The 57,671-nt window shown below is 58.7% G+C and carries 51 protein-coding genes and 1 other RNA gene; 8 read left to right on the top strand and 44 right to left on the bottom strand.

Going from position 1 to position 57,671, the window contains the following annotated elements; genetic code table 11:
* Positions 1-132 precede the first annotated feature (132 nt).
* Entirely contained in the window at positions 133-588 is a 456-nt protein-coding gene (locus NRB16_RS12475; RefSeq protein WP_253113112.1) for a DUF721 domain-containing protein, read from the top strand.
* Between the two features lie 9 nt (positions 589-597).
* On the opposite strand, the gene NRB16_RS12470 is transcribed toward NRB16_RS12475, so the two are convergent.
* From NRB16_RS12470 to rsmI, 31 genes are all read right to left on the bottom strand, one after another.
* Positions 598-1,848, bottom strand: a complete 1,251-nt coding sequence (locus NRB16_RS12470; RefSeq protein ID WP_257106239.1) for a glycosyltransferase family 4 protein — start codon at positions 1,846-1,848, stop codon at positions 598-600.
* Entirely contained in the window at positions 1,845-3,092 is a 1,248-nt protein-coding gene (locus NRB16_RS12465) for a glycosyltransferase (RefSeq protein WP_257106238.1), read from the bottom strand. The genes NRB16_RS12470 and NRB16_RS12465 overlap by 4 nt, the downstream gene beginning before the upstream one ends.
* The gene (gene asnB / locus NRB16_RS12460) at positions 3,079-4,992 is read right to left on the bottom strand and encodes an asparagine synthase (glutamine-hydrolyzing) (protein ID WP_257106237.1); all 1,914 of its coding nucleotides are present in this window, start codon (positions 4,990-4,992) and stop codon (positions 3,079-3,081) included. Before asnB ends, NRB16_RS12465 begins: the two co-directional genes overlap by 14 nt.
* Before the next feature lie 69 nt (positions 4,993-5,061).
* A complete protein-coding gene (locus NRB16_RS12455; RefSeq protein ID WP_253139281.1) occupies positions 5,062-6,261 on the bottom strand; it encodes a glycosyltransferase in 1,200 nt (399 codons plus the stop codon).
* Positions 6,262-6,297: 36 nt separating this feature from the next.
* Positions 6,298-7,263 (bottom strand): hypothetical protein, encoded by a 966-nt coding sequence (locus NRB16_RS12450; protein WP_257106236.1) that lies wholly within the window; start codon positions 7,261-7,263, stop codon positions 6,298-6,300.
* A gap of 66 nt (positions 7,264-7,329) precedes the next feature.
* On the bottom strand, positions 7,330-10,287 hold the full coding sequence (locus NRB16_RS12445; protein ID WP_257106235.1) for a glycosyltransferase: 2,958 nt from the start codon (positions 10,285-10,287) through the stop codon (positions 7,330-7,332).
* Positions 10,284-12,068: an ABC transporter ATP-binding protein gene (locus tag NRB16_RS12440; protein ID WP_257106234.1), complete on the bottom strand. Its 1,785-nt coding sequence runs from the start codon at positions 12,066-12,068 to the stop codon at positions 10,284-10,286. Before NRB16_RS12440 ends, NRB16_RS12445 begins: the two co-directional genes overlap by 4 nt.
* Complete coding sequence (locus NRB16_RS12435) at positions 12,061-12,843, bottom strand: ABC transporter permease (protein ID WP_045488033.1); 783 nt, start codon at positions 12,841-12,843, stop codon at positions 12,061-12,063. Before NRB16_RS12435 ends, NRB16_RS12440 begins: the two co-directional genes overlap by 8 nt.
* Positions 12,840-13,925: a non-hydrolyzing UDP-N-acetylglucosamine 2-epimerase gene (gene wecB / locus NRB16_RS12430; protein ID WP_257106246.1), complete on the bottom strand. Its 1,086-nt coding sequence runs from the start codon at positions 13,923-13,925 to the stop codon at positions 12,840-12,842. Before wecB ends, NRB16_RS12435 begins: the two co-directional genes overlap by 4 nt.
* Entirely contained in the window at positions 13,922-15,016 is a 1,095-nt protein-coding gene (locus tag NRB16_RS12425) for a DegT/DnrJ/EryC1/StrS aminotransferase family protein (RefSeq protein ID WP_045488026.1), read from the bottom strand. The genes wecB and NRB16_RS12425 overlap by 4 nt, the downstream gene beginning before the upstream one ends.
* The gene (locus NRB16_RS12420; RefSeq protein WP_253139293.1) at positions 15,013-15,597 is read right to left on the bottom strand and encodes an acyltransferase; all 585 of its coding nucleotides are present in this window, start codon (positions 15,595-15,597) and stop codon (positions 15,013-15,015) included. Before NRB16_RS12420 ends, NRB16_RS12425 begins: the two co-directional genes overlap by 4 nt.
* Before the next feature lie 7 nt (positions 15,598-15,604).
* Positions 15,605-16,552, bottom strand: a complete 948-nt coding sequence (locus NRB16_RS12415; protein WP_045488021.1) for a Gfo/Idh/MocA family protein — start codon at positions 16,550-16,552, stop codon at positions 15,605-15,607.
* Between the two features lie 17 nt (positions 16,553-16,569).
* Positions 16,570-17,880 (bottom strand): UDP-N-acetyl-D-glucosamine 6-dehydrogenase, encoded by a 1,311-nt coding sequence (gene wbpA, locus NRB16_RS12410; protein WP_253139520.1) that lies wholly within the window; start codon positions 17,878-17,880, stop codon positions 16,570-16,572.
* 542 nt (positions 17,881-18,422) lie between these two features.
* Positions 18,423-19,334, bottom strand: coding sequence for a UDP-3-O-acyl-N-acetylglucosamine deacetylase (gene lpxC, locus NRB16_RS12405; RefSeq protein ID WP_253113079.1), 912 nt, complete (start codon positions 19,332-19,334; stop codon positions 18,423-18,425).
* A gap of 116 nt (positions 19,335-19,450) precedes the next feature.
* Entirely contained in the window at positions 19,451-20,647 is a 1,197-nt protein-coding gene (ftsZ, locus tag NRB16_RS12400; protein ID WP_045488012.1) for a cell division protein FtsZ, read from the bottom strand.
* A gap of 69 nt (positions 20,648-20,716) precedes the next feature.
* Positions 20,717-21,976, bottom strand: coding sequence for a cell division protein FtsA (gene ftsA / locus NRB16_RS12395; protein WP_045488010.1), 1,260 nt, complete (start codon positions 21,974-21,976; stop codon positions 20,717-20,719).
* A 14-nt stretch (positions 21,977-21,990) separates the two neighbouring features.
* Positions 21,991-22,857 carry a cell division protein FtsQ/DivIB gene (locus tag NRB16_RS12390; RefSeq protein ID WP_257106233.1) on the bottom strand — a complete coding sequence of 289 codons (867 nt, stop codon included), beginning with the start codon at positions 22,855-22,857 and terminating at the stop codon, positions 21,991-21,993.
* A gap of 4 nt (positions 22,858-22,861) precedes the next feature.
* Complete coding sequence (locus NRB16_RS12385; protein ID WP_045488005.1) at positions 22,862-23,821, bottom strand: D-alanine--D-alanine ligase; 960 nt, start codon at positions 23,819-23,821, stop codon at positions 22,862-22,864.
* A complete protein-coding gene (murC, locus tag NRB16_RS12380) occupies positions 23,818-25,257 on the bottom strand; it encodes a UDP-N-acetylmuramate--L-alanine ligase (RefSeq protein ID WP_173426716.1) in 1,440 nt (479 codons plus the stop codon). Before murC ends, NRB16_RS12385 begins: the two co-directional genes overlap by 4 nt.
* Before the next feature lie 13 nt (positions 25,258-25,270).
* The gene (gene murG, locus NRB16_RS12375; protein WP_045488000.1) at positions 25,271-26,341 is read right to left on the bottom strand and encodes an undecaprenyldiphospho-muramoylpentapeptide beta-N-acetylglucosaminyltransferase; all 1,071 of its coding nucleotides are present in this window, start codon (positions 26,339-26,341) and stop codon (positions 25,271-25,273) included.
* Entirely contained in the window at positions 26,331-27,545 is a 1,215-nt protein-coding gene (ftsW, locus tag NRB16_RS12370; RefSeq protein ID WP_045487997.1) for a putative lipid II flippase FtsW, read from the bottom strand. The genes murG and ftsW overlap by 11 nt, the downstream gene beginning before the upstream one ends.
* On the bottom strand, positions 27,542-28,888 hold the full coding sequence (gene murD / locus NRB16_RS12365) for a UDP-N-acetylmuramoyl-L-alanine--D-glutamate ligase (RefSeq protein ID WP_045487994.1): 1,347 nt from the start codon (positions 28,886-28,888) through the stop codon (positions 27,542-27,544). Before murD ends, ftsW begins: the two co-directional genes overlap by 4 nt.
* A gap of 6 nt (positions 28,889-28,894) precedes the next feature.
* Positions 28,895-29,977, bottom strand: coding sequence for a phospho-N-acetylmuramoyl-pentapeptide-transferase (gene mraY, locus NRB16_RS12360; protein WP_045487992.1), 1,083 nt, complete (start codon positions 29,975-29,977; stop codon positions 28,895-28,897).
* Complete coding sequence (murF, locus tag NRB16_RS12355) at positions 29,977-31,347, bottom strand: UDP-N-acetylmuramoyl-tripeptide--D-alanyl-D-alanine ligase (protein WP_257106232.1); 1,371 nt, start codon at positions 31,345-31,347, stop codon at positions 29,977-29,979. The genes mraY and murF overlap by 1 nt, the downstream gene beginning before the upstream one ends.
* Positions 31,340-32,803 (bottom strand): UDP-N-acetylmuramoyl-L-alanyl-D-glutamate--2,6-diaminopimelate ligase, encoded by a 1,464-nt coding sequence (locus NRB16_RS12350; RefSeq protein ID WP_253139301.1) that lies wholly within the window; start codon positions 32,801-32,803, stop codon positions 31,340-31,342. Before NRB16_RS12350 ends, murF begins: the two co-directional genes overlap by 8 nt.
* Positions 32,803-34,530, bottom strand: a complete 1,728-nt coding sequence (locus NRB16_RS12345) for a penicillin-binding protein 2 (protein ID WP_045487985.1) — start codon at positions 34,528-34,530, stop codon at positions 32,803-32,805. Before NRB16_RS12345 ends, NRB16_RS12350 begins: the two co-directional genes overlap by 1 nt.
* On the bottom strand, positions 34,527-34,820 hold the full coding sequence (gene ftsL / locus NRB16_RS12340) for a cell division protein FtsL (protein WP_045487983.1): 294 nt from the start codon (positions 34,818-34,820) through the stop codon (positions 34,527-34,529). Before ftsL ends, NRB16_RS12345 begins: the two co-directional genes overlap by 4 nt.
* Entirely contained in the window at positions 34,817-35,758 is a 942-nt protein-coding gene (rsmH, locus tag NRB16_RS12335) for a 16S rRNA (cytosine(1402)-N(4))-methyltransferase RsmH (RefSeq protein WP_257106245.1), read from the bottom strand. The genes ftsL and rsmH overlap by 4 nt, the downstream gene beginning before the upstream one ends.
* A 2-nt stretch (positions 35,759-35,760) precedes the next feature.
* Positions 35,761-36,216, bottom strand: coding sequence for a division/cell wall cluster transcriptional repressor MraZ (gene mraZ, locus NRB16_RS12330; protein ID WP_045487977.1), 456 nt, complete (start codon positions 36,214-36,216; stop codon positions 35,761-35,763).
* Between the two features lie 317 nt (positions 36,217-36,533).
* Positions 36,534-36,891, bottom strand: an RNA gene (gene rnpB, locus NRB16_RS12325) — RNase P RNA component class A.
* Positions 36,892-36,972: 81 nt separating this feature from the next.
* Complete coding sequence (gene rsmI / locus NRB16_RS12320; RefSeq protein ID WP_257106231.1) at positions 36,973-37,842, bottom strand: 16S rRNA (cytidine(1402)-2'-O)-methyltransferase; 870 nt, start codon at positions 37,840-37,842, stop codon at positions 36,973-36,975.
* 284 nt (positions 37,843-38,126) lie between these two features.
* Here rsmI and NRB16_RS12315 point away from each other — a divergent pair, with 284 nt between their 5' ends.
* The 4 genes from NRB16_RS12315 to NRB16_RS12300 all read left to right on the top strand — a co-directional run bounded on the left by NRB16_RS12315 (position 38,127) and on the right by NRB16_RS12300 (position 41,628).
* Positions 38,127-39,941: a penicillin-binding protein activator gene (locus NRB16_RS12315; protein WP_045487971.1), complete on the top strand. Its 1,815-nt coding sequence runs from the start codon at positions 38,127-38,129 to the stop codon at positions 39,939-39,941.
* Positions 39,938-40,306: a YraN family protein gene (locus NRB16_RS12310; RefSeq protein WP_253139304.1), complete on the top strand. Its 369-nt coding sequence runs from the start codon at positions 39,938-39,940 to the stop codon at positions 40,304-40,306. Before NRB16_RS12315 ends, NRB16_RS12310 begins: the two co-directional genes overlap by 4 nt.
* Before the next feature lie 153 nt (positions 40,307-40,459).
* The gene (locus NRB16_RS12305) at positions 40,460-41,053 is read left to right on the top strand and encodes a phosphoheptose isomerase (protein WP_253139307.1); all 594 of its coding nucleotides are present in this window, start codon (positions 40,460-40,462) and stop codon (positions 41,051-41,053) included.
* A complete protein-coding gene (locus NRB16_RS12300; RefSeq protein WP_045487963.1) occupies positions 41,050-41,628 on the top strand; it encodes a BON domain-containing protein in 579 nt (192 codons plus the stop codon). Before NRB16_RS12305 ends, NRB16_RS12300 begins: the two co-directional genes overlap by 4 nt.
* Positions 41,629-41,727: 99 nt before the next feature.
* Here NRB16_RS12300 and NRB16_RS12295 read toward each other — a convergent pair whose 3' ends face one another.
* The 7 genes from NRB16_RS12295 to rplM all read right to left on the bottom strand — a co-directional run bounded on the left by NRB16_RS12295 (position 41,728) and on the right by rplM (position 46,912).
* Complete coding sequence (locus NRB16_RS12295) at positions 41,728-42,147, bottom strand: ClpXP protease specificity-enhancing factor (RefSeq protein WP_045487960.1); 420 nt, start codon at positions 42,145-42,147, stop codon at positions 41,728-41,730.
* A 17-nt stretch (positions 42,148-42,164) separates the two neighbouring features.
* Entirely contained in the window at positions 42,165-42,782 is a 618-nt protein-coding gene (locus tag NRB16_RS12290; RefSeq protein ID WP_045487957.1) for a glutathione S-transferase N-terminal domain-containing protein, read from the bottom strand.
* 456 nt (positions 42,783-43,238) lie between these two features.
* Complete coding sequence (locus NRB16_RS12285; protein WP_253139310.1) at positions 43,239-44,018, bottom strand: cytochrome c1; 780 nt, start codon at positions 44,016-44,018, stop codon at positions 43,239-43,241.
* Positions 44,018-45,229 (bottom strand): cytochrome bc complex cytochrome b subunit, encoded by a 1,212-nt coding sequence (locus NRB16_RS12280; protein WP_045487951.1) that lies wholly within the window; start codon positions 45,227-45,229, stop codon positions 44,018-44,020. The genes NRB16_RS12285 and NRB16_RS12280 overlap by 1 nt, the downstream gene beginning before the upstream one ends.
* The gene (gene petA, locus NRB16_RS12275) at positions 45,229-45,822 is read right to left on the bottom strand and encodes a ubiquinol-cytochrome c reductase iron-sulfur subunit (protein WP_045487949.1); all 594 of its coding nucleotides are present in this window, start codon (positions 45,820-45,822) and stop codon (positions 45,229-45,231) included. The genes NRB16_RS12280 and petA overlap by 1 nt, the downstream gene beginning before the upstream one ends.
* Before the next feature lie 254 nt (positions 45,823-46,076).
* Complete coding sequence (gene rpsI, locus NRB16_RS12270; protein WP_045487946.1) at positions 46,077-46,469, bottom strand: 30S ribosomal protein S9; 393 nt, start codon at positions 46,467-46,469, stop codon at positions 46,077-46,079.
* Positions 46,470-46,483: 14 nt separating this feature from the next.
* Positions 46,484-46,912, bottom strand: coding sequence for a 50S ribosomal protein L13 (gene rplM / locus NRB16_RS12265; RefSeq protein ID WP_045487943.1), 429 nt, complete (start codon positions 46,910-46,912; stop codon positions 46,484-46,486).
* Between the two features lie 474 nt (positions 46,913-47,386).
* Here rplM and NRB16_RS12260 point away from each other — a divergent pair, with 474 nt between their 5' ends.
* A complete protein-coding gene (locus NRB16_RS12260; protein WP_162484354.1) occupies positions 47,387-48,283 on the top strand; it encodes a GlxA family transcriptional regulator in 897 nt (298 codons plus the stop codon).
* A gap of 105 nt (positions 48,284-48,388) precedes the next feature.
* Here NRB16_RS12260 and zapE read toward each other — a convergent pair whose 3' ends face one another.
* The 3 genes from zapE to NRB16_RS12245 all read right to left on the bottom strand — a co-directional run bounded on the left by zapE (position 48,389) and on the right by NRB16_RS12245 (position 51,552).
* Positions 48,389-49,483, bottom strand: coding sequence for a cell division protein ZapE (zapE, locus tag NRB16_RS12255; RefSeq protein ID WP_045487938.1), 1,095 nt, complete (start codon positions 49,481-49,483; stop codon positions 48,389-48,391).
* Between the two features lie 62 nt (positions 49,484-49,545).
* Positions 49,546-50,895: a tryptophan--tRNA ligase gene (locus NRB16_RS12250; protein ID WP_257106230.1), complete on the bottom strand. Its 1,350-nt coding sequence runs from the start codon at positions 50,893-50,895 to the stop codon at positions 49,546-49,548.
* Positions 50,896-50,922: 27 nt separating this feature from the next.
* Positions 50,923-51,552 carry an alpha/beta hydrolase gene (locus NRB16_RS12245; protein ID WP_253139316.1) on the bottom strand — a complete coding sequence of 210 codons (630 nt, stop codon included), beginning with the start codon at positions 51,550-51,552 and terminating at the stop codon, positions 50,923-50,925.
* Positions 51,553-51,696: 144 nt separating this feature from the next.
* Between NRB16_RS12245 and NRB16_RS12240 the strand changes: the two genes are divergently transcribed.
* Positions 51,697-52,131, top strand: coding sequence for a YhcB family protein (locus NRB16_RS12240; protein WP_045487934.1), 435 nt, complete (start codon positions 51,697-51,699; stop codon positions 52,129-52,131).
* A 158-nt stretch (positions 52,132-52,289) separates the two neighbouring features.
* Here the strand turns inward: NRB16_RS12240 and cysN are convergent, their stop codons facing one another.
* The 3 genes from cysN to NRB16_RS12225 all read right to left on the bottom strand — a co-directional run bounded on the left by cysN (position 52,290) and on the right by NRB16_RS12225 (position 56,288).
* Positions 52,290-54,191, bottom strand: coding sequence for a sulfate adenylyltransferase subunit CysN (gene cysN, locus NRB16_RS12235; RefSeq protein ID WP_045487932.1), 1,902 nt, complete (start codon positions 54,189-54,191; stop codon positions 52,290-52,292).
* Between the two features lie 185 nt (positions 54,192-54,376).
* Entirely contained in the window at positions 54,377-55,294 is a 918-nt protein-coding gene (cysD, locus tag NRB16_RS12230) for a sulfate adenylyltransferase subunit CysD (protein ID WP_045487930.1), read from the bottom strand.
* Positions 55,295-55,529: 235 nt separating this feature from the next.
* Positions 55,530-56,288 (bottom strand): Nif3-like dinuclear metal center hexameric protein, encoded by a 759-nt coding sequence (locus tag NRB16_RS12225; protein ID WP_253116305.1) that lies wholly within the window; start codon positions 56,286-56,288, stop codon positions 55,530-55,532.
* A gap of 166 nt (positions 56,289-56,454) precedes the next feature.
* Between NRB16_RS12225 and algW the strand changes: the two genes are divergently transcribed.
* A complete protein-coding gene (algW, locus tag NRB16_RS12220) occupies positions 56,455-57,627 on the top strand; it encodes a Do family serine endopeptidase AlgW (RefSeq protein WP_257106229.1) in 1,173 nt (390 codons plus the stop codon).
* The last annotated feature ends 44 nt before the right edge of the window (positions 57,628-57,671 follow it).

The raw sequence follows: 57,671 nt of genomic DNA, 5'->3' as shown, positions 1-57,671 counted from the left end.
CCGACTTCAAGGCTCGACGTTGATGAAACTTGTCACCCGCCTCGTTCGCAGCCCGGCACAGCAGCAGCCCGCCGGGCAAGCACGCCACTTTCTGTTAATATTGCAGCCTCGCTTTCCCAAGGCAACGCATCAATGGCCTTCCGCCCCCTCGACGCCCGCTCCCCTGCCGTACTGCTACGTGACGCCAAGCCGCTACGGGCGATTTTCCGCCAGGCCGAGCGCCTGACCCATCTGCAGCGCCTGCTTGAAAGCCAGTTGCAACCGGCAGCCCGCGAACACTGCCGGGTGGCCTCCTGGCGCGAGGGTTGTCTGCTGCTGGTAGTGACCGACGGCCACTGGGCCACGCGCTTGCGTTACCAGCAACGGCGGCTGCAGCGCCAGCTGGTGATGTTCGACGAGTTCGCCAGCCTGATGCGCATCCAGTTCAAGGTCCAGCCCCCCTCGCCGCCCCAGGGCGCAGCGACCCATACCATCGATTTGTCGATCAGCGCTGCCGAAAACATCCAGGCCACTGCCGAGGGTATCAGCGACCCCAAACTGCGCGCCGCCCTCGAACGGCTGGCCAGCCACGCCACCCCCAAGCCATAGCGCTGGTCATTAGCCACTGGCAGGGGCCTTGAGTGCCACACGGCAAGAATCCAGCAATAGCTGTTCCATAGCCCGACGGTTGACTGCTGCATCAAAGTGCTCGCGTACATAGGCCTGGCCACGTCGGCCCATCAACAAACATTTTTCCGGATCATGGCGCAGTTGCTCGATCAGCTCGGCAAGGTGCTGGCCGTCGTTGGCGGAAAAGTTCAGGCCGGCGCCAGCTGCCTTGACGATTTGTCCGGCCTCCCCGGCCACGCCGCACAGCACTGGCCGCGCACAGGCCATGTAATCGAGCAGTTTGGTGGGGATTGCCCCCCGAAACAGCGGAATATCCAGCAACGTGACAACACACAGGTCGGCAGCGTTAATGTAGGCCCGCGCCTGATCCTTGGGTATGGGCGGCAAAATCAGCACGTTATCGAGCCCCAGCGCCTGTGCGCGCGCCTGTATGCAGGGCTTGCGCATGCCATCACCAATCAGCAGGTAACGCACCGGCTTGCCGTGGCTTTGGCGTGCGGCATCGAGGACCACATCCAGATTATTGGCCTCGCCCATCGCCCCCAGGTACAGAACGATATGGCAGTCTTGCCAGCCCAATTGACGGCGTATCAGCTGCCCGGCCGGCAGGTCGGTAAACAACATGTCGCGGTCAACGCCGCAGGTCACTACCTGCAGTTTTTCGGCGGGCCAGCCACGGGCGACGATGTCATCGCGTATTCCCGTGGTCAGCGCGACAATTCGCACCGCCTGGTTATAGAGCAGCCGCTCCATCCATGACATCACTGAAATCAGCAGCCGGTTGCGCAGGATCCCCATCTGCACGGCAGACTCCGGCCACAGGTCGCGCACCTCCAGGACCAGCGGGATACCGCGTAGTTTGCATACCAGCCAGGTCGAAAACATCGGGAAGATCGGCGGCGAGGAAGCCAGTACGACGTCCGGCCGGCGCATGCCCAGCAGGCCCAGCGGAGCGCTCAAGGAAAACGAGATAAAACTGAGCAGGCGACCTGAATAGCTACGGTGCAGTTGGGTATAGGTGAAGGTGCGAATAACCTTGACTGCCCCATCGCGCTCACGGCGCAACAGACGCCGGTACCAGGGCAGCACAGCCGGATCGGCCTGCATATAGCCGGTCTCACCGGATACTACCGTCACTTCATGCCCTTGCCCGGCCAGATGCTGGGTCAACTCGAAGACCAGCGAATGCCCTGGCGCCTGATGGCCTTGGTAATACTGATAAACCACTGCGACTTTCATCGGAGTTCCTCATAGATCTGCTTGAGCTTCTCGCCTTCACACTGCCAGCTCTGAGTCTGGCGTACCTGTTCCACGGTATTGCGCCAGGCCTGCAAGCGGGGTCGATCAGCGAACAGATCATCGATTGCAGCCGCTAGACGGGCCACACTGCTCAGGTCCTCGACCTTGCCAATCTGCTGGTCATGGACCAGGCGGCGCAGTTCAGGAAGATCACTGGCCAGGATTGGCAAGCCAGCCGCAATGAACTCGAACAGCTTGTTAGGGGTGCAGTAATAGTTGTTCAGGCAAATGGGCTGATAAGGGATGATTCCGGCATCGGCCGCGCTACTAATCGACAGCAACCGGGCCTGGGGCACTGCCCGATGCAGATGCACCCGATCCTGTAGCCGCAGGCGGACCACCGTGCGCTGCAGCGCCTCGGCCAGTTGGCCATCACCCAGCAGAACCAGGTGCACATCGCTGCTCTTGAGCAAGGCCATGGCCTGCACCAGTTGCCCCAGATGGCGACCGGCTGACAAGCCGCCCTGAAACAGCAGAATTCGCTGGCCGGCCGCAATGCCAAAATGCTCATGCAAGTAGTTGGAACGCGGCGGCAACGGGCCGATACGCTCAGCGTTATGGATGACCGACACCCTGGCCAACCCATAGCGCCTTTGCAACTCACCGGCAATCGACGGGTTGACGGTGATCACCCGGTCGCAGGCTGATATATGTCGTTGCTCTATCTGTGCCCAGGTTGCCCGCTGCCAGCGCGCAAACTCCTGCTCGCAATACAGTTCATGGCTGTCGTAGACCAGCCGGGCGCCAAACTCGGCGGCCAAGGCACGCCCGACGGCCAGCATCGGCAGATCGTGGGCAACCACCACCTCGGCCAAATGCCTACGGCCAGTTGCCAGAAACAGGTTCAGATAGAAGCGCTCCTGATCGACTACAAAGCGCCAGGCCGCCGATTTCAGCAGCCGCATGAACCAGCCATTCATCGGCAGGTAACGGCGCACCAGGCGGTAGAATTCCAGAACGCGGTTTTCACGGCGTACTGCCGCCTCACTGGCAGAACCAATGCGCAAGACTCGCGAGTCGTCCGGGGCACCCGCTTCATCGAGCGGCATGGCCAGAATCGTCACCTGCCAACCAGCCTCTTGCAGGCTGTCGGCCTGCAATATGATCCGTCGATCAATCTGCCGATCGTTGCAGAGCATCAACACCCGGCGCATTTCAATCACCTCCAGGCTACGCATCTGCATCGATGAAGTTGCGGTGCCACAGTTCAAGACACAGCAGCCCCCACACCACCCGGCCGAACTCTCGCTCGCACCCCAGGGCTTTTTCGACCGCGGCCACGTTATAAAGACCGCGCTGGCGGGCCCGCTGGCCAAGCAGGGTGTCGCGGACAAAATCCCGGGCCACACCTTTGGTCCACTGGGTCAAGGGAGTCGGAAACCCCATCTTGTCCTTGCGCTCGAAAATGCTCGTCGGCACGGCGCTGCGCACCGACTCCTTGAACAGGTGTTTCATCCGCCCATTGGCAAACTTGACGTTGGGAGGGATGGTCGCCATGAACTCGACAATCCGGTGATCGAGCAACGGCACCCGCGACTCGATGGACGCCGCCATACTGGTGCGGTCCTCGACATGCAGCAGCGCTGGCAACGAACCCTTCAGGTCGAAGTAGGTCATCTGGTTGACCAGCGAGTGCAGCCCATCGCGGTTGAAGATGCGCTGGAACGACGCCAAGGGCGAGTAATCACCATTACCGCGCAACACGTCCTGATTGAACAGCTGGCTCATGCCCTCGCTGCGATCCAGCAAACGGAAGTAACGCAGGTCATGGGCGCCAAACAGGCCATCCTTCCACAACCCCTGGAGCATCGGCTGATAGCTGGCCAGCAGCGGCAGGTTAGGCACGATTGACTCCAGCGATACCGCATAACGCCGCTGGCTGGCAGTCTGGTAAATGGCCCCGGACAGGCACTTTTCCAGGTAGGCCGCCATGTAACGGGCGTAACCGACAAACAGCTCATCACCGCCCTGCCCGCCCATGACGACCTTCACATGCTGGCTGGCCAGTTGCGCAACGTAATACTGTGGAATCACCCCTGGACCGGCCACCGGCTCGTCCATGAAATGCATCAGACGCGGCAGTAGATCAGCCAATTCATCACCGGCCGGAATGTAGACTTCGTTGTAGGCCGTGCCGGCAAATGCCGAAACCTCCTTGGCATAGCGTGTCTCATCGAACTGCGGACCTTCGTGAAACGCCCCGGTAAAGGTGTTTATCGACTCACTGCCGAGCATGCGCGAGGCCAGGCAAACGATGGCACTTGAATCCAGACCACCAGACAGGTGGGCCCCCAATGACACATCCGAACGCAGGTGCAGGCGAATCGAATCGTCGATCAGGCCTGACAGCGTATCGATGAAATAGCGCTCGTCATGTTCTTCGTCGATGTTGTACTGCACATCCCAATACTGGCGGCAGCGGATCCTGAGGGCATCGCCTTGATACCAGGCCGTCAGGCAATGACCGGGTTCGAGCTTTTCAATACCTTTGAACAGGGTTTTCTGATCGAGACAGAACTGGAAGGTCAGGTAATCCTGCAAACCTTGGTGGCTAGCCTGGGCCGGCACCGAGCCATCAGCCAGAATCGCCTTGATCTCGGAGGCGAACAGCAGGCGCTTGCCATCAAAATGGTAGTAAAACGGCTTGATGCCAATCCGGTCCCTGGCGCAGAACAGTTTATGTTCATGGCGGTCCCAGATGGCGAAAGCGAACATGCCCACCAGATGATCCACCACCGACTCGCCCCATTCGCGATAGGCGTGCAGCAAGACCTCAGTGTCCGAATAGCTGTGAAGCGGGTGGCCCTTGCCGATCAGTTCACGACGCAACTCCACGTAGTTATAGATCGCCCCGTTGAACACCACGATAAAACGCCCATCTGCGGTGAGCATGGGTTGCTTGCCGTGTTCGGGGTCGATGATGGCCAGGCGGCGATGCCCCAACGCTACAGGCAGGGCAGAGTCCACCCATAGCCCTTCCCCGTCCGGCCCACGGTGAGCAATGGCATTCATCATTCGACGGGTTGAATCCGTGATCGACTCAGCTGATCCCGAAATACTGATAATCCCTGCGATTCCACACATAAAACACCTAAGGTCAAACGGATTAAAGACTGATCCGGGGCAATCGACAGCCAAGCAAAGAGCGCTGGATCAGCCTGTAAATCGTTGGTAGATAGCCAGTAGCTTCTGGCCTTCTACGTCCCAATTGAGATCCTCGCGAGCAACCGCAGCGCCGCGTTTCAAAAATGCCAGGTGCGCCTCATCGGCAAAGAGCTGGTTGACACTGTCGGCAATGGCCTCAGGTGAACCAAGGTCTGCCATCACACCGTTACCGTATTGATTGGCAATATCACGAAGAAAGGGCAAGTCATTGCTGATAAAGGGAAGTTCGGCAATCGCAAATTCGAATAACTTGTTGGGACTGCAAAAGTAGTTATTCTCGTCGACGCCATGGTAAGGAATGATCCCCAGATCGGCATCACAGGTCAGCGCGTGTAACTGGTCAGACGCAACACCGCCGAAGAACAAGACACGGTGGCTAAGATTCAACTCGGCAACTTGATGCTTCAGTGCGTCTTCAAATGCGCCATAGCCCACGATCACAAAATAAATCTGATGGTCAAAACGTGTCGCTGCCTGAACAATTTTTTCAATGCCGCGATGTTCGCAAATCCATCCCTGATACAGCAGAATCCTGGCATCTGCGCTGAGACCAAAACGCTCACGCAAAGGCGAACCCGGCAACACAGGTACTCGCGCCGCAGCATTCATGATGACCTCCGGGGCCGGCACGCAATAACGATCAGCCATCAGCCTGGCGATATAAGGGTTGACCGTAATTGCCACATCCGCCTTTTTTATCAGCGCGGCTTCTTTCTTCTTGTAGCGCGCTTGAACAGCCTTGGGCAGTTGTACCTGAGCATAATATAACTCATGGGCATCATAAATCAGGGGGACCTGGCGGGCAGTTGCCAGTTTGACCGCCGGGGCAAGCATGGGAAAGTCATGCACATGCAAAAGGTCAACCTGATACTCCATCATTCGTTCAAAAATGAAATACTCAAACGAATCAAGGGCTGCATAGCGATTGGCCCAGGCGCGAAACACACGCCATGCCTGGCGGTATATGCCAGAACCGGGCAGCCAGTGAACACGCCTGGCAATTCGTGAAAAACGCGAGTCTTGCCAGTCGAAAGCGAAACGCTCAATTCTAATACCATCATGAACATAAGATTCACGCCGCTGGCATTCAAAGCCCGCCAGCAGGATTACCTGATGCCCCTGACCGACAAGCGTTCTGGCTTCCTGCAGAATACGCCTGTCGATCATTAGATGGTCGGCGGTTGCCATGAGTATATTCATAATAGTTCGTTCAATTCACTGTATTTATTTGCAACCGGCCATATCAAGCTTGCTCGCCAGCGCGTGAGGATCATAAGTTCCGATGCCTATTTGCCCACCTACAGGCACGCCATGCCCTGCAATGCCGTTGTAGTAAAACGCTGGCGGTGAGCTGGCCTCATGAAAATACATGCCATACTTCAAGCGATCCCACAAAACGCCAGTTCCTTTTTCAAACTCAAGCAATGGACTAGTTGAGACCTGCGTCAAATCTCCAGAAGCATTGAAACACAACGCAATCCAGTTCTTTTCGGTTTCCAGAATCAGTACAGGTTTGTTATCGATAGTCACAGCGCCCATGGTATAGAACCCGCTCGGAGCTGAATAAACCGTGCGGATATCCTGCGCGGTGTTTGCCGTAAGCAAAACTGCGGACCTGATGACGTTCGTTCCGTTGATGACACTGCTATAGACAATCAGTGCCTTGCCATTGCTCGTGACAACAACAGGATCAAGCGCATTATCGGCCAACAGCTTTTCAGGGGCTGACCACGACAAGCCATTATCACTGAATGCGTGGTAAACGGCGGTATAGCGACTAGGCTCATCACCGTCTGCAGCCGAAAAATACAGATTGAAAACAGCTTTGCCATTACGACTGGAAACGTTGACAAACGGAAAAGCATAGGCGCCTTTAAAAGGCAGCTTTGATTCATCAAAGATATTGCCTTGCCTCACAAAATTATGGCCTGTCTGCGCCACCGCCAGCTTTATGCGCCAACGTTGGTCATCACCATACGCAGAGTATAAAAGCCCTCTCGCTTCACCCAGGCTATAGACCGACGGATACTCCACATGCTCCGACTCATCCGAACCGGGACTGATTCTGATGATCGGTTCATCCTGCCAGGAAAATATCGGGTTGCCAGTGCCCCCCAAGCCGATATAACCAACCCCTGCAAACGCGACAACCAGCGCCACCAGAATTATCGGCACAGTGTACTTATTCATAACCACCTCAAAAATAGCGCAGCAAAGCCACTCTCATAGCAGCCCTGCCAACGAAACACTCCCCTCTCAAGCGGAGTGTCGAGGGTTGTCCAGTAACGTTGAATAAAGGCCAATTAACCTGTCTGCAATACGAGGTGCGGAAAACCTTAGTTCGGTCACCGCTCTAATAACACGCTCATCGAATCGATCACGATGACTGGCCATTTCCAGCATGCCTTCAGCCAGCTCTTCGACTGAAAGGCCAACAGTAAGACCCAGCAGCGGATGCGTCACAACATCTTCAGGACCTCCACAACGGGCAGTCAGCACGGGTCGACCACAACTCATGGCCTCGATCGCCACCACGCCAAATGTCTCGCTTTCACTGGAAATAACCAGAAAGTCACACTCACGGTAATAGCGCACCAGTTGCTCTCGACTCGCAGCACCGACAAACTCCACAACATCGGCGAGGCCCAGAGCGTGAACCCTCTGTTGCGCGTCATCGACCCCTTCGCCATCTCCAGCAAGCCGCAAGCGTAAATGAGGATGATCGTTGAACGCTCGTGCGAATGCGTTGATTAATACCGGGACCCGCTTGACAGGCACAAAGTGTCCAACCCATAGCATATTGACCAACTGATCACGTTGCCTGGTCTGCGGCAGAAAAAATTCGGTGTTCACCAGGTTGGCGATAACACTTAGACGGGCAGGCGAATCAAGTCGAATCTGATTCTGGATATCACGACACAAAGCAGAACTTACGGCCACGATGGCATCAGCAGCATTCAGTGCTTTTTGCGTCATATGTTTTAGATAAGCTGTTCGCGTCAACAGATTGAAAGGGCCTGTGTGTTCGGTAATAACAAATGGCACCTTGAATTTTCTGGCCAGCCAGCGACCTGCCGTACCATCCGTATAGGCAGTATGGGAATGGACCAACTCGAAAGGAAAATCTTCCCGGATCCATTTCGCCTGGCGCATCATCCCATGGGTATAAGTGGCTGCGTGGGTTTGAAAAGGCAGCGCGCCACTCACCAGGTACGGGAAACGGATAACCGGAACGCTATCGTAGTGTTCCCAAGCGCGAATATTCTGCGCCCTATAGATACTCAATGCATGTTTTACCCGCCGCGGGTCAAGCGTATTTATCCAGAAAGGCTCGCCGCTGACGACACGAGCATCAACACCTTGTGCCCGTAACGCCTTCACTTGCTCATGAACAAAAATACCGCCCACCCGATTGGCTTGACTCGGATACATGTGGGATACAACCAACACTTTTCTATCTTTCCCGGACGCAGCCAGCCCGGTGGTTCCCAGATGGATACTCAATGCCTCAACAAGCACGTGCTGCTCATTGTTTTCAACACTCAACTCCTGAACACGGGCCAGCAGCCGAGTCTTTTTTTCTTCCAGTTCAAACCCTGCGCGCTCCTGATGTTGTGCCTGGGCATACAAATGCTCAAGCTTCAACGCAGCGCTTTCATACTGCAGCTGGAACGCCTCATTGGAGTGGCGCAGCGACTCATTTTCATTGCTCAGACGAACCTGCTCCGAGGTCAGCCGATGCTGCTCACCCAACAGAGCCTCAATCGTCTTGCACTGTTCATCAATCTGTCGCTCTTTGGCCGTCAACACCTCACTCACCTGAGAAAAACACGCTTCAATATCAGCGCGCTTGCTTTCAATCCGGTTGGCGAGTTCATTGGTTTTAATCGCTGACTGAAGAAGATCATTGAATGCTTTGTCTTTATCCTGAACCCTGACTTCGAGTTCATTACGAGCGGTTTCAAGCGACTCGGCAAGTGCTGACAACCTGGCAGAATCACCTTTTATCTGATCCATGACCGGGTCATCACCCAGGCAACAATTCACTATAGCCAGCAAGTCCTGACATTGGCTGGTCAGCTGGAAGCCTAGCTCTGCACTGGGGTGGAGAATCCGCAAGATACAACCATGAGGACCAAATGGAACAGCCGGCAATTCAAGTACCGAGTGTGTGGCATTGGTCACGGGGACATAATGCGCTCTGACATGGTCATAGATCTCAAGCGACTCGAAGTTACCGCTCGTCAACTTAAGAAAGGACGGACGCTTGGTGAGGACCAGCAGACAATAGTCCGGTTCGCTCTGGATACGGTATGCACAACTTGGGTAATTGATCGGATCAGCAAGTTCTACAACGCTGGCAAGCCGAATCCCGGGTTCGTCACCCAACCGCGTAAAACCAGGCGTGATGGTATATTTTTTATCCTGAGCATTACGCTTGAACAGCACGAGTATTTCACTGCGAGGGGGACACTCACGCAGGCCTTGCGCAACCAACATCGCTTGCAGAGATTCGAATTGCCGATAGACCCGTCGCGCTTGATCAGATTGCTCAACAGCCCCGCGCCGCGCTCTGCATTGCGGACAGACCCCATCTTCGAACGGGTAGTCCAATCCTGAAAGCTGACGGGCCAGTTTAAGCAGCTCAGGGTCTGCAAATGTCCAGCGCTCTCCGGAAAACTGGATATCAATGGCTGTAAATTCAGGGCCAAACAGGGACACCACATCGGCGACGGTATAAGCCCGTTGATGTAAATGGGCATGATAGTGGTGTCCGCAGGCAGGGCAATTGATAACCGCGCCCTCAAGCAGCTCTCGATACGGTACAGCCAGCAGAATATAGCGCGCCGATACCCGGGCGATTTCTTTCAGCGCCTGGGAATAAATGACATCGGGCAGATGCTCGATGACATCGCTCGATAGCGTGAGATCAAAGTGCTTGTCAGCAAAGGGAATCGCACACAGGTCCGCAATCACGGCAGGCGCCTCAAGATGCCTGACGGCGGATTCGCTGATATCGCACCCTGTCACATCCCAACGCGGAAACAGCTTATTGGTTACAGTGCCATTGCCGCATCCAGCATCGAGAATGTTCGAAACATCCTCGGGAATCAGGGCAATCAGATCATCGGCGACTGCCAGTTGCTCCGATACCGCATTACGGTTCCAAAGGTCATGCTGAGAGAAGTACAGGATCTCGGAGCGCTCGGTCATTGACTGGCCTCCTGGCTGTTCCAGTCAACAGGGTGCACCACGATCCCTCGCTCCATGCGCTCATCTTCCGGAGCGACGACCCGAATACGATACATGCGGTCTTGCACATCAAGTGGTTTTGCTCCAAGGGCATGCCCTGGGGTCATACCATCGAAAATCCCTATCGAAATGACATAGTCCCCTGCCCCTATCAGCAAAGGGTCGAACCGGGCCTTGACCAGACCTGAACGGTGCTCAGGCGTAGCAGCGACGAACGGTGAAAGCACTTGGGAAATACAGCGACCATCCATACCGTATATGCAGACGATAAACGCCATGGTCGGAATATCGGCTCTGGCTCCCCATCGGATGTTGACGTCAAGGCACTTACCGAACGAAAAGATACAACGCGACACTTGCTCTTGATCGACAAAATCCACTCCGTCAATCCAGGCGCTGCCTTCACCATACTCAAATTCGGAGCGCTTGCTGGGTACCCCGGCATCGGCGTCAACAAGCACGAGCGCAGGTGCACTCAATTCAAAACGCTGGCTGATCACTTGCCCCGCTTCATCGGCAGGACTCACAGATCCAAGAGTGACGTATTCCAACCCGTCGAATATCTGCAAGTAGAGGTTTTCTCCTGCTGCCGCACCGCGATGCCTGATAGTGACCGAGTACTCAGCCAGTTCTCCAAGGCCGAGCGGAACCTTGATACTGATAGGGGCGTGCCTGAACTGGCCACCGCAATCTTTGAACTCACGAAAACCGAGACCATTAACGTCTCTTTTTGGTGGCCCCCAGTTCGTATACCCTTGGGCGGTGAGCAAATGCACACATTGGCTACGGTCATCGTCCAGAGCCTCACCGACCCGCACACGCTCGATAAGCTCTGCATGACGCTCAAGCCGGACCTCATATACGGCAAGTGGGCTCACAGGTGCCGTATCGTTGGCCGAGATCAGGCGCAGAATCGATACTCGATGCTGGTCTGAATCAGTCAGCAGCTCACTGAGTTCACCACGACTGAGCTTCAGGTTTATCGCCCTGAGACGCAGCTCTTGCTGTTTGCGAATTGACGCTGCATAGGCACGACCGATCTCGATAGGATCACCATCAGCGACGATACACCCGCGCTCGATCCAGATCGCCCGGTCACAGATCATCTGTACGGCTGACATGTCGTGAGAAACAAACAGGACCGTAGAGCCCTCGGCCGTCAAGGCGCGCATGCGCTTGGCAGACTTGCCTGCAAAGTAGGCATCACCGGCCCCCAGGATTTCGTCAATGATCAGAATTTCCGGGCGCACGGCTGTGGCCGCAGCAAACGCGAGCCGTGAGTACATACCTGAGGAGTAGGTCTTGACCGGCTTATCAATGAACTCATCGAGCTCGGCAAAATCCAGAACATCTTCCAGAAGCTTCCTGGCACGCGCACCAGTGACACCTTGATAGGCCAAAGATGACAAGACATTGGCGCGTCCGGTGAACTCAGGATGAAATCCTGTCCCAAGTTCCATCAACGCCTGGACCTTACCCCTTACATTCAGATGTCCCTCGGTTGGCTGGATCAGGCCGGCGATCAACTTGAGCAAGGTACTCTTGCCCGCACCGTTACGCCCGATCAGGCCAACACGCTCACCGGGGTTGATCGTCAAGGTGAGGTTACGCGTTGCCCAGAACTCATCGTATGCAGAACGTGCCACCGGCAAGCCAAGCGCTTCGATCATTCGATGACGAGGCGAGCGGAAGATCCTGTACATTTTGGCGATCGAGGCCAGTTCAATAATGGGCTCAGACATGGTCGGAAAATAGCGGCTTCAAGCGAGAAAAAATAAAGCCACCCAACAGCAATGTGGCGACCGAGATGATTGTAAAAATGCCCAGCAACTCCACTTTTACATCACCGACAAATGCCGCATCGCGATACAGCATGATCAAGTAATACAAGGGGTTGGGATACATGAAGGGGATCAGCTCACTCGGGATCATTTCATGCGTGTAGGCAATGGGCGACACCAGCATCAAGAACAGAATAAGCACACCGACCACCTGGCTCAGGTCGGCAACGAACACATTAATGGCTGACAATATCCATATCAGGCCGATGGTGAACATGATCTGCAGAACCAGTATGAGTGGAATCAAAAACTGGCTGCTGTGCACAATTCCGCGGTACCACAAGATACACAGCAACATAAGCAGCCCGACCAGCATGGTCACGCTACTGGCCAGAACCGCTTTTACGGGAATCAACTCGATCGGGAACAAGGTATTCTTGATGAGCCCCTTGTTACCCAGCACCGATCCGACACCGCTGCCCAAGGCTTCAGCGAAACCGAGAAAAGGAACAAGGCCACAGAAGATCAGCAGGACATAGTCAAACGTCCCGAAATGGGCAACGCGCACCTTGTAAATCATGGTGTAAACGACCGCATACAACCCGAGAAACAGTAACGGATAGATGATGATCCATGCAGCACCGAAGACCGTGCCGATAAACCGGCTGCGAATATCCGTTACTGTCGTCGCCCATAGAACATGCTGATGATGCCAGATCATGAATATCGGATTCATGGTGCGGTACACCTCAGACTCGAAACAATCAGCTCGGCAGCACGCCCCTCACCATAAACATGGGTGCATTCCTGAGGCATCGTGGAGTTTTCGGCGGCCATGACAATGGCTTCGCGATGCGCGCCGACCAATTGGTTGAATCCGAGCTGCACCGTTTCGACCCATTCGGTCTCATCACGCAGGGTGATACAAGGTACACCGCAGAAATAAGCCTCTTTCTGCATCCCTCCTGAGTCGGTAAGAATGACTTTGGCCGACAGCTCAAGTGCAAGCATGTCCAGAAAAGGCAGTGGTTCGATTACATGCAGCGATTTCAGGAGGTCTGTCAAACCGTGATGCTGCAACATCTTGCGAGTGCGGGGATGCAACGGCAATACCACTGGCATTTGCTGCGCAATGTCGCAAAACGCAGCCATGATCTCACCCAAACGCCGAGGGTCGTCGGTATTTTCGGCCCTATGGCACGTGGCCAGGGCATACTGGCCTGGATCTACACGCAGTTGTGCAAGAATCCGACTTTGTGATTTCGCCCGCTCCCGGTAATAGAGGGCAACGTCGAACATCACGTCGCCCACGTTGTGTACGCCTTGCTCAATGCCTTCACGCTGCAGGTTTTCAACGGCGCCTTGAGTGGGACACAACAACAGACGCGAGACCCGATCGGCAAGAATCCGGTTGATTTCTTCGGGCATGTGCATATTGAAAGAGCGTAAACCGGCCTCGACATGCGCTACCGGGATATGCAGTTTGACAGCAGCCAATGCGCCGGCCAGCGTGGAGTTGGTGTCGCCGTAGATCAGCACCCAGTCCGGTTGCTCATCGACCAGGATACGCTCGATGCCGTCGAGCATACGGCCGGTCATTGCTCCATGGCTGCCCCCGCCGATTTCCAGGTTGTAGCGCGGCGCCGGGATGTGTAGCTCGTCGAAAAACACCTGGGACATGTTGGGATCGTAGTGCTGGCCGGTATGCACCATCACCTCTTCGACCTGCCCTGGGTGGCGGAGAATCTCTCGGGATACGGCCGCCGCCTTGATGAATTGCGGACGTGCGCCAACGATGGTGAGGACTTTGCAGGTCATGGGCAAACACTCGTTTTCAGTGCCGTGACAATCGACACCTGGACCGACTCTTCCAGATAGGGATGCATCGGCAGGCTCAGGATCTCTTTGGCCAACTGATCGCCGACCGGGAGGTGCGCCGCAGGATCGGCCACCGCAGGCTGGCGGTTCAGCGGTATCGGGTAATGCACGGCCGTCGGTATGCCAGCCTGTATGAGGGTCTGCTGGACCCTTTCACGGTCGGCGACCCGCACCGTGTATTGCGCCCAGGCGCTGGTATTGCCAGCAGCCAGCACTGGCGCGCCATCGACGCCGTGGGCCTGCAATAACGTGCTGTAGCGTTCGGCGACCACCTGGCGCAACTCAAGCTCTTGGTGAAATATCTCCAGCTTGGATAACAGGATCGCTGCTTGCAGGGTGTCAAGCCGGCTGTTCACGCCCACCCGGATGTGGTGGTAACGCAGCTTTTGACCATGCCGGGCAATCTGCCGAACTAGCGCAGCCAACTCGTCATCATCCGTAAACAAGGCGCCGCCATCGCCATAACAGCCAAGCGGCTTGCTCGGGAAAAAACTGGTGCAGGCGATACGGGTCAGCCCACAGGAGCGACGTCCCCTGTAGGTCGCGCCAAAGCTCTGCGCCGCATCCTCGATGACCGTGATGCCATGTTTTGCGGCGATGGCATTGATACGCTCCAGGTCTGCGCACTGGCCAAACAGGGACACCGGGATGATGGCCTTGGTACGCGGCGTAATGAGCGCCTCAAGCGTTGCAGGATCGAGGTTGCAGGTGTACAGGTCGATATCGGCATAGACCGGCCTGGCGCCCAGCAATGCAACGGTTTCAGCGGTCGCGATGTAGGTAAAGCCAGGGGTGATCACTTCATCGCCCGGGCCGACCCCGATAGCCATCAGGGCGATCTGCAGGGCGTCGGTGCCATTGGCCACACTGATGCAGTGCCTGACACCGACAAACATGGCCAGCTTCTCTTCCAGCTCGGCCACTTCCGGGCCAAGGATGTACTGACCATGCGCCAGAACCCGCGCAATGCCTGCATCAATTCGGTCTTTGAGGCGTGCCTGCTGGGTCTTGAGGTCGATGAACTCGATCATGCTTCAGGCTCCTTGTTCAGTAGCCTGCCCCGCAGGCGATAAGTGGCACCGCTGTGTTCACAGCGGGCCAGGCCTTGACCCTCCAGAGGCAACCCCAGTTGCTCGCCAAACTCGCTCATCCAGCCGATCTGCCGGCCTGGAACGCCAACGATCAAGGCATAGGCCGGGACATCGCGATTGACCAGTGCACCGGCCCCGACAAAGGCAAACTCGCCGATGCTCACCCCACAGACGATGGTGCAGTTGGCCCCCAGGGTCGCGCCCTTGCCGACCTGGGTGCTGCGGTACTCGGCCTTGCGCTCGATCAGCGAGCGCGGGTTATAGACATTGGTAAAGACCATGCTCGGGCCACAGAACACACCATCGCCCAGGGTGACGTTGTCGTAGACCGAGACGTTGTTCTGGATCTTGACCTGGTCGCCGATCAGCACCTGGTTGCCGACAAATACGTTCTGCCCAAGCGAACAGTGCTTGCCGATCCGTGCGCCCGCACACACATGCACGAAGTGCCAGATGCGCGTGCCCTCTCCGATCTGTGCGCCATCGTCGACAATGGCGCTGCAATGAACCTCGATAGCCATCACGACCTCAACCCAACAGGCCGTTCAACAAGCGATGACCCTCACCACCGCGCGCGGTTACCGGCGTTGCGCTGCGAATAACTTCGACTGTCTCGACACAGTGCCGGGCGTCTTCGATGCCATAACCCTGACCAGCAAGCACCTTCTGATAGCTGACGGTGTGCAGGTCGGTAAAGCCTTCGGAGAATTCGATTTGCTGGCCATCGACAGTGATCGAGCGCCAGGTCGGTTTACTGCCCCGCACCGCATCGGGCAGGTCATTGGCATCGATTGACAGGAACCAGCGCACCCGCGCGTGCTCGTACTCCAGATAGCCTGCGGCTTTGGATGGGTCGGTAAAGTGCACGACATTGCGTTGCAGCTTGCCGAAGATGAAATGCAGCATGTCGTAGAAGTGCACGCCGATGTTGGTCGCCACCCCGAATGACTTGCGCGGGTCACCCTTCCAGCTCTCCATGTACCACTTGCCACGAGAGGTGACGTAGGTCAGGTCGACCTCGTGCTTGTGCGCAGCACCGCCCTGGACACGCGCCTTGAGGTCGATGATTGACGGGTGATGGCGCAGTTGCAGAATGTTCCACAGTCGGCGGCCGGTCTGCTGTTCGGTGTGCGCCAGGTCGTCGAGCAGATGCAAGCTGGGTACCAGCGGTTTTTCACAGATCACGTCACACCCCAGGCGCAGCCCGGCGTTGATATGAGCGTGGTGCAGGTGATTGGGGCTGCACACCGAGACGTAATCCAGGGCCTTGCCAGGCTGGCGCTTGAGCGACCAGGCATGATCGTAGAAGCGCTCGAACTCGGTGAAAAACTCACTGTGTGGCGACAGGCTGTCGATGACACCCACCGAGTCGTTGATGTCGCAGGCGCTGACCAGTTGATTGCCGGTCTCCTTGATGGCACGCATATGCCGAGGAGCGATGTAGCCGGCAGCACCGAGTAGAGCAAAACGTTGCATGGACAACTCCAGAGGGGTCAGGCTTTTACGATATGGGCTTCGGGCTGGCGATACTTGCCACGGCTGTCGACCAGCAGGCGTGAATGCTGACGGATCAGTTCATAGTCGAAACATGCATGATCGGTCGCCAGCAGTACTGCATCGAATGAAGCCAGGTTGGCCGCTGTCAGCGGTTCACTGTGCAGATCGAAGCAGTGTTCACGCATCTTGGGAAACACCAGCACGTGGGGATCGCTGTAGGCCACCATCCCGCCCTTGGCCTCGATCAGCTCCATGATTTCCACCGAGGGAGACTCACGCATGTCGTCTACGTTTTTTTTGTAGGCGATGCCCAGGACCAGCACCCGGCAGCCCTTTAGCGCCTTGCCACGCTCGTTCAGGCCATCCATGAGCTTGCCGACCACGTATTCGGGCATTGCCCTGTTGACCTCTCCCGACAGCTCGATGAACCGGGTATGCAGGCCGTACTCGCGGGCCTTCCAGGTCAGGTAGAAAGGGTCGATGGGAATGCAGTGCCCGCCCAGCCCCGGCCCTGGGTAATACGCCGTGAAACCGAACGGCTTGGTGGCGGCAGCGTCGACCACCTCGAAGATATCGATGCCCATGCGGTCGGCCACGATCTTCATTTCATTGACCAGCCCGATGTTGACGGCGCGGTGGATATTCTCCAGCAGCTTGGTCATTTCAGCGGCTCTGGTAGAACTGACCGGCACCACCTGGTCGATAGCCTGCTCGTACAGCGCCACGCCGACGGCCAGGCATTGGGACGTGTGCCCGCCAATGACCTTGGGAATAGTCTGTGTCCTGAAATCGGGATTGCCCGGATCTTCGCGCTCTGGCGAATAGACCAGGAAGATCTGCTCACCGACTGTCAGCCCTGCATCCTGTATGCGCGGCAGCAGTTCTTCTTCGGTGGTTCCAGGATAGGTCGTACTCTCCAGGGAGACCACCTGCCCTTCGCGCAAGTAAGGTCTGATCGCATCGATAGTGCTGACCACAAAGCTTATATCTGGCTCGCGATATTTGTTCAGGGGCGTGGGCACACAAAGAATAAGTGCATCGCATTGCGCGGCACGGGAAAAATCCAGAGTAGCCTCGAAACCTGACGCGCGCGCCTGGGTGATAGCAGAGCCCGGTATGTGCTCTATATAACTCAGACCGGCATTAAGCGCGTCCACTTTAGACGCATCTACATCTATACCCAAAACCCTGTAGCCAATCATGTTATAGCGCAACATGAGCGGAAGTCCGACATACCCGAGGCCGACAATACCGATCAATGCCTCTCTGGACTTCAATCTGACCAGGGCACTACTGCATGCATTCAAGTTGGACACCTTTCTCAAATCGAAATAACCACCCCCCTCGCAAAAACTGGATGCAGGAAGCCCGCCCGAAAAAACGCATTGAAGCGTTTTTTTGAGAAACGACCGTGACCCCTCGAAGGATGAGTAGTGCTGTATGTGGCGCCGATCATAACAGCATTACCATTTGTAAAAACCCGATCAAAGGCGAAAGGAACACCAGTCATCCTTTTCCTACAAAACATTCTGACTTTTCACACATTTACAGTGATGGCTTATTAAAATTAAACAATATTAAAAGCCACGCTACCTGGCTTATTGATAGCCAACTAATTAAAGCGAGCATCAGCGAGTCGAAGCGGGTTAGAAACGTTACCGTCGGGCGGTGTACCGTCGGCCAGCGATCGCGCTTGCTGGCAAGGCAGCCTTTTTCTTTGCGCAGGCTGGCTCGTCCAGGCTCTAGAGATGGTCCAGCCTCACCCTGCGCCTGAAAAAAAGATAAAAAAAGGGCCGCCCGAAGGCAGCCCTTAAAGAAAGGAAAGAGAGTAGAGCTTTTAACCCGTTACCTATGCGGCCGCTACAGGACGCATGTAGGAAATCGGAGCCGTGCTGGCATCTTCAAAGACCACGACTTCCCAAGCGTCTTTCTGGGCGATAAGGGCGCGCAGCAGACGGTTGTTCAGGGCGTGGCCTGACTTGTAGCCACGGAACTCACCCACCAGGCTGTTGCCCAGCAGGTACAGGTCGCCGATGGCATCGAGAATCTTGTGTTTGACGAACTCGTCTTCGTAACGCAGACCGTCTTCGTTCAGAACGCCTTCCTTGTCGACGACAATGGCGTTTTCAACGCTGCCACCCAGACCCAGGTTGTGCTTGCGCAGGTATTCCAGGTCGCTCATGAAACCGAAAGTACGAGCCCGGCTGACTTCCTTGACGAAAGAGGTGCTGGAGAAATCGACACTGGCGGTCTGGGTACGGTCACGGAACACCGGATGATCGAAATCGATCTCGAAGCTCACCTTGAAGCCTTCAAAAGGCACGAACGTGGCACGCTTGCCGTCTTCCTCGACAGTGACCTCACGCAGAATACGGATGAACTGCTTCGGCGCATCCTGCTCTTCCAGACCAGCGGACTGGATCAGGAACACGAAAGGACCGGCGCTACCGTCCATGATCGGCACTTCAGCCGCAGACAGCTCGACATAGGCGTTGTCGATACCCAGACCGGCCATGGCCGACAGCAGGTGCTCGACAGTGCCGACCTTGACGTCGCCCTGAACCAGGGTGGTCGACAGCGTGGTTTCACCGACGCTCTCTGCCCAGGCCTTGATCTCCACTACGGGGTCAAGGTCGGTACGGATAAAGACGATACCGGTGTTCACAGGTGCAGGCTTGAGGGTCAGGTATACCTTTTCCCCGGAATGCAGACCGACACCTGTGGCACGGATAATATTTTTCAGGGTACGTTGTTTAATCATGGTATTGGCCGCTTCAGCGCTAGTTGCGAACGGATATCAACAAAGGCTGGCGATAATAGCAGACCACGCCTTTGCTGAACACCAATCGCCCTTATAGCTCTGATAAATTCCATCAATCAATCGGCCTGACGACGCAGGAAGGCCGGGATGTCCAGATAATCGAGATCATCGTTAGGATTGAGTTTAGTCGCAGCACTGGCACCGGCGTGAGCCTGATTGCGCATGACGGTCGGACGCTCCAGATCGCGATAATTCACTGCCGCAGGCTCGCGTACAGCAGCCGCCGGTTGCTGGATCGAGGCCTGAGGAGCCGCGCTCTGCAGGGTGTTGTCGATGACCTTGACCGGCTTCTCGATACGCGCACCCAGGCCTGTGGCCACTACGGTAACGTGCAGTTCGTCGCGCATATCCGGATCGATCACGGTGCCGACCTTGACCATCGCGTGCTCAGAGGCGAACGCTTCGATGATGCTACCCACATCGGAGTATTCACCCAGCGACAGGTCCGGACCTGCAGTGATGTTGACCAGGATGCCGCGGGCGCCCTGCAGGTTGACGTCTTCGAGCAGCGGGTTGCGAATTGCCGCCTCAGTGGCCTCGCGGGCGCGGTTCGGGCCGGTAGCAGCACCAGTACCCATCATCGCCATGCCCATCTCGCTCATCACGGTACGTACGTCCGCGAAGTCGACGTTGATCATGCCCGGACGCTTGATGATGTCGGAAATACCGCGAACGGCACCTGCCAGTACATCGTCAGCCTTGGCGAATGCCGACAGCAGGCTGGCGTCTTTACCCAGGATGGTCAGCAGCTTCTCGTTGGGGATGGTGATCAACGAGTCAACGCTTTCAGCCAGCATGCGAATGCCTTCGTCGGCGATCTGCATGCGCTTGCGGCCTTCGAACGGGAACGGACGGGTCACCACCGCAACGGTGAGAATGCCCATTTCCTTCGCCACTTCAGCGATGATCGGCGCTGCACCGGTACCGGTACCGCCGCCCATGCCGGTGGTGATGAACACCATGTTGGTGCCTTGCAGGACTTCCGCAATACGCTCGCGGTCTTCCAGTGCGGCCTGGCGGCCCACTTCAGGGTTGGCACCGGCGCCCAGACCTTTGGTCACACCGGTACCGAGTTGCAGAATGGTCCGCGCGCCGATGTTTTTCAGCGCTTGGGCATCAGTGTTGGCGCAGATGAACTCGACACCTTCAATGTTGCTCTTGACCATGTGGTTGACCGCGTTGCCGCCACCACCACCTACACCGATAACTTTGATTACCGGGCTCTGCGGGACATTGTCTACGAGTTCGAACATTTTCCCTCTCCTTCAGCTCTCTATTTTGTTTGCCTATCGCCTGCCGCTTACCACTTTCAAGCGCGGGATTCAGAAGTTGCCCTGAACCCAACGCTTCAAGCGCTCGAGCACGGGAGCCTTTGGTTCATCGCCATAGGTACCGTTACCAACGCCCAGGCCGGACAGCGAAATGCCGTCCGACTGTTTTTGCAGCCCGTACTGCAGCAAACCCACACCCGTGGAGTAGATCGGGTTGCGCACGACGTCGGCCAATCCCTTGACGCTATGTGGTACGCCCAGGCGCACCGGCATATGGAAGATTTCCTCGGCAAGTTCCACCGCACCTTCCATTTTCGAGGTCCCGCCGGTCAACACGATGCCGGCCGGGATCATATCTTCGTAACCACTGCGGCGCAGTTCGGCCTGGATCAGGGTGAACAGCTCGTCGTAACGAGGTTCGACCACTTCCGCCAGGGCCTGACGCGACAGCTCACGGGGTGGACGGTCGCCCACACTCGGTACCTTGATGGTTTCGCCAGCGCCGGCCAGTTTGGCCAGGGCGCAGGCATAGCGAATCTTGATTTCTTCGGCGTACTGGGTTGGCGTACGCAAGGCCATGGCGATGTCATTGGTGACCTGGTCGCCAGCAATCGGAATCACCGCCGTGTGGCGAATCGCACCTTCAGTGAAGATCGCTATGTCGGTGGTCCCGCCACCGATATCCACCAGACACACGCCCAGCTCTTTTTCATCGTCGGTCAGCACCGAGAAAGCAGATGCCAGTTGCTCGAGGATGATGTCGTCAACTTCCAGACCACAGCGGCGTACGCATTTTTCGATGTTCTGCGCCGCGTTCACCGCACAAGTGACAACATGGACCTTGGCCTCCAGGCGCACGCCCGACATGCCCAGCGGCTCACGCACGCCTTCCTGGTTGTCGATCACGTAATCCTGCGGCAGGGTATGCAGCACCCGCTGGTCAGCCGGAATGGCAACCGCCTGGGCAGCATCCAGCACTCGCTCAAGGTCCGCAGAGCTGACCTCCCGGTCGCGAATCGCCACGATGCCGTGGGAGTTCAGGCTGCGGATATGATTACCGGCAACGCCCACGAACGCCGAGTGAATCCGGCAGCCGGCCATGATCTGCGCCTCTTCGATCGCGCGCTGGATCGATTGCACGGTGGACTCGATATTGACCACCACACCCTTCTTCAGACCGCGGGACGGATGGGTACCGATCCCGACGATTTCCAGCGAACCATCGGCCGCGACTTCGCCTACCAGCGCCACCACCTTGGAGGTGCCGATATCCAGCCCGACGATCATTTTGCCGCTTTGCACATTTGCCATGGTTCAGCCTCTAGTCAATTCTTCGCAACGGCGGGTTTGTCCGTCGCCGGCGCGATCTGCTCACGCCATCCGACAGCAAGGCCGTTGGAATAGCGCAAGTCGACACGCGCAATATTCGTAATTTGTTCTTTCAGCGTCTTGTCATAAATCGATATGAAACGACGCATCTTTTCTACCAGGTGATCACGCCCCAACAACAACTCGATACCCGGACCGGCACTGCCGGCACCGGTGGTCAGGAACCAACTGCCACGTTCGCGCAATTCCAGCCGCACAATCGAAAAGCCCAAGGGCCGCAATATCTGACTCAACACCTGATACTGCTGCATCACCTGCTGTTGCGCCCGCTGCGGGCCGAACAACTGCGGAAGGTGTTCATAGTTGGACAACTCACGCGGCGTAAACGCTTGCCCCTGATTGTTCAGCAACGCTTCATCACCCCAGCGCGCTACTGGCAACTGCTCTTCCAGGCGAATCACTACCTGGTCTGGCCACACCCGCCGCACTTCGGCATGGGCGATCCACGGCATCTGTTCAAGCTCGCTGCGCATCCCGGCCAGGTCGATGGTAAAAAATCTCGACGCTACATAGGGTGCGATGCGCTGCTGCACAGCCTGCTGGCTGATATAGCTCAGATCGCCCTGCACGTTGATCCGGCTGATCGGCCGATCCACATAAGGCAGCAGGCGCTGTGCCCCCTCATACGTACCAAAGCCCAGCCCCACCAGCAGCACCGGCCACATCAGGCGCTTGAAAAATCCGGCACCCGGGCGCGGCACACGGGCCGACAGCGGCTCCTTGGCAACCATGCGACTGGCACCACGCGGCGTCGGTTTGCGACCGGGGGCCGGGGGCTGATGACGTGCCGATGCGCCGTGCATGCCCTTAACCTCGTTCCTGAACGCTGTCGGCAAGAATCGCCAACACCAGTTGCTGGAAATCCAAGCCTGCCGCTGCTGCCGCCATCGGCACCAGGCTGTGGTCAGTCATGCCGGGGACGGTATTGACTTCAAGCAGCCAGAACTTGCCCTGGGCGTCTTGCATCACGTCGGTACGGGCCCAGCCACTGACACCCACGGCCGCGCAAGCGCGCACAGTAAGGTCGCGCAGTTCATGCTCTTTAGCTTCACTGAGCCCGGACGGAATCCGGTATTGAGTATCGTCAGCCAGATACTTGGCTTCGTAATCATAGAAACTGTGCGATGTGCCCAGGCCAATTGGCGGCAGAACCTGGCCACGCAGACAAGCAACGGTGAACTCCGGACCTTCGATCCATTGCTCGACCATAACTTGTGAATCATAGGTACTGGCAACTTTCCAGGCAGCGACCAACTCTTCGACACTGCTCACTTTCGCCATACCAATACTGGAACCCTCATGGGCCGGTTTGACGATCAAAGGCAGGCCCAGTTCCGTCGCTGTAAAAATACAGTCATCTTCGCTGGCCAGTACGCGGTGCAAGGGTGTCGGCAAGCCGAGGCTTTGCCAGATCTGCTTGGTGCGCAGCTTGTCCATCGCCAGTGCCGAGGCCAGCACGCCACTGCCGGTATAAGGGATGCCCAGGCACTCCAGAAGGCCCTGCATGCTGCCGTCTTCACCGCCGCGACCATGCAGCACAATGAACGCACGATCGATCTTCTCGCTGCCCAGACGCTGCAGCAGGTCGTCGCCGACATCAATCCCGAAGGCATCCACACCAGCGCTCTGCAAGGCACCGAGCACGGCTCGCCCGGACTTGAGCGAGACCTCGCGCTCGGCGCTCTTGCCGCCGAACAGCACCGCCACCCGGCCGAACTTCTGCGGCGCCAGGCTGGAGTGCAAGTTGGATGCATTCAGGGCTGTCATTTGAGCTTCCCTTCAGTCGGCGCCACCACAGCCCCGGCGAACAGCGGGCTCTTGAGCAGTTGCGGGGCCAGCCCACCGATATCACCAGCGCCCTGGCACAGCAGGATGTCACCGGCGCGCAGCAGCGGCTTGACCAGCGGGGCGAGTTCGGCACCGCGCTCGATGTAGATCGGGTCGAGTTGACCGCGCTGGCGAATGCTGTGGCACAGGTTGCGGCTGTCGGCTCCCGGAATCGGCTCTTCACCGGCCGGGTAGACTTCCATCAACAACAACACATTGGATTCGGCCAGTACCTGGACGAAATCGTCATACAGGTCACGGGTGCGGCTGAAACGGTGCGGTTGATAGACCATCACCAGGCGCCGCTCCGGCCAGCCGCCACGCACAGCATTGATCACCGCCGCGACTTCACGCGGGTGGTGACCATAGTCGTCGACCAGCATCACATGACCGCCTTCAACCGGCAGTTCGCCATAGACCTGGAAGCGCCGACCGACTCCCTGAAAGCCCGACAGGCCCTGGATGATCGCTTCGTCACTGATGCCTTCATCGGAGGCAATGGCGATGGTTGCAAGCGAGTTGAGCACGTTGTGGTTGCCCGGCATGTTCACCGAGACATCCAGCGGTTCACGATCACGGCGCAGCACGGTGAAGAACGTACGCATACCTTCCTGACGGACATTGATCGCACGCACGTCAGCGGTCTCGCTGAAGCCATAGGTGACGGTCGGGCGTTTGACCTGCGGCAGAATCTCGCGCACCACAGGGTCGTCAACACACATCACTGCCAGACCGTAGAACGGAAGGTTGTGCAGGAACTCGACGAAGGTCTTCTTCAGCTTGTTGAAGTCACCCTCATAGGTCGCCATATGATCGGCATCGATATTGGTAACCACAGCGACCAGCGGTTGCAAGTGCAGGAAGCTGGCGTCGCTCTCATCGGCCTCTGCAATCAGATACCGGCTGGTGCCCAATTGAGCGTTGGTGCCGGCGGCGTTGAGACGGCCACCGATGACGAATGTCGGGTCCAGGCCGCCTGCTGCAAACACCGAAGCCAGCAGGCTGGTGGTGGTGGTCTTGCCATGGGTGCCTGCAACAGCAATGCCGTGCCGGTAGCGCATCAGCTCAGCCAGCATCTCGGCACGCGGCACCACAGGAATACGCCGCTCCAGGGCGGTGGCGACCTCCGGGTTGGAGGTGTTCACGGCGCTTGAGACGACCAGCACATCGGCGCCGACCGTGTTTTCTGCCTGGTGGCCAATGAAGATCTGCGCGCCGAACGCCTTCAGGCGCTCGGTCACCGCCGAGCCCTTTAGGTCGGAACCGGACACTTCATAACCGAGGTTCAGCAGCACTTCGGCAATGCCGCACATGCCTACACCGCCGATACCGACGAAGTGGATGCGGCGGATACGGCGCATTTCCGGTTGCGGCATGGCGCGTTGATTCTCAACCACGGGCCACCTCCACACAGGTATCGACAACGGTACGGGTGGCATCAGGCCTGGCCAGACGGCGAGCGGTGCGGGCCATGCTGTTCAATTGTTCGGGTTGCATCAGAACCTCTTTCAGGCGGCTGGCCATATCGGCGGCGCCAGTTGTCGCTTGCGGCATGACGAAGGCAGCGCCTTCGCGGGCCAGATAATCAGCGTTGCGGGACTGGTGGTCGTCGATCGCGTGGGGCAACGGAATCAGCAGCGACGGCAGCCCGGCGGCGGCCAGCTCACTGATGGTCAACGCGCCTGCGCGGCACACCACCAGGTCGGCCCAGGCATAAGCCTGCGCCATGTCCTGGATGAACGGCGCAACCTGCGCCTCTACACCGGCGTTGCGGTAACGTTCGGTGGTGATCTGGTCGTGCTGCCTGCCGGTCTGGTGGAAGACCTCGGGGCGCAGCTCTGGCGCCAGCAGGGCCAGCGCTTCGGGCAGCAGCTTGTTCAACGGTTCAGCACCGAGGCTGCCGCCCAGCACCAGCAGGCGTGCCTTGCGACCAGCCAGCGGCTGGCGCGGGGTTTCAAAGAACAGCTCGACCCGTACCGGGTTGCCGGTAGTGCGACGCTTGTCCGACGCCCCGAAAGTGTCCGGGAATGCTTCGCAGATCCGGCTGGCAAAGGACGCCAGACTGCGGTTGGCAGTACCGGCCACGGCGTTCTGCTCGTGAATGATCAATGGCACACCGGCCATTTTCGCGGCCAGACCACCGGGCCCTGTGACATAACCGCCGAAGCCGACCACGAAGGCAGGCTTGAGCTGACGCATCACCTTGCGCGCCTGCAGCAGCGCCTTGAGCAACATCAACGGCGCCTTGAGCAGCGACAGCTTGCCCTTGCCACGCAGGCCACTGGCATCGATACGATGCAGCGTCAGGCCGGCTTGCGGCACCAGTTCGTTTTCAATGCCGCGTGGGGTACCCAGCCAATGGACCTTGTAGCCACGGTTCTGGAACTCACGGGCGCAGGCCAGCGCCGGGAACACGTGCCCGCCGGTGCCGCCAGCCATGATCAGCACATTAGCGTCCACGGGGAGGCTCCTCGGCAAAATCGCTTTCGTTGAACTCGGTTTCCTCGCTGCCCATGTTGTTGCGCGACTCCCACTCGATGCGCAACAACAGGCCCAGGCTGGCACAGCAGATGACCAGCGAGCTGCCGCCATAACTCAGAAATGGCAAGGTCAGGCCCTTGGTCGGCAACAGACCGACGTTTACCCCGATGTTGATCAGGAACTGGCCGATCCACAGGAACGACAGGCCATAAGCGGTGTAGGCACCGAAAAACTGTTTGGCACGCTCAGCCCAGAAGCCGATGTACATGCCGCGGATACTGACGAACAGGAACAGCCCGACGGTCAGCAACGAGCCCACCACACCCAGCTCTTCAGCCAGCACCGAGAACACAAAATCGGTGTGCGCCTCGGGCAGGTAGAACTGCTTCTGCACGCTGTTACCCAAGCCGACACCCAGCCATTCGCCGCGGCCGAAAGCAATCAGGGCCTGGGTCAGTTGGTAGCCGGAGCCGAACTGGTCGGCCCAGGGGTCAGTGAAGTTGGTCAGGCGCGCCATACGATAGGGTTGCGCCTGGACCAGCACAAAGACCGCGACGACGGCCAGCACCACCATCAGCGAATAACGGAACAGGCCGACACCGCCCAGGAACAGCATCGCGGCGGCAGCGCCCATCATTACCACCGTGGCACCGAAGTCCGGCTCCATCAGCAACAGGCCCGCCATCGGCAGCAGCACGATGAATGGCTTGAAGAAGCCCATCCAGCTCTCCCGTACTTCCTGCTGGCGGCGCACCAGGTAACCGGCCAGGAACAGCACCACGAAGACCTTGGCGATTTCAGATGGCTGTACGTTGAATGCACCAAAGCCGATCCAGCGCATCGAGCCGTTGACCTCACGGCCGATCCCCGGCACCAGTACCAGCAGCAACAGGCCGAATGCGCCGATCAGCAACATCCAGCCCATGCGCTGCCAGGTAGCAACCGGGATCAGCATGGTTGCGCCACAGGCGCCAAGGCCGATAATCAGGTAGATGAGGTGACGCGTCATCATGTACAGCGTGTTGCCGGACTGCGCCGCAGCGACCTCCGACGACGACGAGGTAATCATCACCAGCCCAAGCCCCAGCAACGCCAGGCAACCGGCGAGCATCGGGAAATCGACGTCGATGCCGCGCCCGCTTATCAAGGGCGACGGGTAAGGCTTGAAGATGCCGAAAATCATGCCAGCACCTCCACGGCCTTGGCGAACAAGCGTCCGCGTTCTTCATAGTTTTTGAACATGTCCAGACTCGCACAGGCTGGCGAGAGCAGCACAACATCACCCGCCTGCGCCAGTTCGGCGCTGCGCTGTACGGCTTCTTCCAGGCTCGCAACCCGAACCTGCACGACCTCATCACCCAGTGCCTGGGCGATAAGCCCGGCATCGCGGCCAAGTAGCACGACAGCGCGGCAATGCTGTGCAACCGGCGCCCGCAGAGCACTGAAATCGGCGCCCTTGCCGTCGCCGCCGGCGATCAGTACCAGCTTGCCGTCGAGGTCGGCTCCCAGACCTTCGATGGCGGCCAGCGCAGCACCGACGTTGGTCGCCTTGGAATCGTTGTAATACTGCACACCGGCGCGCTCACGCACCCACTGGCAGCGATGCTCAAGGCCGGTGAAATTGCGCAGGCTGCTCAGCATGGCGTCCATGGGCAAACCTGCGGCGTGCCCCAGGGCCAGGGCGGCCAGCGCGTTGGCATGATTATGCGCCCCACGCACTTTCAGCTCGCTGACCGGCAGCAACAGTTCGAACTGGAACGCCAGGTACTTTTCGCCGTTTTCTTCACGAATACCGAAGGCATGGAAGTCTGGTGTGTTCAGGCCAAAGGTCCAGCGCGGCAACCCTTCACCGATCAACGGCCGCGACAGGGCATCCTGACGGTTGACCACTACTTGCCGGGCCCCCCGAAAGATCCGGTGTTTGGCCAGGTGATAGGCCGGCAGACCGCTGTAGCGGTCCATATGATCTTCACTGATGTTCAGTACCGTGGCGACTTCGGCATCCAGTTGGTCAGTGGTTTCCAACTGGAAGCTCGACAGCTCCATCACGTACAGCTCAACGCTGTCGTCGAGCAGGTCCAGTGCCGGAGTACCGAGATTGCCGCCCACCGCAACACGCTTGCCAGCCGCGGCGGCCATCTCGCCAACCAGGGTGGTCACGGTGCTCTTGGCGTTGGAGCCGGTAATTGCCACGATCGGCGCCTTGGCATTGCGGGCAAACAGCTCGATATCGCCCGACAGTTTCACACCGCGTGCCTGGGCCGCCTGCAAGGCAGGTGTCGCCAGGGCCAGACCCGGGCTCACGTACAACTCGCTGGCACGGCAGAGGAACTCGACGTCCAGCTCGCCACACCGCACATCCACATGCGGATACTCACGACGCAGGGTCGCCAGCTCCGGTGGATTGTCCCGCGTATCAGCCACGGCAAAGGCAATGCCCCGGTTCGCCAGGTAGCGAACCAGGGACATGCCGCTCTTGCCGAGGCCGACAACGATGCGGAACTGGTCGGTAACGATCAAAGACACTCGCGTTTACCTCAGTTTCAGTGTGGCAAGGCCAATCAGCACGAGAATCACGGTGATGATCCAGAAACGGACGATCACGCGTGGCTCGGGCCAGCCCTTGAGTTCAAAGTGGTGGTGAATCGGTGCCATGCGGAACACGCGGCGACCGGTCAGCTTGAAGGATGCAACCTGAATGACCACTGACAGGGTTTCCATCACGAACACCCCGCCCATGATGAACAGCACGATTTCCTGACGGACAATGACCGCGATGGTGCCCAGCGCCGCGCCGAGTGCCAGTGCACCGACGTCGCCCATGAACACCTGAGCCGGATAGGTGTTGAACCACAGAAAGCCCAGGCCGGCACCGATCAGCGCACTGCAGAACACGATCAGTTCGCCCGCGCCAGGCACATACGGGATCAGCAGGTATTCGGCGAATTTCACGTTACCCGACAGGTAGCAGAAAATACCCAACGCTCCACCGACCATCACTGTCGGCATGATCGCCAGGCCGTCCAGGCCGTCAGTCAGGTTGACCGCGTTACTGGAGCCGACAATCACGAAGTAGGTCAGGATCACGAAACCGATGCCCATTTCCCAATGCATGTCCTTGAGCATCGGAATGATCAGCGTGGTTTCGACCGGCGATTGCGCGGTCATGTACAGAAAGATCGCCGCACACAGGCCAAACACCGATTGCCAGAAGTACTTCCAGCGGCTCGGCAGGCCACGCGAGTTCTTCTCGATCACTTTGCGGTAGTCGTCGACCCAGCCGATGGCACCGAACAGCAGGGTAACCAGCAGCACCACCCAGACGTAGCGGTTGGCCAGGTCAGCCCATAGCAGGGTGCTGACGGCAATCGACGAAAGGATCAGCGCGCCGCCCATCGTCGGGGTGCCGGATTTGGACAAATGCGATTGTGGACCATCGTTGCGCACAGCCTGACCAATCTGGCGAATCTGCAGGGTGCGGATCATCCACGGGCCGAGCCACAGAGAAAGGCTCAGGGCCGTGAGCACACCGAGAATCCCGCGCAGGGTCAGGTACTGGAAGACTGCAAAGCCTTTATGGAACTGTTGTAAAAATTCGGCCAACAGCAACAGCATTAATGTTTCTCCAGGCTGGAACCGCACAAGGCCGCCACGACATTTTCCATGGCGGCGCTGCGCGATCCCTTGATCAATAAAGTGGTGTTTGAATCTTGTTCGCCATGCAGTGCCGCGATCAGCTCGGCCTGGGTTGCAAAATGACGGGCGCCAGCACCGAAGGCATTGACCGCATGCAGCATCAACGGACCGACGGCATACAGTGCATCGACTTTGCCGACGGCATGGGCACCGACTTCACGGTGGCCCTGTTCAGCCCAGTCGCCCAGCTCGCCGATGTCACCCAGCACCAGCACCCTGCGGCCGGCGAAGCCTGCGAGCAGGTCAGTGGCAGCCTTGATCGAAGACGGGTTGGCGTTGTAAGTGTCATCGATGACCCGCTGACCATTGGCGGCCATGTGCACCACGGTGCGGCCCTTGACCGGCTGCATGGCATTGAGGCCCGCGACGATGCCGTCGAGGCTGACACCCAGCGCATGTGCGCCAGCCGCAGCGGCGAGAGCGTTGGCCACGTTGTGGATCCCCAGCAGATTAAGCTGTACCGCTGCCGATCCCTGCGGGCCATTGAGGGTAAAGCCCGGGCAGCCACGCACGTCACGGCTCAGTTCGCTGGCATGAAAATCTGCCTGAGGATTTTCCAGAGCGAAGCTCAACACCTTGCGCTCACCGGCCCGAATCAGCCAGACCGGGTAGGCGGCGTCATCAAGGTTAAGGACTGCAACGCCTTGGGCATCGAGGCCTTCAATGATCTCGCCCTTGGCCTCGACAATTTTTTGCGGCCCGCCAAACTCACCCACATGGGCAGTCCCGGCGTTGGTCAGGATGGACACGTGCGGCTTGGTCAGGCTCACGGTGTAGGCGATCTCGCCTACTCGCGATGCGCCCAGCTCAATGACCGCTGCACGATGTTCCGGGGCCAGCTCGAGCAGCGTCAGCGGTACACCCAGATCGTTATTCAGGTTGCCACGGGTCGCCAGCACCGGACCACGGGTACGCAGGATACTGGCGAGCATTTCCTTGACCGTGGTCTTGCCGCTGGAGCCAGTGACGGCGGCAACAGGGCGGTCGACAAACGCATTGCGGTTCATCGCGCCCAACTGAGCCAGTGCCTTGCGGGTATCGAGGACCACCAGTTGCGGCAGATTCACGCCCGCCACTTCACGCTCGACCAAGGCCCCCACCGCGCCCTTGGCGGCGACCTGCTGCAGATAGTCATGGCCATCGAAACGCGGACCGGTCAGGGCCACGAACAATTGGCCCGGGGCGATATTGCGGCTGTCGGTACTGACGCCATCGAACAGGCAGTCATCACCGGTACGCTGTGCATCCAGCGGGATCAACAGGTCACTGAAACGCAATGACTCAAGCATGCTCTGCCTCCCATACGGCCAACGCGGCAGCAGCCTGATCAAGATCCGAGAACCGGTGGCGCTGACCATCGATCTCCTGGTAGTCCTCATGGCCTTTACCGGCCAGCAGAACCACGTCCTCGGCATGAGCGGTGGCGATGAATTCGGCAATCGCCTGGCCGCGACCGGCCACAAAGCGCACCGGGGCCGCCGCACTGAAACCCGGACGAATGTCAGCGAAGATCTGCTCGCTGGCTTCGCTGCGCGGATTGTCATCGGTCACCAGCACTACGTCGGCCAGCCGCTCGGCGACCTCGGCCATCAGCGGACGCTTGCCGCGATCACGGTCACCGCCACAGCCGAACAGGCACAGCAGACGCCCCTTGGCATGCGGCCGCAGAGCCTCAAGAACCTTTTCCAACGCATCGGGGGTGTGGGCGTAATCGACCACTACCAGCGGCTGGTTACCACCCCCCAGGCGCTGCATGCGCCCGACCGGACCGACCAGCTGTGGCAGCACCTTGAGCACTTCATCCAGTGCGTAGTCGAGCCCCAGCAAAGCACCGATTGCCGCCAGCAGATTGCTCAGGTTGAAACGCCCCAGCAGGCTGCTACGCAAGAGGTGCTCGCCTTGCGGCGTGACCAGCGTCGCGCGCACGCCATCGTCATCGAATCGCGCATCGCGGCAGTACAACCAGGCACTCTTGTCGAGCAGGCTGTAGGTAATGAGTTTTGACAGGTGCGGCGCGTCGGCCAGTTCGCGGCCAAAGTCGTCATCCAGGTTGATCACCCGGCAGCTCAGATCTGGCCAGGCGAACAGCTGGGCCTTGGCGGCGCCATAAGCCTGCATGGTGCCGTGATAATCAAGATGGTCGCGCGACAGGTTGGTAAACACTGCCACGTCAAACTCCACCGCCTTGACCCGGCCCTGCTCCAGGCCATGGGAAGAAACCTCCATGGCAACAGCGCGCGCTTCGGCGTGCTTGAGATCAGCCAGAGTCGCCTGTACGGCAATCGGATCAGGGGTGGTGTGCAAGCCGCTCTGCAGCGCCTCGTAGAAACCAGTGCCCAGCGTACCGACGATGCCGCAACGCTGACCCAGCAGGTCGAGTGCCTGAGCCACCAATTGGGTGACGCTGGTCTTGCCGTTGGTGCCGGTGACACCAATCAGATTCAGGCGCCGGCTTGGATCGCCATAAAAACGTCCGGCAATCGCTGACAACTGACCCGCCAGGCCCTTGACCGGGATCAGTGGCACATCAGTGATCGGCAGCACACTGGCGCCTTCGACTTCATAAGCCACCGCCGCAGCGCCACGTTGCAGGGCATCGGCGATGTGGGCACGACCGTCGACCTTAAGCCCCGGCACCGCCAGAAACAGGTCTCCCGGACGCACCTTGCGGCTGTCCAGGCTCAGTTCGCGAATCAACGGGTCACGCTCGGTGCCCGGAAATATCTTGCTCAGATTGAAAGACATCAGCCACGCCCTCCTTTGGCAACCGGTGCTTTGACGGCCTGCTCGGGTTCCAGGTTATCCGGCGGAATGTTCATCAATCGCAGGGTTCCGGACATCACTTTGCTGAACACCGGAGCCGAGACCAGACCACCGTAGTAGCCGCCTTTGCTCGGTTCATCGATCACCACCACGATGGCGTAACGCGGGTTGCTCATCGGACCGAAACCGGCGAACAACGAGCGGTAGGAATTCTCGGCATAGCCTTTGGTGCCGATCGAGGTCTTGCGCGCCGTACCACTCTTGCCGCCGACGTGATAGGACGGCACACGGGCGCGATAGACGCCGCGGGTGTCCTCGATCACCTCCTGCAGCATGGTGTGCAGGGTCTTGGCAGTGGCTTCGGGAATCGCCTGCACCGAGGTCGGCTCAGCGTTGGTCTTGAGAATGCTCAGCGGCACGATCCGGCCATTGTTGGCCAGCGCACCGTAGGCGTGGGCCAGTTGCAAGGCTGTGACCGACACGCCGTAGCCATAAGACAGGGTCGCCGTTTCAGCCTTGCGCCACTCGCGGTAGTTGGGCAGGTTGCCAACCCGCTCACCCGGGAAACCCAGGCCGGTGTACTGGCCGAAACCCATGCGCTGCATGGTACGGAAAATCGCCTCGCCGCCGACGTCGAAGGCCACTTTGCTCATCCCCACGTTACTGGAGTTGATCAGGATGCCGGTCAGGTCGAGCACCGGCCCCTCGGTCTTGCTCACGTCACGAATGGTATAGCGACCGATCTGCAGCGTGCCGGGGTAGACCTCGACCTTGTCGGTAGGCTTCCAGCGCCCGCTTTCCAGCGCCGCGCCCATGGAGATCGGTTTCATGGTCGAACCGGGTTCGAACACGTCGATGATTGCCCGGTTACGCATGGCGGCCGGCACCATAGTGCGGCGGTTGTTGGGGTTGTAGGTCGGGCTGTTGACCATCGCCAGGATTTCCCCGGTCTTGACGTCCATGATTACCAGACTGCCAGCCTTGGCTTCGTTCTCGATGATCGCGTTGCGCAATTCGCGAGTCGCCAGGTACTGCAAACGCAGGTCGATAGACAACGCCAAGGTCTTGCCGGCCTTGGCGTTCTTGGTAACCTGGACATCCTTGATCAGACGCCCTCGTCGGTCCTTGATGACCTGACGCTTGCCAGGCACACCGGCCAGCCACTCGTCATAGGCCAGCTCGACGCCTTCGCGGCCGTGATCATCCAGGTCGGTGAAGCCGACCATATGTGCCGTTACGTCACCGGCCGGATAAAAGCGCCGGAACTCCTCGATGCCGTAGACCCCTGGCACCTTGAGATCAAGCACAGCCTGGCCGTGCTCCGGCGTCAGGCCCCGCACCAGATAGATGAATTCCTTGCCTGCCTGCGACTCCAGACGCTCAGTCAGAGCCTTGGCATCCTGCCCCAGGGCTTGTGCCAACAGCGGCCACTTGCTGCGGTCCTGAAGCATTTCCTTGGGGTTGGCCCACAAGGTGGTGACCGGCGTACTGACTGCCAGGGGCTCGCCGTTACGGTCGGTGATCAGACCACGGTGCGCAGGAATGGGAATGTGACGAAGGCTGCGCGCATCGCCCTGCTCTTGCAGGAAAGTATTTTCGACCACCTGCAGGTCGACGATGCGCCAGGAGATCGCTGCCACCAGCAGACACAACAAACCCACGACCAAGCGGAAACGCCACGGATACAAAGCGCCTTCAAGCTTCATCATGGCGCCACCATCCGCACTTCACCCGCATTGGGGATGCGCATTTTGAGCTGCTCGGTGGCCAGGTTTTCAATCCGGCTGTGCGCTGTCCAGGTGCTCTGTTCGAGGATCAGTCGTCCCCACTCGGCCTGCGCCTTGTCGCGAATACTGGTTTCTGTATACAGCGAGTTGAGCAGCTGACGGTTCCAGTGCGCGCTATAGGAAACACCAATGGCTGACACCAGCACAGCGATGAACAGCAGCAGCATGAAAAAGCTGCCGGTAGGCAATGGCTTGAAGAACAGGCGACTCACCGCAACTTCTCCGCGACACGCATGACAGCGCTGCGCGAACGCGGGTTGGCACGGGTTTCTGCTTCAGAAGCGAATTGCGCCTTGCCGACCAGCCTGATGCGCGGCTCGAAAACCTTGGCCTGCACCGGCAGATTGCGTGGCAGGTTGTCGGCCTCGCCCTTGACCAGCTTGCGCATGAACAGCTTGACGATCCGGTCTTCCAGAGAATGGAAGCTGATGACCACCAGACGACCACCCACTTCAAGGGCATCGATGGCCGCTTCAAGACCGGTTTCAAGGTCGCCCAGTTCGTTGTTGACGTGAATGCGCAACCCCTGGAAAGCGCGGGTTGCCGGATGCTTGCCCTTTTCCCAGGCCGGGTTGGCGACCTTGAGCACCTCAGCCAGGTCGGCGGTACGCTCGAAAGGAAGCACCTGGCGCCGCTCGACAACAGCGTTGGCCATCCGCCGGGCAAAACGCTCTTCACCGTATTGTTTGAACACCCGCGCCAGTTCTTCGGCAGGTGCGCTGGCGACGAATTCGGCAGCACTGATGCCCTGCCCCGGATTCATGCGCATGTCCAACGGACCATCATGCATGAAGCTGAAACCGCGCTCCGGGTCGTCAAGCTGCGGCGACGAGACGCCCAGGTCCATCAGAATGCCACTGACCTTGCCTTGCAAACCGCGCTCGGCCACCTCGGCCCCCAGCTCGGCAAAGCTGCGCTGCACAATGACAAAGCGGCCGTCTTCGGCCGCCAGCGTTTGCCCCGTGGCAATCGCCTGCGGGTCCTTGTCGAACCCTAACAACTGCCCCTCAGCCCCCAAGTGGCTGAGCACCAGACGACTGTGACCGCCACGACCGAACGTGCCATCCAGATAGCAGCCATCGGCGCGCACAGCCAAAGCCTCGACAGCTTCTTCGAGCAGTACGGTGATGTGGGTAAAACCGCTATTCATAGTCACAGGATCAGGTCACGTAAATCGTCGGGCATCGCGCCGGGTTGTTGAATAGCCGCCAGGTCCGCATCAGCAAGAGCGTTCCAGGCGTCCTCGTCCCACAATTGAAACTTGTTTAGCTGGCCAACTAACATCACGCGCTTATCCAACTTGGCGTAGTCGCGCAGTCGTGGCGGCACCAGAAAACGTCCACTGCCGTCGAGTTCAAGATCGACCGCATTACCAATCAATAGCCGCTGCAAACGGCGGTTTTCTTCACGAAAGGTGGCGAGCTCTCGCAGCTTCGCCTCAATCAGTTCCCACTCGGACAGCGGATAAATGCACAAGCAGGGATCTATGGCATCAATGGTTACTATCAACTGGCCACCACTGCGCGAATCCAACTCGTCGCGATACCGGCTCGGCATAGCGAGACGACCTTTGGCGTCGAGATTGATCGCGTTGGCACCACGGAACACAGGCGCAGTCTCCGAATTCTATATTCTTGCGCTGGAAAAACCCACTTCGTGCCACTTTCTGCCACTTGCGCACACTATAGGAACGCGCCCACCACACCGTCAAGGCACGACCTGAAGGAAAACCCTTACATAACGGCAATTTAGGAGTGATACAGGAGGGAAACAGATAATTTCAGAGCAGCCGGACATGAACAAGGCGATGCCTGTCATGGAGATAGGAATCAAACTTAAAGTGATTTATGAAGTTTAAGATTTTTTTGAAATTTCGAACGGGTTCACTACTGCCCAAAGCAGCTGAAAAAAAAAGGAGGTGGGAGGTGGAGAGTCGATCTGTAAGCCGGGTTCTGTCGAGGACAGTCATTCCTCTACGACGGCCATCACTGGACGTCTTTAGCAACCTACCCGGTTCCAGCGCGGGCCACGCCTTGGAACCCTATTTGGTCTTGCTCCGAGTGGGGTTTACCTAGCCACGTACTGTTGCCAGACGTGCGGTGCGCTCTTACCGCACCTTTTCACCCTTACCGGCACCGAAGTGCTTAGGCGGTTATTTTCTGTGGCACTTTCCGTAGGCTCGCGCCTCCCAGGCGTTACCTGGCACTCCGCCCTATGGAGCCCGGACTTTCCTCCCCCCCTTGTTGCGGAACAACAAGAGGCAGCGACTGTCCAATCGACTCTCCGGCGCCAAGGTTAACGGCACAAGCGTTCAAGAACAAGCCTTAAAAGCTTGTAGTTGAACGTGCCTGTAATAAAAACGCCTTATTGTTTCTGTTTATCCAGCGCCAGTTGATAGAGCAGATTCTTACGCACACCGGTAATTTCCGCTGCCACCGCTGCAGCGCGTTTGACCGGTAAATCCTGCAAGAGCAAATCAAGAACCCGACGCGCCTCGGCGCTGATCGCATCATCTTCCTGCGCTACGCTCCAGCCGGCGACCAAAACAACGCACTCACCGCGCTGCTGGTTGCTGTCAGCCTCGACAAACGATCGCAACTGCGCCAGCGGCAGACCCTTGAGGGTCTCGAAGGTCTTGGTCAACTCACGAGCCAGCACGGCTGGCCGCTCTTCGCCAAACACTGCTTCCATGTCCTGCAGACACTCCAGGATCCGGTGCGGCGCCTCATAAAAGATCAAGGTCCGCGGCTCTTCACGCAATTGCTCAAGCCTGGATTTGCGCCCCACCGCCTTCGCTGGCAGAAAGCCTTCGAAGATGAACCGGTCCGAGGGCAAGCCGGCCGCCGATAGCGCCGCAATCAACGCGCAAGCGCCTGGTACCGGGACCACCTTGATTCCTGCCGCACGCGCCTGCCGGACCAAGTGGTAGCCCGGATCGGAAATCAACGGCGTGCCCGCATCGGAAATCAGCGCAACATCGTCGCCCGCCAGTAAGCGCTCGATAAAGCGACTACCTTCATTACGCTCGTTATGCTCATGACAGGCCGCCAGTGGTGTCGCTATGCCAAAGTGTTGCATCAAGCGCAATGAATGCCGGGTATCCTCGGCAGCGATAAGTGCGACGTCGCGCAGGACCTTCAGTGCCCGCACGCTCATGTCGTCCAGATTGCCGATAGGGGTAGCCACGACATAAAGCGAACCGGTGGCGGAATTCGAAGCGGGCGCGACAGTCAAAACGCGAACCTCATACTCATGACTCCAGACATTTATAAAAAGAAGGCATTGTACAGACTACAGAGCGCCTCCTGAACCGTAGGCGAGGCAGCCAGCGCAAGGCAAAACAGGCTCGCAATGGTCGGAGTCGCGTACGACTTTACAACGCTCAATGAGCATTGCGAGCCTGTTCTCAACGCAGTGATGGCAACGCAGGTAGTTTTTAGAGGCACCCTAAAGTCGCACCCCGGCCAGTGGTTGGGTACAATTCCCCGCTAATTTGCTTGAGTACCAGGAACATATACATGATCGCTAGTCTGCGGCTGTTCTCTGCCCTCTGCCTTGCCGCCCTGCTGGCAGCTTGCGCCGGTTCACCATCATCAAACCTTGGTGAACTCCCTCGCACCCCCGACGCCAGCATTGAGCAGTTGCTGGAACAGGCGGCCAATGCCAAGACACCGGACAAAGCGGCCACGCTGCGCTTGAGCGCCGCAGAGCTTGCCAATCGTCAGGGCAACCCGGGCCGTGCCGCACAGTTGCTGGCCCAGGTCCAGATCGACCAGTTGCCGCCGGGGCTGCAGGTTCTGGCCAGCACCCTGTCGGCAGAACTGGCGCTGGGGCGCAACCAGCCAAAGGCAGCCCTTGAAGCCCTGTCGCACCCTAGCCTGCAGCGCCTGGCAGAACTCTCGGTAGAACAGCAGATCCGCACCCACCAGGTCCATGCCCGCGCACTGGAACTCGATGGCCAGATCCTGCCAGCAGCCCGTGAGCGGGTCTTTGCAGGCCCCTTGCTGCAAGGCAATGAGGCGAGCGCCAACAACGATGCTATCTGGAAACTGGTTTCAGCCCTGCCCGCCGAGCAGTTGCAAGGCACCGGCAATGATGACCTGAGCGGCTGGCTGAACCTGGCCCGGGCGATCAAAAGCGCCGGCACTCTGGAACAGCAACAGGCGGCGATCGATAGCTGGAAAGCCCAGAACCCTCAGCACCCTGCTGCACAGCAACTGCCAGCTGCACTGGCACAACTGCGTTCGCTGACCAGCGTACCCCTGACCCGCATCGCCCTGCTGCTGCCGCAGGAAGGTCCGCTGGCCAATGTGGCCAAAGCGCTGCGCGAAGGTTTCCTGGCGGCGCATTACCAGGCTCAGCAAGCCGGTCAGAACCCGCCAGCGATCCAGGTGTTCGACAGCTCGCGCGTCACCTCGATGGATGAGTTCTACCGTCAGGCCCAGGCCGCCGGCGTGCAACTGGTGGTCGGCCCCCTTGAAAAAGAACTGGTCAAGCAACTCAGTGCCCGCCCGCAATTGCCGATTTCCACGCTGGCCCTGAACTACAGCGACAGCGCCACCGCCGGTCCTCAAGAACTGTTCCAGTTCGGCCTGGCCGCAGAAGACGAAGCTCGTGAAGTGGCACGCCGCGCCTGGTCAGAAGGCAAGCGCACCGCCGTGGCCATGGTTCCGAAAGGTGAATGGGGCGATCGCGTCCTGGCGGCATTCAACAACAGTTGGCGCGCCAAGGGCGGCACCCTGCTGGCAGTGGAACGCATCGACCAGCCGGTGGATCTGGCCCGCCAGATCGCCGACATGTTCCAGCTGCGCTCCAGCGAAGGCCGCGCCCAGCGCCTGCAGGCTGCGACCGGCGCCCAGGTGGCTGCACAACCGTCGCGTCGCCAGGACATCGACTTCATGTTCCTGGTCGCCACCCCGCAACAAGCCCAGCAGATCAAACCGACCATGGTTTTCCAGTACGCAGGCGACGTACCGGTCTATGCGACTTCGCAACTGTTCACCAACAGCAATGATCGCGCCCAGTACAACGACCTCAACGGGGTACGCTTCTGTGACACCCCATGGATGCTCAATGCCAATGACCCGCTGCGTCAGCAGGTCGTCACTCAGTGGCCGCAAGCCGCCAGCAGCCTGGGCCGCCTGTATGCGATGGGCGTCGATGCCTATCGCCTGGCACCACGCCTGACCCAGCTCAAGGCGCTGCCCGACAGCCGCCTGGACGGCTTGTCCGGCAGCCTGAGCCTGAATGCCAACCGCCGCATCGAACGTCAACTGCCGTGGGCAGAGTTCGTCAACGGCGAAGTCCAGCGCCTGCCGGACACCGCGCCTTGAAATCAGGCAGTAGCACTGCAGGGCACGAGGCCGAAACCTTCGCCCTGCAGCACCTGCAGCAGCAGGGCCTGCAATTGATTACACGCAACTGGTCCTGCCGACGCGGCGAGCTTGATCTGGTCATGCTTGACGGCTCTACAGTAGTATTCGTCGAAGTACGCTATCGCCGCCAACGTGGCTGGGGTAGCGCGCTGGAGAGTGTCGACGCGCGCAAGCAGAAAAAACTCGTCGCAACCGCGCAGTTGTTCCTGCAGCAAGAACCACACTGGGCCGACCATCCTTGCCGCTTTGATGTAGTGGCCGTTGATGGAGAGCCCGAAAGTGCCACTCCACTGAACTGGCTCAAAAGCGCATTCGACAGCTGAAGCGCATGCCTGCTGTTGCTTTCGAATGCCAGTACCACCCGACACCGTTTTTTGCTCTTGTTATGCGGGCTGCACACTCGTTGTGCCGGCAGCCGGCGGAACCCTCCGCAAAGCGCCGAACAACCGCTTATGCTCTAACCAAGGTCACTCCTGATGGACATGCAATCCCGTATTCGCCGGCTCTTCCAGGCCAGCATCGACACCAAGCAGCAGGCGATGGAAGTGCTTGCCCCGCACATCGAGCTGGCCAGCCAGGTCATGGTCAATGCCCTGCTCAACGAGGGCAAGATGCTGGCGTGCGGCAACGGCGGCTCGGCGGGCGATGCCCAGCACTTTTCTTCGGAGTTGCTTAACCGCTTCGAACGGGAGCGTCCGAGCCTTCCCGCCATCGCCCTGACCACTGACGCCTCGACCATTACCTCGATTGCCAACGATTACAGCTTCAACGAGGTGTTTTCCAAACAGATCCGCGCCCTGGGTCAGCCTGGCGATGTATTGCTGGCCATTTCCACCAGTGGCAACTCGGCGAACATTATTCAGGCTATCCAGGCCGCACATGATCGCGAAATGATTGTCGTAGCATTGACTGGACACGACGGCGGCGATGTTGCTTCGCTGCTGCTGCCCGAGGACGTGGAAATCCGCGTACCGGCGAAAGTCACCGCACGAATTCAAGAAGTCCACCTGCTGGCGATCCACTGCCTCTGCGATCTGATCGACAGCCAATTGTTCGGGAGTGAAGAATGACCCCTAATCGTCTCAGCCTGGTATTTCTGGCCCTGTGCCTGGGCCTTGGCGGCTGCAGCTCGGTGCTGACCGCCACCCGCGACGAGCCGATCAACGATGATCGGGGCACGCGCACCCTTGGCAGCAAGATTGATGACTCGCTGATCGAGACCAAAGCAGCCGTCAACATTTCCAAGGCCCACCCGGACCTGGCCGAAGGCTCGCACATTGTCGTCACCAGCTATAACGGCATCGTGCTGCTGGCTGGCCAGACGCCACGTGCCGAACTCAAGACCATCGCCGAACAGGCCGCCGCTTCGGTGCAACGGGTCAAGAAGGTCAATAACGAGCTGCAGGTGATTGCACCGTCATCGTTTCTGGCGCGCCAGAACGACACCTGGCTGACCACCAAGATCAAGAGCCAGATGCTCACCGACAACTCGATTCCCGGCTCACGCATCAAGGTCGTGACCGAGAACGGCATCGTCTACTTGCTGGGCCTTGTCACCCAACAGGAAGCCAACCGTGCCACCAATCTGGTTCAAGGTGTGGCGGGCGTGCAAAAGATCGTCAAACTCTTCGAATACATCGACTGATATTGGGGTCTGTTGCCGTTTCATCACAACCGCTGAAACGGCAACAGACCCTGGCTGCGCACAGAGATAAAAAAGGCGATCCACCGGATCGCCTTTTTTTTATTTCACCACTTTCAGGCTTGGCCTGCCGCTGGGGCGTGGCGGCTCGCTGTCAGGGGGGGAAGTCTCTTCATCCATTTCGATCTCTTCGACATCACGCTCTTCCAGAGCCGGCTCCATGTCAAAGACCATACCCTGGCCATTCTCCCGGGCATAGATACCCAGAATCGCGCCGACAGGCACATACAGGGTATGTGGAACACCACCAAAGCGGCCTTCAAAGCTGACTGCGTCGTTGTCCATGTGCATCTGCCGCACGGCGCTGGGGGAGACATTCAGGACGATTTGGCCATCATTGGCAAAGCCCTGGGGGACCTGCACCGACGGATACTCGGCATTGACCAGGATATGCGGGGTGCAATCGTTATCTACAATCCACTCGTAAAGAGCACGAATCAGATAAGGGCGACTGGAGTTCATCAACGGCTCCTTAAGCCTTAGCGCATTTCACGTTCAGCAGCAGACAGGCTTGCCTGAAATGCTTCGCGCGCGAACTGGCGCTCCATGTAATCGAGCAACGGCTTGGCGTGCCGCGGCAATTCAATACCCAATATCGGCAAACGCCAGAGTATGGGCAGTAGACAGCAATCGACGAGACTTTGCTCGTCACTGAGAAAAAAAGGTTTCTCGGCAAACAACACAGAGACACCTGTCAGACTCTCGCGCAGTTCCTTGCGCGCCTGTACCCGCTCGCCTTCCTTGCTACGCGGATTCAGGATCAGATCCACCAGCGCACACCAGTCACGCTGGATCCGGTGGGCCAGCAACCGGGTATTGGCTCTGGCCACCGGATAGACCGGCATCAAGGGCGGATGCGGATAACGCTCTTCCAGATACTCCATCACCACCGTCGGCTCGTACAACGCCAGGTCCCGATCGACCAGAGTCGGCAGGCTGCCGTAAGGATTCACCTCGATCAATTGCGCAGGCAGCCGGTCAGCCACCACATCGATGATCTCGGCAGCAACGCCCTTCTCGGCGAGCACGATACGTACGCGATGGGAATAGTGGTCGGCGGGGTCGGAATAACAGGCCAACCGATTGGTCACGCCCATGGTGATCCTCCTCGCTTGTAGAAATTTATGTAATACAAATGCAAACGCGCCCCGCAATGCCTGAGTTGCTGATCGTCAGCGGCAGGCAACAGTTGCGGGCCACAAGATAGCTTATTTACCGATGGTAAATCTGCAATCCTGGCCCGCTACTATACCCGCACTGCGGCGATTCTCTTAACACAGACAAGCAAAGGCGCGTGCGTTGGTGCAAAAACGGCCGGCCAGGGGCTGTTGCTGTTTCAGCGCAGGCCGCGTTGCAGCCCCAAATCGTGTCAGGCGAGGCGAAGGAGACAGGAAATGGTCACTCCCTTTTCAAATCCTTCAACGCAGCATGGCGCGATTTGGGGCGCAACGCGCAGGGCCGTGGCTGTTTTGTCGCACTTACTCCAACAGGTGAAGCCTATGCAGGCCGACAAAACAGACCTCGGCGCGGTTGTGATGAAACGGCAACAGCTCCTAGTGAACGTCTTTCCAGTATTCGCGCTTGAGCAGCCAGGCAAACACGAAGAAGAACGCCAGATACAGCAACACCCAGGTGCCGATCCGCTGATGCTCAAGCTTCACAGGGTTGGCCGAGTAGGCCAGGAACGTCACCAGATTGCGGACTTTCTCATCGAACTGCTCCGGATTGAGACTGCCCGTGCCCGCAATCACGGTCAGTTGATCACATGCCTCATGGGTCAGCGGTGAACCACTCAACGGGTCATATTGCTTCTTGCCGTCCACTTCCAGCGCCACCTGCTTGCAACCGATAACTTGACGCCCTTGCAGACCGGCCAGCACATTGGGCATACCGACATTAGGGAATACCCGATTGTTGACCCCCATAGGTCGCGACGGGTCTTCATGGAACGAGCGCAAGTAGTTATATAGCCAATCGGTACCGCGCACCCGCGCCACCAGGGTCAGGTCGGGCGGCTCGGCGCCGAACCAGGCCTTGGCGTCTTCGGCGCGCATGCTGCTTTTCATATGGTCACCGATCTTGGCACCGGTAAACACCAGCATCTGCAACATGGTTTCGTGCGCGATACCCAGATCGTCCGCCACACGCTCATAGCGCTGATACTTGGCCCCATGACAGCCCATGCAGTAGTTGACGAACGTGCGCGCACCGTCCTGCAGCGCAGCCTTGTCGGAGACGTCGATGTCGACCGGCTCCAGCTTCAGACCCGCTCCGGCCGCCAGAGCCAGCATGGGCAGGCAAGCCAGCATCAATACAGCGAATAGCTTTTTCATCAGCCTGTCACCCTCTCTGGAACCGGTTTGGTTTTTTCGAGCCGGGTATAGAACGGCATCAGAATGAAATACGCGAAGTACAGGAAGGTGCAGATCTGCGACAGCAATGTGCGCCCCGGGGTAGGCGACAACACCCCCAGCACCCCCAGCGTCACAAACGCCACGCAGAACACCGCCAGCCAAACCCGGCTCAGCCAGCCCTTGTAACGCATCGAACGCACCGGGCTGCGGTCCAGCCACGGCAGGACAAACAGCACAGCAATCGCAGCGCCCATTGCCATAACGCCCATGAGCTTGTCCGGGATCGCGCGCAAGATTGCGTAGAACGGCGTGAAGTACCAGACCGGCGCAATATGCTCCGGAGTCTTGAACGGATTGGCCGCTTCGAAATTGGGCTTTTCCAGGAAGTAACCGCCCATTTCCGGAAAGAAGAACACAATGGTGCAGAACACAAAGAGAAACACCGCAACGCCAACGATATCCTTGACCGTGTAATACGGATGGAACGGGATACCGTCCAGCGGAACGCCGTTCTCGTCCTTGAGCTTCTTGATATCGATGCCGTCAGGATTGTTCGAACCGACTTCATGCAGCGCCAGGATATGCAGAACCACCAGGCCGAGAATCACGATCGGCAGGGCCACCACGTGCAAGGCGAAGAAGCGGTTGAGGGTGATGCCGGAGATCAGATAATCGCCACGAATCCACTCGGTCAGCGCGTCGCCGATAAAAGGAATGGCACCGAATAGCGAGATGATCACCTGCGCCCCCCAGTAGGACATCTGCCCCCAGGGCAACAGATAGCCCATGAACGCCTCTGCCATCAGCGCCAGGTAGATGAACATACCGAAGATCCACACCAGCTCACGAGGCTTCTGGTAAGAGCCGTACAGCAGGCCGCGAAACATGTGCAGGTAGACCACGATAAAGAATGCCGAAGCCCCGGTGGAGTGCAGCAGACGCAGGATGGCGCCGTACTCCACATCACGCATGATGTACTCGACAGACGCGAAGGCATCTTCGGCGGTCGGCGTGTAGTTCATGGTCAACCAGACACCGGTGGCCAGTTGGTTGACCAGCACCAGCAACGCCAGCGAGCCGAAGAAATAGAAAAAGTTGAAATTCTTGGGTGCGTAATACTTGCTTAGATGCTCTTCCCACATCCGGGTTGCCGGGAACCGCGCATCGATCCATGCCATGAATTTGCTCATCACGCTTTCTCCTGATCGACGCCGATGACAATGACCGTCTCGGACTCGTAGCTGTGCGGCGGCACCGGCAGATTCAATGGTGCAGGCTGCGCCTTGTAGACCCGCCCAGCCAGGTCGTAGCGCGACCCGTGGCAGGGGCAGAAGTAACCGCCCACCCAGTCAGCACCCAGGTCGGCTGGCGCCACTTCGGGACGAAAGGTCGGCGAGCACCCCAGATGGGTACACAGACCGACCAGCAGGAGTATTTCCGGTTTGATCGAGCGCAACGCCTGGTCGACATATCCGGGCTGCACCGAAGCCCTGGACTCAGGGTCCGACAGCTGCGCAGTACGCTTGCTCAACTCAGCGAGGATCTGCGGCGTTCGGCGCAGAATGAACACCGGCTGACCGCGCCATTCGGCGACCATCTGCTGCCCCGGCTCGATCTTGCCGATATTGACCTTCACCGGTGCACCTGCGGCCTTGGCCTTGGCACTGGGAAACCACGACCCCACGAACGGGACCGCAGCCCCTACCGCCCCTGCTGCCCCGACTACCGAAGTCGCTGCAACCAGGAAGCGACGCCGGCCTGGATTGACGCCGTCATTGCTCATTCCGCCCTCTCCCGTCCACTGCAGCCTCTGATTGATCAGAGACCTGCACGATAAAATCTAGTCATTGCCAAGTGGCCGGGATGGTAAATAAAGCCCCTTCTGTCAACAAGGTCTTAAGACCCCTCAAAAGGTAGGAATAGCTGTAAACATTGACTTACAACAATGAGGCGATTTGCCACACAGATAAATGAGGGGCATAAAAAAACGCCCGGCTTCCGAAGAAGCGGGCGTTCTTTTTGAGGCGTAAAAGCGAATTAACGCTTCGAGTACTGCGGACGCTTACGCGCTTTACGCAGACCGACTTTCTTACGCTCAACTTCACGGGCGTCGCGAGTAACGAAGCCGGCTTTACGCAGGGAGCTGCGCAGCGACTCGTCGTATTGCATCAGGGCGCGAGTGATACCGTGGCGGATTGCGCCAGCCTGGCCACTTACGCCGCCACCGATAACGGTGACGTAGATGTCGAATTTCTCGGTGGTCTCGGTCAGTTCCAGTGGCTGGCGAACTACCATGCGGGCAGTTTCACGGCCAAAGAACACGTCCAGCGAACGGTTGTTGATCGAGATGTTACCAGTGCCCGGACGCAGGAAAACGCGAGCGGTTGCGGTCTTGCGACGGCCAGTGCCGTAATTTTGAGTCGCCGACATAATCAACTATTCCGTTAAAACTTCAGTTCTTGGGGCTGCTGAGCAGTATGAGGGTGAACAGCGCCCGCATAGACTTTCAGCTTACGGTACATGTCGCGACCCAGCGGGTTCTTAGGCAGCATGCCCTTAACCGCGGTCTCGATCACGCGCTCAGGAGCCTTGTCGATCAGCTTTTCGAAGTTGATCGATTTGATCCCGCCCGGGAAACCGGAGTGAGAGTAGTAGATCTTGTCGGAAGACTTGGCACCAGTAACACGGATCTGCTCGGCATTGATCACGACGATGTAGTCGCCAGTGTCAACGTGCGGAGTGTATTCCGGTTTGTGCTTGCCACGCAGACGGCTCGCGATTTCGGTGGCCAGACGACCCAGGGTCTGGCCAGCAGCGTCGACGACGAACCAGTCGCGCTTAACTGTTTCCGGTTTAGCAGTAAAAGTTTTCATTCTTTATAGCCTCAGGGGCCGCCTGAAAAAAAATAGACGGCGGAGCTTACTGAATAGTGCATTCTCTGACAAGCCAAACAGGCCAGCCGGAGTCAGCCGGAAACAGACGCTATCGGGGGCTCGGGTCAGCGCGTCCGCATACGGCAGATTCTTTAGCGACGGGGCATCACTCCCGCAACCAAGAGGTGGCGAATTATACAGGCTGCAACAAGAAGCTCAACCGGAATTTCGTCCTGTCCTCACCACCGGACATGAGCGGCGGGCCAGAGCCTTGATGGTTATTGTTACAGGGGATCCTTCAGGCTGGACAGGACCGGCAAAACATAAGACGATCCAGCCGTTGTTTGACCACTATTACCTATAAGAACAAAGATCATGCCGATACAACCCTGCGCCGTATTGCGGCGTGTGAGCATCCTGGCGATTGACCGGGTGTTCGCCTCAACCCTGATGCAGGCCAAGGATTTCTTCCATCTGGCCAGCCTGCGCTACAGCAAACAATTGGGCCACGGCATCAAGCCTGCCTTCGAAATCCGCCTGGTCAGCCCCGACGGCCAGCCCGTCAACAGCTTCAGCGATGTCATGCTGCCGGTCGACGGCGGCCTGGAGTCCAGCGACATCATTGTACTGCCCGCCTTCTGGGATGACTTCGATGCACTTTGCCAGCGCTATCCGCAGGTGCTGCCATGGCTGCGCGAACAACATGCCAGAGGCGCAGTATTGTGCGCCGAAGCCAGCGGTGTGTTCTGGCTGGCGGCCAGCGGCCTGCTCGACGGCAAGGAAGCGACCACTTACTGGCGGTTCTTCAATGAGTTCACCGAGCGGTTTCCGAAAGTGCTGCTCAATCAGGACAAACACATCATTGATGCTGACAACCTGTATTGCGCAGGCGGCAGCACTTCGGCGTGCGATCTGTACATCTACCTGATCGAGCGGTTTTGCGGTGCCAACGTGGCCCAGGCCGTGGCCCGCGACATCCTGTATGAGGTACGGCGCAATTATTCGCCAGGGCGGATCGGCTTTGGCGGCCAGAAGCTGCACCAGGACATGATCATCCTGCAAATCCAGCACTGGCTCGAAGAACACTTCGCCGACAAGTTCCGTTTCGAGGACGTGGCCCGCGAACACGGCATGAGCATTCGCAATTTCATGCGCCGCTTTCAGGGAGCCACCGGCGACAAACCGCTGCACTACCTGCAACGGCTACGCATCGAAACAGCCAAAGGACTGCTCTCGGCCACGCGCAAGAGCATCAAGACCATCAGCTACGAAGTGGGCTACGACGACGCCAGTTTCTTCGCCCGCCTGTTTCGCCAGCACACAGAGCTTTCACCGAATCAGTATCGCCAGCAATTCCAGCAGGCGGCGTAGAAGCAGCTACAAGCGGTAAGCTTCAAGCTGCAAGAAGAAACAAGGCAGACCGTGTGCGGCTCTTGCTCCTTCTTGCAGCTTACCGCTTGAAGCTTGCGGCTGCTTTCAGGGCTTGTGCGCCCGCGCCAGGAATTCGTGGGACTGCATCTCCAGCAGGCGGCTGAGGGTGCGCTGGAATTCGAAGTTCAGGCGACCACCGGAGTACAGGTCCTTGAGCTCGACTTCGGCCGAGATGATCAGCTTGACGTTGCGATCGTAGAATTCGTCGACCATGTTGATGAAACGCCGGGCGATGTCGTCGGTGGTCACGCTCATCTGCTCCACATCGCTGAGCAGCACGGCGTGGAAGATCTTGCCCAGTTCGATGTAGTCGTTCTGGCTGCGCGGGCCGTCACACAGATCACGGAAGTTAAACCAGGCGACATCGTCACAGGTACGCAGGGCGCGGATTTCGCGGTTTTCGATCATCAGCACGTCGTTTTCGACGGTCTGTGCACAGTCGGGCGTCAACGCCTTGAAGCTGGCGCGCAGGCTCTGCTCTGCGGCCTCGTCGAGCGGGAAGTGAAACAGCTCAGCCTGCTCCAGATGACGCAAACGATAGTCCACGCCACTATCAACGTTGACCACCTCGGTATGCTGCTTGATCAGCGCGATGGCCGGCAGGAAACGCGCCCGTTGCAGACCGTCCTTGTACAGACCGTCTGGCACGATGTTGGAGGTCGCCACCAGCGAAACGCCATTTTTGAACAGTTCTTCCATCAGCGTGCCAAGAATCATGGCATCGGTAATGTCAGACACGAAGAATTCATCGAAGCAGATAATCCGCGCTTCTTCCGAGAAACGCTTGGCGATCACGGTCAGCGGGTTCTTCTCACCCTTGAGGGTCTTCATCTCGTCATGCACGCGCTTCATGAAGCGGTGAAAGTGCGTGCGCATCTTCTGCTCGAACGGCAGCGCGTCGAAGAAGGTGTCAACCAGATAGGTCTTGCCCCGACCTACACCGCCCCAGAAATACAGGCCTTTGACAATCTCCGGCTCTTTCTTGCCGAACAGCTTGCCGAACAGGCCGGGCTTGCTGTTCTGGGCGGCAATCAAATCGTCGTACAGGCGCTGCAGGTGACGCACAGCGTTTTCCTGAGCGGCATCATGAAAGAAGTCCGGGCGTTTCAGATCGGCTTGATATCGTTCCAGGGGCGTCATAATTGGTCAGCAGGGCAATAAAAGCGGGCCGCCACTTTAGCGACGGCCCCGAGGAATGGCAATCAGTCCTGTTGAGGAGCCAACGCCGACTTGAGGGTTTCGATGGCCGCATCGCGGGCCACGGTATCCTTGAACACCGGGCTGTCAGCCACACAGGCATCGTCCAGCCACAGGCTGAAACGGTCGGCCTCGGCACGGATATCCAGCGCGTCGCCCTGTTGCAGCTGTTTGCTGACCGCACCGGCCGCCTTGCCGTCGGCAAAAGCGCGAGACAACAGCAATTGCTCACCGTCAGCGGCCAGCAGGCGGAAACGGAAACTGCCGTCGTCCTCGCGGAAGCTCACGAACCGCGCCGCCTTGACGGCCTTTTTCTTGCCGCTGTCAGCGCTCTGTATCACCGAGCGGAACGAGCGCAGGCCCACCGCTTCACGCAGGGTTTCGAGAAATGGCGTGGCCGTGCGGCGAGCCTTCTGCGCGCCAGCCAGAAGAATGTCTTCCAGGTCGGCAGGCCGGGCGATCAGGCCCTGATAGATTTCCCGTGGCGCGCTCAACTGCTCGTCAAGCAGGTTGAACAACCGGCTCTTGGCCTCGCCCCAACCCAGACCATCGAGCAACTCGCTGCGCAACGCAGCGCTCTGCTCAGCCGTGGAAAACGCCTGATACAGGGTAAACAGGTGCGAGTTGTCAGGGTCTTTGGCCTCGCCCGGCGCCCGCGAGTCGGTAACGATGCGCGAGATGGCGTCCTTGAGGTCCTTGGCGCTGCTGAACAGCGGGATGGTGTTGTCGTAGCTCTTGGACATCTTGCGCCCGTCCAGGCCTGGCAAGGTGGCCACCGTTTCTTCGATCTGCGCCTCAGGCAAGGCGAAAAAATCCTTGCCGTTGCCAAACAGGTGGTTAAAACGCTGGGCGATGTCGCGGGCCATTTCCACATGCTGGATCTGGTCACGACCGACCGGAATCTTGTGCGCATTGAACATCAGGATGTCGGCCGCCATCAGCACCGGATAGCTGAACAGGCCCATGGTCACACCGGCATCGGGGTCTTCGCCGCTTTCGACGTTCTTGTCGACCGACGCCTTGTAGGCGTGAGCACGGTTGAGCAGGCCCTTGCCCGCGACACAGGTCAGCAGCCAGGTCAGCTCGGGGATTTCCGGGATGTCCGACTGCCGATAGAAAGTCACCCGCTCAGGGTCCAGACCGGCTGCCAGCCAGGTGGCGGCGATCTCCAGGCGCGAACGCTGGATGCGCTGCGGGTCGTCGCACTTGATCAGGGCATGATAGTCGGCCAGGAAGTAGAACGAATCGGCGCCAGGCTGGCGGCTGGCGACAACCGCCGGACGAATCGCGCCGGCATAGTTGCCCAGATGAGGAGTGCCGGTGGTGGTGATACCGGTCAGGATACGAGTGGTCATGGCAGGTCGCTTAATCAGTGAAGTGCATCAATTCGAGAGCCGGGGCATGACCAGATCCTTCAGATCCGTCAGCTTGCCGTGGAAGAAGTGTCCGCATTCTGCCACTTTCAGCAGCTCATGGGGGCGCGGCAACACGGCCGACCAGTCATACACCAGCGCAGGCGCAATGACTTCATCGGCGTCAGGCTGGATAACGGTCAGCGGCGCCTGCTGCGGCAGGGCGTCGTGATCCTTGAAGCGCGACACCGCCGGTGCGATCAGAAACACATGTTCCAGAGCCTCGCCACGGGCCTCCAGCTCGCCGCACAGCGATCCGGCGACATACCCACCAAAAGAGAAACCAAACACGGTGAGCGGCAGCTCAGGCTGCTGCGTGCGCAGCCAGCGAGCGGCGGCGCGGGCATCGTCGACTTCCTCGGTGCCAGCGACTGAAGTGCCGGCGCTGGCGCCCACTCCACGATAATTGAAGCGCAAGGTGCTCAAGCCGGCATCGCGGGCAGCACGTTGCAAGGTGGCAACCACCTTGTTGAGCATGGTGCCGCCCTGCACCGGGTTGGGATGGCAAATCAGCGCCACACCTTTCGCATCGGGCAGGTCCTGATAAAGTGCTTCGAGCTGGCCCTGCGGGCCGTCAATGAAAACAGGGGTTTCGCGCATAGCGGTGAAGAACTCCGTGACCCCGAAATGGGTCAACTCGTCTAGCTGATTGTCTGTGCCTGGCATATCGGCGACGCGTCGCGGCTATACAGCGCAGGTTCCAGCCGTTAACGTAATGCAAAGCCGTTTATAGAGGAAGGACTCGTGGAACACTCGCTCTTAGTTTGGTTGTTGCCGACTCTTGCCCTGGTTGCCGGTGTCGTCATTGGTTTCCTGGTCGCACGTCTGCTGCCCAACACCGTTCCGAACAGCACCCAGCGTCAGCTGGATGAGGTTCAGGAGCGTTTCGATACCTATCAGAACGAGGTGGTCACTCACTTCAACAGCACGGCTAATCTGGTTCAGAAGCTGACCCAGCAGTATCAGGAAGTCCAGGAGCACCTCGCTGAAGGCGCCAACCGCCTGGCGCTGGACGAACTGACCCGGCAACGCCTGCTGGCCGCCATGCACCCAGAGGCGCATCACGCACCACGCGATCGGCTGACTCCGCCACGCGATACCGAAGCGCCCAAAGACTACGCACCCAAATCGCCAAACTCCCCTGGCATGCTGGATGAGCATTACGGTTTGAAAAAGTAACCTGTACGCCGTTATGAAAAAGCCCCCGCGCCGCAAGGCCGGGGGCTTTTTCTTTGGTGCCGTTTCAGCGATACGATGGGAGTGGCCAGCTGGCGAATCCATGGTGGAGGTACCACAGTCTTCGCCAGCAGAGCCTCTCACCTGGCCTCAATAGGACATCAGATCGCGCCGCGGCTACGCAGCACGTCCAGTACCAGCTTGACGCCCTCCTCCACACTCACGCGCTGGGTATCGATCACCAGATCGGCGTCCAGCGGCACGTCGTACGGGAAGGACTCGCCCGGGATGTTATCGCCATTGGCAGCATACAAACCCTGCGGGTCACGCTCACGGCAGGCGCTTGGCGAAGCCTGCACGTAGACCGTCACCAGACGCTCTTTGCCGATCAACGCCTTGGCCTGCTCGCGACCTTCGGCATCCGGCGCAACGAACGCGGCCAGGGTCAGCAGGCCGGCTTCGTTGAACTGGCGCGCCACATGGGCGGCACGACGCCAGTTCTCGGTACGTCCGGCACGGTCCTGCGGCAGTCCTTTGTTCAAGTCATGACGCAGGTTCTGACCATCGAGCACGTAGACCGAACGGCCCATGTCGAACAGCTTGCGCTCCACGGCATAGGCCAGAGTGCTTTTGCCGGCGCCCGAAAGGCCGCTGAACAAAACAGTGGCAGGCTGCTGGCCCAGACGCAGGGCGCGCTCTTCAGTAGAAACGTGAGCCTGCTTGCCGTGCTGGCCATTACCACCGTGTGGCAACACCGGTTGCGCGATGATCATGCCGGCACCAACAGTGCCATTGGTCAGGCGATCGATAACGATGAAGGCACCGGTGGTGCGGTTGCTTTCGTAACCGTCCAAGGCGATGGAGGCATCGAGGGCAACCTTGACCCGGCCGATCTCGTTGAGCTGCAGCGCACTGGCGGCGCCGTGCTCAAGGGTGTTCACATCGACCTTGTGGGTGATGCTGGCAATCGAGCCCGGCACGTAGCTGGTAGCGCGCTTGATGTCATATTTCTTGCCCGGCAGCATCGGCTCTTCGGACATCCAGACCAGCATCGCGTCGAACTGGTCGGTGACCGGCGGCACGTTGTCGGCATGCACCAGCAGGTCGCCACGCGAGATGTCGATTTCGTCTTCCATGGTCAGGGTCACGGCCTGGCCGGGACCGGCCTGCTCCAGCTCGCCTTCATAGGTGACGATGGACTTGACCCGGCTGCTCTTGCCCGACGGCAGCACCACGACTTCGTCACCCTTGTGCACGATGCCGCTGGCCAGGGTGCCGGCAAAGCCACGGAAATTCAGGTTCGGACGGTTGACGTACTGCACCGGGAAACGCAGGTCGGTGAAGTTGCGGTCGGCGGCCACCTCGACGGTTTCGAGGATTTCCATCAGCGCGGGGCCGGTGTACCACGGCGAACGCTCGCTGCGGTTGACCACGTTGTCGCCCTTGAGCGCCGACATCGGCACGAAGTGCAGGCTGCTCGGGGTCAGGTTGATCGCCTCGGCGAACTTCAGGTAGTCGGCCTTGATCGACTCGAAAACCTGCTCGTCGAAGCCCTTGAGGTCCATCTTGTTGATCGCGACCACGATGTGCTTGATGCCCAGCAACGAGGCAATGTAGCTGTGGCGGCGGGTCTGGGTCTGCACGCCGTAACGGGCGTCGACCAGAATGATCGCCAGGTCGCAGGTCGAGGCACCGGTGGCCATGTTGCGGGTGTACTGCTCGTGGCCCGGGGTGTCGGCAATGATGAACTTGCGCTTGGCAGTCGAGAAGTAGCGGTAGGCCACATCGATGGTAATGCCCTGCTCGCGCTCGGCCTGCAGACCGTCGACCAGCAGCGCCAGATCGATTTCTTCGCCGGTGGTGCCGACCTTCTTCGAATCGCGGGTGATGGCTTCCAGATGGTCTTCGTAGATCATCTTGGAGTCGTGCAGCAGACGCCCGATCAGGGTGCTCTTGCCGTCATCGACGTTACCGCAGGTAAGGAAACGCAGCAGCTCTTTACGCTCGTGCTGCGCCAGATAAGCGAGGATGTCTTCGCTGATCAAATCGGATTGGTGGCTCATTGCATTCAAGCTCCAAGCTGTAAGCTTCAAGCGGCAAGCTTGTCGGCGTACAACTAGTCAAAAATTCTGTTGGTCGTTCACTGCCGGCCTTTTCCAGGCGTCGTCGCAATGCAAGCGGCAATCCACAAAATCCAGAAGCTACTCAGTCTGCTTCCACTTGCAGCTTGCCGCTTGTAACTTGAAACTCAGAAATACCCTTGACGTTTCTTGTCTTCCATCGAGCCTGCGCCATCGTGGTCGATGACACGGCCCTGACGCTCGGACGTCCGGGTCAGGAGCATTTCCTGGATGATGTCGGTCAGGCTTTCGGCGTCGGACTCGACGGCGCCCGTCAACGGGTAGCAGCCCAGAGTACGGAAGCGCACCTTCTTCTTGACGATACGGGCCTTTTCTTCCTCGGACAGGTGCTCGAGGATGCGCTCGTCGTCGATCATGATCAGGGTGCCGTTCTTCTCGATGACTTCACGCTCGGCGGCGAAGTACAGCGGCACGATCGGGATGCCTTCGAGGTAGATGTACTGCCAGATGTCCAGCTCGGTCCAGTTCGACAGCGGGAAAACGCGGATCGACTCGCCCTTGTTGACCTTGCCGTTGTAGACGTTCCACAGCTCCGGGCGCTGGTTCTTCGGGTCCCAGCGATGCTTGCTGTCGCGGAACGAGTAAACGCGCTCTTTGGCCCGCGATTTTTCTTCGTCGCGGCGCGCGCCACCGAAGGCGGCATCGAAACCGTGCTTGTCCAGCGCCTGCTTGAGGCCCTGGGTCTTCATGATGTCGGTGTGCTTGGCACTGCCGTGGGTGAACGGGTTGATTCCCTGGGCAACCCCTTCCGGGTTGACATGGGTGATCAGTTCCAGGCCCATTTCCTCGACCATTTTGTCGCGGAAGCTGTACATCTCCTGGAATTTCCACTGGGTATCGACGTGCATCACCGGGAACGGCAGCTTGCCAGGGAAAAAGGCCTTGCGTGCCAGATGCAGCATCACGGCCGAGTCCTTGCCGATCGAGTACAGCATCACCGGGTTATCGAACTCGGCGGCGACCTCGCGGATGATGTGGATGCTTTCCGCCTCCAGCTGTTTCAGATGCGTCAGTTTGTCAACCATGGCTACTCACGGATTGCATGTATTGTGGTCAGGCCTGCACCAACCACGCGCGACAAGGCGCGTTTAATGGCAGACCCGGTCCAGTGGCGGCCGGCGGGCCGTATTCGAGCCGCGCACTTTATCATGCACGACCACCGCACTTCAGTGAGCACAATAGATCGAAACGATCTAACCATATAGCCGCCGGTTTGGACCTGCGAGCCGGTTGCCTGACCATCACGCTCTGGGTCGCGGCTCAGACCGGGTTGGGACAGTCGATGAAAATGTGCTCCAGCGCAAAGCGCCGCGCCAGATAATCACCCAGTGCCTGCACGCCGTAACGCTCGGTGGCATGATGGCCGGCGGCAATGAAACTGATGCCGTTCTCTTGAGCGCTATGAAACGTCTGCTCGGAGGCTTCGCCGCTGAAGTACAGATCAACCCCCTCAAGCACCGCCTGGTCGATGTAGCCCTGGCCACCGCCAGAACACCAACCGACGCGCTGCACCATCCGGTCGCCCTCAATCAACAACGGCTCGCGGCCCAGTACCTCCTGGACGCGCCGGGCAAAGTCACGGGCGCTGACCGGCTCGGCCAGCGAGCCGACCAGCCCCACTACCTTGGGGTCAGCGGGATTCAACGGCCCTTCGACCGTGATATCCAGTTGCCGCGCCAACTGCACGTTGTTACCCACTTCCGGGTGCACGTCCAATGGCAGATGATAAGCCAGCAGGCTCATGTCATGCCTGAGCAGGGTCTTCAGGCGACGTTGCTTCATCCCCACCACGCAGGGATTCTCGCCTTTCCAGAAGTAACCATGATGGACCAGAACCAGATCGGCCTGGGCCTCGACAGCGGCATCGAGCAACGCCTGGCTGGCGGTCACACCACTGACAATACGCATGACCTGTGGGCGCCCTTCGACCTGCAGGCCGTTGGGGCAATAGTCCTGGATCCGGGCGCTGTTGAGGTAGCGATCGGCTTCTTCAACCAGGGTGGTGAGGGCTACGGCCATGAAAGATTCCTCGATGAACGGTTCGGTATCGCGGTCAGCACAACATAGATACCTTAAATTGCGTGAGTAATACGAGACAGCGCCTGCGGTGCTCGTATAATGCCCGCCATTATGGCGCAGCCCGGCTAATAAATTCTGCGCCTGTCACTCCCAGGATCTTCTCTCAATGCTAAAGGCACTGCGCTATTTTGGCTGGCCATTGCTCGCAGGCGTATTGGTCGCCCTGCTGGTCATCCAGCGTTTTCCTCAATGGGTCGGTTTGCCCAGTCTGGACGTCAATTTGCAACAGGCACCGCAATCCACCCAGATTGTGCAGGGCCCTTCGTCGTATGCCGACGCGGTCAGCGCTGCCGCACCGGCGGTGGTCAACCTGTACAGCACCCGGCTGATCAACAAGTCGGCCAACCCGCTGTTCGAAGACCCGCAATTCAGGCGCTTTTTCGGCGACAACCAGCCCAAACAGAAGCGCATGGAATCGAGCCTGGGGTCTGGCGTGTTGATGAGCCCGGAAGGCTACATCCTCACCAACAACCACGTAACCAGTGGCGCCGATCAGATCATCGTGGCACTCAAGGACGGTCGTGAGACCGTGGCGCGGGTCATCGGCAACGATCCGGAAACCGACCTGGCAGTAGTCAAGATCGATCTTAAAAACCTGCAGGCCATCACCATTGCCCGTTCTGACAACATTCGCATCGGCGACGTTGCACTGGCGATCGGCAACCCGTTCGGCGTCGGCCAGACCGTCACCATGGGCATCATCAGCGCCACCGGGCGCAACCAGTTGGGCCTCAATACCTACGAAGACTTCATTCAGACCGACGCGGCGATCAACCCCGGCAACTCCGGTGGCGCACTGGTTGATGCCAACGGCAACCTGATCGGCATCAACACCGCGATTTTTACCGAGTCACGCGGCTCGCAAGGCATCGGTTTCTCGATCCCGACCAAACTGGCGATCGATGTGATGAAGTCGATCATCGAGCATGGTCAGGTGATCCGCGGCTGGCTGGGCATTGAAGTACAGAACCTGACCGCCGATCTGGTCGAGTCCTATGGCCTCAAAGACCGTCAGGGCGTGGTGGTATCTGCGGTATTTCGCGACGGCCCGGCGCAAAAGGCCGGCCTGCAACTGGGCGATATCATTCTGAGCATCAATGATGAAGTGGCCACCGACGGACGTCGCGCCATGAATCAGCTGGCCCGCGCTCGACCAAAGGAAAAGATCGCGATCAATGTGCTGCGCAATAACAAGGAACTGCGCCTGACCGCAGAAGTGGGGATTCGTCCACCACCGGCTCCAGCCCCGGCCCACACCCCGGCCGCCAACGCGCAATAACCCGTGTCGGCCTTGGCCGCGAACCTGATGGTTCGCGGCCAAGG

This window comes from Pseudomonas sp. LJDD11 (genome assembly GCF_024584215.1).
Classification (GTDB): Bacteria; Pseudomonadota; Gammaproteobacteria; order Pseudomonadales; family Pseudomonadaceae; genus Aquipseudomonas.
Note: the sequence above shows the minus strand (reverse complement) of the source record. Positions and strands in the feature narration are given on the sequence as shown.

Coding starts and splice junctions, on each gene's coding strand:
- NRB16_RS12470 (WP_257106239.1), bottom strand. CDS start 1,848: ATGAAAGTCGCAGTGGTTTATCAGTATTACCAAGGCCATCAGGCGCCA.
- NRB16_RS12305 (WP_253139307.1), top strand. CDS start 40,460: ATGGACATGCAATCCCGTATTCGCCGGCTCTTCCAGGCCAGCATCGAC.
- zapE (WP_045487938.1), bottom strand. CDS start 49,483: ATGACGCCCCTGGAACGATATCAAGCCGATCTGAAACGCCCGGACTTC.
- cysD (WP_045487930.1), bottom strand. CDS start 55,294: ATGGTTGACAAACTGACGCATCTGAAACAGCTGGAGGCGGAAAGCATC.
- NRB16_RS12250 (WP_257106230.1), bottom strand. CDS start 50,895: ATGACCACTCGTATCCTGACCGGTATCACCACCACCGGCACTCCTCAT.
- lpxC (WP_253113079.1), bottom strand. CDS start 19,334: ATGATTAAACAACGTACCCTGAAAAATATTATCCGTGCCACAGGTGTC.
- NRB16_RS12295 (WP_045487960.1), bottom strand. CDS start 42,147: ATGAACTCCAGTCGCCCTTATCTGATTCGTGCTCTTTACGAGTGGATT.
- rplM (WP_045487943.1), bottom strand. CDS start 46,912: ATGAAAACTTTTACTGCTAAACCGGAAACAGTTAAGCGCGACTGGTTC.
- NRB16_RS12245 (WP_253139316.1), bottom strand. CDS start 51,552: ATGCGCGAAACCCCTGTTTTCATTGACGGCCCGCAGGGCCAGCTCGAA.
- NRB16_RS12225 (WP_253116305.1), bottom strand. CDS start 56,288: ATGGCCGTAGCCCTCACCACCCTGGTTGAAGAAGCCGATCGCTACCTC.
- NRB16_RS12450 (WP_257106236.1), bottom strand. CDS start 7,263: ATGAATAAGTACACTGTGCCGATAATTCTGGTGGCGCTGGTTGTCGCG.
- NRB16_RS12300 (WP_045487963.1), top strand. CDS start 41,050: ATGACCCCTAATCGTCTCAGCCTGGTATTTCTGGCCCTGTGCCTGGGC.
- NRB16_RS12390 (WP_257106233.1), bottom strand. CDS start 22,857: ATGCACGGCGCATCGGCACGTCATCAGCCCCCGGCCCCCGGTCGCAAA.
- NRB16_RS12315 (WP_045487971.1), top strand. CDS start 38,127: ATGATCGCTAGTCTGCGGCTGTTCTCTGCCCTCTGCCTTGCCGCCCTG.
- NRB16_RS12285 (WP_253139310.1), bottom strand. CDS start 44,018: ATGAAAAAGCTATTCGCTGTATTGATGCTGGCTTGCCTGCCCATGCTG.
- NRB16_RS12420 (WP_253139293.1), bottom strand. CDS start 15,597: ATGGCTATCGAGGTTCATTGCAGCGCCATTGTCGACGATGGCGCACAG.
- NRB16_RS12350 (WP_253139301.1), bottom strand. CDS start 32,803: ATGTCTTTCAATCTGAGCAAGATATTTCCGGGCACCGAGCGTGACCCG.
- wecB (WP_257106246.1), bottom strand. CDS start 13,925: ATGACCTGCAAAGTCCTCACCATCGTTGGCGCACGTCCGCAATTCATC.
- mraY (WP_045487992.1), bottom strand. CDS start 29,977: ATGCTGTTGCTGTTGGCCGAATTTTTACAACAGTTCCATAAAGGCTTT.
- NRB16_RS12280 (WP_045487951.1), bottom strand. CDS start 45,229: ATGAGCAAATTCATGGCATGGATCGATGCGCGGTTCCCGGCAACCCGG.
- rsmH (WP_257106245.1), bottom strand. CDS start 35,758: ATGAATAGCGGTTTTACCCACATCACCGTACTGCTCGAAGAAGCTGTC.
- ftsW (WP_045487997.1), bottom strand. CDS start 27,545: ATGATTTTCGGCATCTTCAAGCCTTACCCGTCGCCCTTGATAAGCGGG.
- cysN (WP_045487932.1), bottom strand. CDS start 54,191: ATGAGCCACCAATCCGATTTGATCAGCGAAGACATCCTCGCTTATCTG.
- murC (WP_173426716.1), bottom strand. CDS start 25,257: ATGCCGCAACCGGAAATGCGCCGTATCCGCCGCATCCACTTCGTCGGT.
- NRB16_RS12345 (WP_045487985.1), bottom strand. CDS start 34,530: ATGATGAAGCTTGAAGGCGCTTTGTATCCGTGGCGTTTCCGCTTGGTC.
- algW (WP_257106229.1), top strand. CDS start 56,455: ATGCTAAAGGCACTGCGCTATTTTGGCTGGCCATTGCTCGCAGGCGTA.
- NRB16_RS12290 (WP_045487957.1), bottom strand. CDS start 42,782: ATGGGCGTGACCAATCGGTTGGCCTGTTATTCCGACCCCGCCGACCAC.
- ftsA (WP_045488010.1), bottom strand. CDS start 21,976: ATGGCAAATGTGCAAAGCGGCAAAATGATCGTCGGGCTGGATATCGGC.
- NRB16_RS12465 (WP_257106238.1), bottom strand. CDS start 3,092: ATGCAGATGCGTAGCCTGGAGGTGATTGAAATGCGCCGGGTGTTGATG.
- NRB16_RS12455 (WP_253139281.1), bottom strand. CDS start 6,261: ATGGCAACCGCCGACCATCTAATGATCGACAGGCGTATTCTGCAGGAA.
- NRB16_RS12385 (WP_045488005.1), bottom strand. CDS start 23,821: ATGACAGCCCTGAATGCATCCAACTTGCACTCCAGCCTGGCGCCGCAG.
- murF (WP_257106232.1), bottom strand. CDS start 31,347: ATGCTTGAGTCATTGCGTTTCAGTGACCTGTTGATCCCGCTGGATGCA.
- rpsI (WP_045487946.1), bottom strand. CDS start 46,469: ATGTCGGCGACTCAAAATTACGGCACTGGCCGTCGCAAGACCGCAACC.
- NRB16_RS12435 (WP_045488033.1), bottom strand. CDS start 12,843: ATGAATCCGATATTCATGATCTGGCATCATCAGCATGTTCTATGGGCG.
- asnB (WP_257106237.1), bottom strand. CDS start 4,992: ATGTGTGGAATCGCAGGGATTATCAGTATTTCGGGATCAGCTGAGTCG.
- ftsZ (WP_045488012.1), bottom strand. CDS start 20,647: ATGTTCGAACTCGTAGACAATGTCCCGCAGAGCCCGGTAATCAAAGTT.
- NRB16_RS12445 (WP_257106235.1), bottom strand. CDS start 10,287: ATGACCGAGCGCTCCGAGATCCTGTACTTCTCTCAGCATGACCTTTGG.
- NRB16_RS12415 (WP_045488021.1), bottom strand. CDS start 16,552: ATGCAACGTTTTGCTCTACTCGGTGCTGCCGGCTACATCGCTCCTCGG.
- NRB16_RS12475 (WP_253113112.1), top strand. CDS start 133: ATGGCCTTCCGCCCCCTCGACGCCCGCTCCCCTGCCGTACTGCTACGT.
- petA (WP_045487949.1), bottom strand. CDS start 45,822: ATGAGCAATGACGGCGTCAATCCAGGCCGGCGTCGCTTCCTGGTTGCA.
- NRB16_RS12425 (WP_045488026.1), bottom strand. CDS start 15,016: ATGATCGAGTTCATCGACCTCAAGACCCAGCAGGCACGCCTCAAAGAC.
- NRB16_RS12440 (WP_257106234.1), bottom strand. CDS start 12,068: ATGTCTGAGCCCATTATTGAACTGGCCTCGATCGCCAAAATGTACAGG.